The sequence below is a fragment of the Seonamhaeicola sp. ABD4_340 genome (assembly GCF_056312135.1).
On sequence record NZ_CM149981.1, the window covers coordinates 3,518,430 to 3,576,100 of the forward strand.

51 protein-coding genes (2 of these 51 cut by a window edge) are annotated in these 57,671 nt (G+C 31.7%); 21 read left to right on the forward strand and 30 right to left on the reverse strand.

Translation table 11 applies throughout. The features are described 5' to 3' along the window. Window positions 1–912, reverse strand: partial view of a CTP synthase gene (locus ACYX4H_RS15300; protein WP_476237122.1) — the 5' portion only. The gene continues 720 nt to the left of window position 1, outside the view; only the first 912 of its 1,632 coding nucleotides appear in the window; the start codon lies at window positions 910–912; the stop codon falls past the left edge of the window. 217 nt (window positions 913–1,129) lie between these two features. On the opposite strand from ACYX4H_RS15300, the gene ACYX4H_RS15305 reads away from it, so the two are divergent. After that, window positions 1,130–1,417, forward strand: a complete 288-nt coding sequence (locus tag ACYX4H_RS15305) for a hypothetical protein (RefSeq protein WP_475296679.1) — start codon at window positions 1,130–1,132, stop codon at window positions 1,415–1,417. Window positions 1,418–1,423: 6 nt separating this feature from the next. On the opposite strand, the gene ACYX4H_RS15310 is transcribed toward ACYX4H_RS15305, so the two are convergent. The 6 genes from ACYX4H_RS15310 to bshC all read right to left on the reverse strand — a co-directional run bounded on the left by ACYX4H_RS15310 (window position 1,424) and on the right by bshC (window position 9,060). Next, complete coding sequence (locus ACYX4H_RS15310; RefSeq protein ID WP_476237123.1) at window positions 1,424–1,651, reverse strand: DUF3820 family protein; 228 nt, start codon at window positions 1,649–1,651, stop codon at window positions 1,424–1,426. Then, a complete protein-coding gene (locus ACYX4H_RS15315; protein ID WP_476237124.1) occupies window positions 1,651–2,184 on the reverse strand; it encodes a DUF922 domain-containing protein in 534 nt (177 codons plus the stop codon). Before ACYX4H_RS15315 ends, ACYX4H_RS15310 begins: the two co-directional genes overlap by 1 nt. Before the next feature lie 28 nt (window positions 2,185–2,212). Beyond that, window positions 2,213–4,129: a PBP1 and LysM peptidoglycan-binding domain-containing protein gene (locus tag ACYX4H_RS15320; protein WP_476237125.1), complete on the reverse strand. Its 1,917-nt coding sequence runs from the start codon at window positions 4,127–4,129 to the stop codon at window positions 2,213–2,215. Between the two features lie 242 nt (window positions 4,130–4,371). Continuing rightward, the gene (guaA, locus tag ACYX4H_RS15325) at window positions 4,372–5,907 is read right to left on the reverse strand and encodes a glutamine-hydrolyzing GMP synthase (protein ID WP_476237126.1); all 1,536 of its coding nucleotides are present in this window, start codon (window positions 5,905–5,907) and stop codon (window positions 4,372–4,374) included. Between the two features lie 73 nt (window positions 5,908–5,980). Beyond that, the gene (locus ACYX4H_RS15330) at window positions 5,981–7,351 is read right to left on the reverse strand and encodes a pyridoxal phosphate-dependent decarboxylase family protein (protein ID WP_476237128.1); all 1,371 of its coding nucleotides are present in this window, start codon (window positions 7,349–7,351) and stop codon (window positions 5,981–5,983) included. 101 nt (window positions 7,352–7,452) lie between these two features. Next, window positions 7,453–9,060, reverse strand: coding sequence for a bacillithiol biosynthesis cysteine-adding enzyme BshC (gene bshC / locus ACYX4H_RS15335; protein WP_476237129.1), 1,608 nt, complete (start codon window positions 9,058–9,060; stop codon window positions 7,453–7,455). A gap of 303 nt (window positions 9,061–9,363) precedes the next feature. Between bshC and ACYX4H_RS15340 the strand changes: the two genes are divergently transcribed. From ACYX4H_RS15340 to ACYX4H_RS15350, 3 genes are all read left to right on the forward strand, one after another. Then, window positions 9,364–10,947 (forward strand): PhoX family protein, encoded by a 1,584-nt coding sequence (locus tag ACYX4H_RS15340; protein WP_476237130.1) that lies wholly within the window; start codon window positions 9,364–9,366, stop codon window positions 10,945–10,947. Window positions 10,948–11,038: 91 nt separating this feature from the next. Continuing rightward, on the forward strand, window positions 11,039–12,844 hold the full coding sequence (locus tag ACYX4H_RS15345; protein ID WP_476237131.1) for a cytochrome-c peroxidase: 1,806 nt from the start codon (window positions 11,039–11,041) through the stop codon (window positions 12,842–12,844). Between the two features lie 111 nt (window positions 12,845–12,955). Beyond that, window positions 12,956–14,224 carry a carboxypeptidase-like regulatory domain-containing protein gene (locus tag ACYX4H_RS15350; RefSeq protein WP_476237132.1) on the forward strand — a complete coding sequence of 423 codons (1,269 nt, stop codon included), beginning with the start codon at window positions 12,956–12,958 and terminating at the stop codon, window positions 14,222–14,224. A 95-nt stretch (window positions 14,225–14,319) separates the two neighbouring features. On the opposite strand, the gene ACYX4H_RS15355 is transcribed toward ACYX4H_RS15350, so the two are convergent. From ACYX4H_RS15355 to ACYX4H_RS15375, 5 genes are all read right to left on the reverse strand, one after another. Further along, window positions 14,320–16,956, reverse strand: a complete 2,637-nt coding sequence (locus ACYX4H_RS15355; protein WP_476237134.1) for a DNA gyrase/topoisomerase IV subunit A — start codon at window positions 16,954–16,956, stop codon at window positions 14,320–14,322. A gap of 37 nt (window positions 16,957–16,993) precedes the next feature. Further along, window positions 16,994–17,308 carry a GIY-YIG nuclease family protein gene (locus tag ACYX4H_RS15360; protein WP_476237135.1) on the reverse strand — a complete coding sequence of 105 codons (315 nt, stop codon included), beginning with the start codon at window positions 17,306–17,308 and terminating at the stop codon, window positions 16,994–16,996. 35 nt (window positions 17,309–17,343) lie between these two features. Continuing rightward, window positions 17,344–19,194, reverse strand: a complete 1,851-nt coding sequence (locus tag ACYX4H_RS15365) for a DNA topoisomerase IV subunit B (RefSeq protein WP_476237136.1) — start codon at window positions 19,192–19,194, stop codon at window positions 17,344–17,346. Window positions 19,195–19,409: 215 nt separating this feature from the next. Beyond that, window positions 19,410–20,504: a redox-regulated ATPase YchF gene (ychF, locus tag ACYX4H_RS15370; protein WP_476237137.1), complete on the reverse strand. Its 1,095-nt coding sequence runs from the start codon at window positions 20,502–20,504 to the stop codon at window positions 19,410–19,412. Window positions 20,505–20,848: 344 nt separating this feature from the next. Further along, window positions 20,849–21,202 (reverse strand): 4Fe-4S dicluster domain-containing protein, encoded by a 354-nt coding sequence (locus ACYX4H_RS15375; protein ID WP_476237138.1) that lies wholly within the window; start codon window positions 21,200–21,202, stop codon window positions 20,849–20,851. 76 nt (window positions 21,203–21,278) lie between these two features. Between ACYX4H_RS15375 and ACYX4H_RS15380 the strand changes: the two genes are divergently transcribed. The 6 genes from ACYX4H_RS15380 to ACYX4H_RS15405 all read left to right on the forward strand — a co-directional run bounded on the left by ACYX4H_RS15380 (window position 21,279) and on the right by ACYX4H_RS15405 (window position 26,355). Then, window positions 21,279–22,337, forward strand: a complete 1,059-nt coding sequence (locus ACYX4H_RS15380; RefSeq protein ID WP_476237139.1) for an acyl-CoA reductase — start codon at window positions 21,279–21,281, stop codon at window positions 22,335–22,337. Window positions 22,338–22,414: 77 nt separating this feature from the next. Next, window positions 22,415–23,479 (forward strand): 3-phosphoserine/phosphohydroxythreonine transaminase, encoded by a 1,065-nt coding sequence (serC, locus tag ACYX4H_RS15385; protein ID WP_475296695.1) that lies wholly within the window; start codon window positions 22,415–22,417, stop codon window positions 23,477–23,479. 129 nt (window positions 23,480–23,608) lie between these two features. After that, complete coding sequence (locus ACYX4H_RS15390; RefSeq protein ID WP_475296696.1) at window positions 23,609–24,559, forward strand: D-2-hydroxyacid dehydrogenase; 951 nt, start codon at window positions 23,609–23,611, stop codon at window positions 24,557–24,559. A 105-nt stretch (window positions 24,560–24,664) separates the two neighbouring features. Beyond that, on the forward strand, window positions 24,665–25,300 hold the full coding sequence (locus ACYX4H_RS15395; protein WP_475296697.1) for a DUF937 domain-containing protein: 636 nt from the start codon (window positions 24,665–24,667) through the stop codon (window positions 25,298–25,300). A gap of 214 nt (window positions 25,301–25,514) precedes the next feature. Next, entirely contained in the window at window positions 25,515–25,967 is a 453-nt protein-coding gene (locus ACYX4H_RS15400) for a DUF6146 family protein (protein WP_475296698.1), read from the forward strand. A gap of 85 nt (window positions 25,968–26,052) precedes the next feature. Further along, the gene (locus ACYX4H_RS15405) at window positions 26,053–26,355 is read left to right on the forward strand and encodes a DUF6787 family protein (protein WP_476237140.1); all 303 of its coding nucleotides are present in this window, start codon (window positions 26,053–26,055) and stop codon (window positions 26,353–26,355) included. Between the two features lie 91 nt (window positions 26,356–26,446). On the opposite strand, the gene ACYX4H_RS15410 is transcribed toward ACYX4H_RS15405, so the two are convergent. The 6 genes from ACYX4H_RS15410 to folE form a co-directional block, all read right to left on the reverse strand. After that, a complete protein-coding gene (locus tag ACYX4H_RS15410) occupies window positions 26,447–26,920 on the reverse strand; it encodes a DUF4625 domain-containing protein (RefSeq protein WP_476237142.1) in 474 nt (157 codons plus the stop codon). A 2-nt stretch (window positions 26,921–26,922) separates the two neighbouring features. Further along, window positions 26,923–27,699, reverse strand: coding sequence for a DUF4625 domain-containing protein (locus ACYX4H_RS15415; protein WP_476237144.1), 777 nt, complete (start codon window positions 27,697–27,699; stop codon window positions 26,923–26,925). A 37-nt stretch (window positions 27,700–27,736) separates the two neighbouring features. Further along, window positions 27,737–30,112: a TonB-dependent receptor gene (locus ACYX4H_RS15420; RefSeq protein WP_476237145.1), complete on the reverse strand. Its 2,376-nt coding sequence runs from the start codon at window positions 30,110–30,112 to the stop codon at window positions 27,737–27,739. A gap of 160 nt (window positions 30,113–30,272) precedes the next feature. Beyond that, a complete protein-coding gene (locus ACYX4H_RS15425; RefSeq protein ID WP_476237146.1) occupies window positions 30,273–30,536 on the reverse strand; it encodes a hypothetical protein in 264 nt (87 codons plus the stop codon). A gap of 201 nt (window positions 30,537–30,737) precedes the next feature. Beyond that, window positions 30,738–30,995, reverse strand: a complete 258-nt coding sequence (locus ACYX4H_RS15430; protein ID WP_476237147.1) for a hypothetical protein — start codon at window positions 30,993–30,995, stop codon at window positions 30,738–30,740. 53 nt (window positions 30,996–31,048) lie between these two features. Next, on the reverse strand, window positions 31,049–31,636 hold the full coding sequence (gene folE / locus ACYX4H_RS15435; protein ID WP_475296704.1) for a GTP cyclohydrolase I FolE: 588 nt from the start codon (window positions 31,634–31,636) through the stop codon (window positions 31,049–31,051). 139 nt (window positions 31,637–31,775) lie between these two features. Here folE and ACYX4H_RS15440 point away from each other — a divergent pair, with 139 nt between their 5' ends. Both ACYX4H_RS15440 and ACYX4H_RS15445 read left to right on the forward strand, forming a co-directional pair. Continuing rightward, complete coding sequence (locus tag ACYX4H_RS15440; protein ID WP_476237148.1) at window positions 31,776–32,438, forward strand: ABC transporter ATP-binding protein; 663 nt, start codon at window positions 31,776–31,778, stop codon at window positions 32,436–32,438. 61 nt (window positions 32,439–32,499) lie between these two features. Further along, on the forward strand, window positions 32,500–33,714 hold the full coding sequence (locus ACYX4H_RS15445; protein ID WP_476237149.1) for a sensor histidine kinase: 1,215 nt from the start codon (window positions 32,500–32,502) through the stop codon (window positions 33,712–33,714). A gap of 61 nt (window positions 33,715–33,775) precedes the next feature. Here the strand turns inward: ACYX4H_RS15445 and ACYX4H_RS15450 are convergent, their stop codons facing one another. Together ACYX4H_RS15450 and ACYX4H_RS15455 are read right to left on the reverse strand one after the other, a co-directional pair. Beyond that, window positions 33,776–34,945: an MFS transporter gene (locus ACYX4H_RS15450; RefSeq protein ID WP_476237151.1), complete on the reverse strand. Its 1,170-nt coding sequence runs from the start codon at window positions 34,943–34,945 to the stop codon at window positions 33,776–33,778. 128 nt (window positions 34,946–35,073) lie between these two features. Then, entirely contained in the window at window positions 35,074–35,883 is an 810-nt protein-coding gene (locus ACYX4H_RS15455) for a hypothetical protein (RefSeq protein ID WP_476237152.1), read from the reverse strand. Between the two features lie 186 nt (window positions 35,884–36,069). Between ACYX4H_RS15455 and ACYX4H_RS15460 the strand changes: the two genes are divergently transcribed. Together ACYX4H_RS15460 and ACYX4H_RS15465 are read left to right on the forward strand one after the other, a co-directional pair. Beyond that, complete coding sequence (locus tag ACYX4H_RS15460; RefSeq protein ID WP_476238675.1) at window positions 36,070–36,834, forward strand: TIGR02757 family protein; 765 nt, start codon at window positions 36,070–36,072, stop codon at window positions 36,832–36,834. 47 nt (window positions 36,835–36,881) lie between these two features. Further along, complete coding sequence (locus ACYX4H_RS15465) at window positions 36,882–38,369, forward strand: S10 family peptidase (protein WP_476237153.1); 1,488 nt, start codon at window positions 36,882–36,884, stop codon at window positions 38,367–38,369. A 71-nt stretch (window positions 38,370–38,440) separates the two neighbouring features. Here ACYX4H_RS15465 and ACYX4H_RS15470 read toward each other — a convergent pair whose 3' ends face one another. After that, on the reverse strand, window positions 38,441–40,333 hold the full coding sequence (locus tag ACYX4H_RS15470) for a M61 family metallopeptidase (protein ID WP_476237154.1): 1,893 nt from the start codon (window positions 40,331–40,333) through the stop codon (window positions 38,441–38,443). A gap of 97 nt (window positions 40,334–40,430) precedes the next feature. On the opposite strand from ACYX4H_RS15470, the gene ACYX4H_RS15475 reads away from it, so the two are divergent. The 7 genes from ACYX4H_RS15475 to ACYX4H_RS15505 all read left to right on the forward strand — a co-directional run bounded on the left by ACYX4H_RS15475 (window position 40,431) and on the right by ACYX4H_RS15505 (window position 48,042). Beyond that, window positions 40,431–41,438 carry a glycosyltransferase family 2 protein gene (locus ACYX4H_RS15475; protein WP_476237155.1) on the forward strand — a complete coding sequence of 336 codons (1,008 nt, stop codon included), beginning with the start codon at window positions 40,431–40,433 and terminating at the stop codon, window positions 41,436–41,438. Between the two features lie 35 nt (window positions 41,439–41,473). Further along, entirely contained in the window at window positions 41,474–43,399 is a 1,926-nt protein-coding gene (locus ACYX4H_RS15480; RefSeq protein WP_476237156.1) for a BatA domain-containing protein, read from the forward strand. Then, window positions 43,396–44,652 (forward strand): dihydroorotase, encoded by a 1,257-nt coding sequence (locus ACYX4H_RS15485; protein ID WP_476237157.1) that lies wholly within the window; start codon window positions 43,396–43,398, stop codon window positions 44,650–44,652. Before ACYX4H_RS15480 ends, ACYX4H_RS15485 begins: the two co-directional genes overlap by 4 nt. Before the next feature lie 2 nt (window positions 44,653–44,654). Beyond that, complete coding sequence (locus tag ACYX4H_RS15490) at window positions 44,655–44,993, forward strand: hypothetical protein (RefSeq protein WP_475296715.1); 339 nt, start codon at window positions 44,655–44,657, stop codon at window positions 44,991–44,993. 3 nt (window positions 44,994–44,996) lie between these two features. After that, window positions 44,997–45,650 carry an alpha/beta hydrolase gene (locus ACYX4H_RS15495; RefSeq protein WP_476237158.1) on the forward strand — a complete coding sequence of 218 codons (654 nt, stop codon included), beginning with the start codon at window positions 44,997–44,999 and terminating at the stop codon, window positions 45,648–45,650. A 167-nt stretch (window positions 45,651–45,817) separates the two neighbouring features. Continuing rightward, the gene (locus tag ACYX4H_RS15500) at window positions 45,818–46,894 is read left to right on the forward strand and encodes a LamG domain-containing protein (RefSeq protein ID WP_476237159.1); all 1,077 of its coding nucleotides are present in this window, start codon (window positions 45,818–45,820) and stop codon (window positions 46,892–46,894) included. A 62-nt stretch (window positions 46,895–46,956) separates the two neighbouring features. After that, window positions 46,957–48,042, forward strand: a complete 1,086-nt coding sequence (locus ACYX4H_RS15505) for an L-dopachrome tautomerase-related protein (RefSeq protein WP_476237160.1) — start codon at window positions 46,957–46,959, stop codon at window positions 48,040–48,042. A gap of 274 nt (window positions 48,043–48,316) precedes the next feature. On the opposite strand, the gene ACYX4H_RS15510 is transcribed toward ACYX4H_RS15505, so the two are convergent. From ACYX4H_RS15510 to coaBC, 9 genes are all read right to left on the reverse strand, one after another. Continuing rightward, complete coding sequence (locus ACYX4H_RS15510) at window positions 48,317–49,021, reverse strand: response regulator transcription factor (RefSeq protein WP_475296723.1); 705 nt, start codon at window positions 49,019–49,021, stop codon at window positions 48,317–48,319. A gap of 5 nt (window positions 49,022–49,026) precedes the next feature. Then, on the reverse strand, window positions 49,027–50,562 hold the full coding sequence (locus ACYX4H_RS15515; protein ID WP_476237162.1) for a sensor histidine kinase: 1,536 nt from the start codon (window positions 50,560–50,562) through the stop codon (window positions 49,027–49,029). A 113-nt stretch (window positions 50,563–50,675) separates the two neighbouring features. Continuing rightward, window positions 50,676–51,263, reverse strand: coding sequence for a dephospho-CoA kinase (gene coaE, locus ACYX4H_RS15520; RefSeq protein WP_476237163.1), 588 nt, complete (start codon window positions 51,261–51,263; stop codon window positions 50,676–50,678). Continuing rightward, window positions 51,260–52,219 (reverse strand): YbbR-like domain-containing protein, encoded by a 960-nt coding sequence (locus ACYX4H_RS15525; RefSeq protein WP_476237164.1) that lies wholly within the window; start codon window positions 52,217–52,219, stop codon window positions 51,260–51,262. The genes coaE and ACYX4H_RS15525 overlap by 4 nt, the downstream gene beginning before the upstream one ends. A 30-nt stretch (window positions 52,220–52,249) precedes the next feature. Continuing rightward, entirely contained in the window at window positions 52,250–53,254 is a 1,005-nt protein-coding gene (locus ACYX4H_RS15530; protein ID WP_476237165.1) for a glycosyltransferase family 2 protein, read from the reverse strand. A 204-nt stretch (window positions 53,255–53,458) separates the two neighbouring features. Further along, entirely contained in the window at window positions 53,459–54,277 is an 819-nt protein-coding gene (locus ACYX4H_RS15535) for an enoyl-ACP reductase FabI (RefSeq protein WP_475296728.1), read from the reverse strand. 130 nt (window positions 54,278–54,407) lie between these two features. Beyond that, window positions 54,408–56,060, reverse strand: coding sequence for a DNA repair protein RecN (recN, locus tag ACYX4H_RS15540; protein ID WP_476237167.1), 1,653 nt, complete (start codon window positions 56,058–56,060; stop codon window positions 54,408–54,410). 46 nt (window positions 56,061–56,106) lie between these two features. Next, entirely contained in the window at window positions 56,107–56,994 is an 888-nt protein-coding gene (porD, locus tag ACYX4H_RS15545; RefSeq protein WP_476237168.1) for a type IX secretion system protein PorD, read from the reverse strand. Beyond that, window positions 56,987–57,671, reverse strand: partial view of a bifunctional phosphopantothenoylcysteine decarboxylase/phosphopantothenate--cysteine ligase CoaBC gene (gene coaBC, locus ACYX4H_RS15550; protein WP_476237169.1) — the 3' portion only. It continues 527 nt past the right edge of the window; only the last 685 of its 1,212 coding nucleotides appear in the window; the start codon falls outside the window, past its right edge; the stop codon is at window positions 56,987–56,989. The genes porD and coaBC overlap by 8 nt, the downstream gene beginning before the upstream one ends.

Sequence of the window (57,671 nt, forward strand, 5' to 3'; positions counted from 1 at the left end):
TAATTCTACATATTTACCAATTAAACCAATGGTTACTTCGGTTTTGGGGTTTTTATGTCGGCTTAAAAATTCATTCCAACGGTTAATATTAGGTTCAGTGCTTTGTAATGCTAGTTTTTTAAGTACTACTTTATCTAAACCTTCATCAAGCATTAAATTAGGTACATCATAAATGGTTGAAGCATCAATAGATTGTATCACAGCTTCTTCTTTTACATTACAAAATAATGCTAATTTTCTTCTTAAATCACTTGGTAAATCGTGCTCTGTTCTACATACTAAAATATCGGCTTGAATACCACTTTCCATAAGTGTTTTTACACTATGCTGTGTTGGTTTAGTTTTAAGCTCGCCAGCTGCCGATAAATATGGCACTAATGTTAAATGCACTACAATACCATTGTTTTCACCTAAATCCCAACGTAATTGGCGTACTGCTTCAATGTATGGCAACGATTCAATATCACCAACGGTTCCTCCTATTTCGGTAATTACAATATCATAATCGCCAGAATTCCCTAAAATTTGAATACGTTCTTTAATTTCATCTGTAATATGCGGTACAACTTGTACTGTTTTACCTAAAAATTCGCCACGGCGTTCTTTTTCAATAACACTTTGGTAAATACGACCAGTGGTTACGTTGTTTGCCTGACTTGTTGGTACGTTTAAAAAACGCTCGTAGTGACCTAAATCTAAATCGGTTTCAGCACCGTCTTCAGTCACATAACATTCACCGTGTTCATACGGGTTTAGTGTTCCTGGGTCTACGTTAATATACGGGTCTAATTTTTGAATGGTTACTCTGTAACCTTGGGCTTGTAGTAGTTTTGCCAAAGATGCGGCTATAATACCTTTTCCTAATGATGATGTAACTCCTCCGGTTACAAAAATGTATTTTGTACTTGTCATTGTGCGCTTATAAACGCAGGCAAATTTACAAAATTAAAATAGTTAATACCGAATAACTTTTTAGTTATTTGAATCTACTTTTTAACAACACATTTTAAACGCCTGACATATTTTGACATAAGCTTATATAATTTTGTAGTATTAAACACAAAAGCATATAATTTTTTAATAATGTGTGATACATTTTTACATATGAATCGTCATTTAAAAAAGCTTAATGCAAAAATTACATCAATCAACAAAAAACAACAAACAAATGATTAGTCCGTTTTACCACAAAAGAAAGAGAAATATTAGTATTCACATACTTAAAACAAACATTAACAGTAAGGCAATAAACATTTTAAAATTACTTTTTAACACGCATCCTGATGTTATAAAATGGACCATAGACCTTGAAGATATTGATAAAGTGTTACGCTTAGAAACCACACAAACACTAAAAACAGAAGAGATTATACAACAAATTACTAGCAGAGGATTTTATTGTGAAGCCTTGGTTTAAATTAATTTATTTGGGGTATTGGTTTCTAATGTTTCTTACCAAACCCTCTAGCCCATTAACTTTAAGCTCATAAACAGTGGTTAACATATCACCTAACGGCCCTTTTGGAAAACCTTTTCTATGGTACCATACCACATAATGCTCTGGCAAATCAATTAAATAACGGTCTTTGTATTTGCCATAGGGCATTTTGGTGTGGGCCAATTTTAGTAAAAACGCTTTATCTGGTAGCATTAATTATTTTTGTAAGTATTGTACTTTTTAAGTTCTTTAGCTATAAATGTTTCCCATTGTTTTTGTGCTTCAAAATTTCTAGAATAATTTGTTTCGGCATCATAAGCATTCTGCATATTTTTTAATTCTGAATTTATTGTATTTTGAAGTGTGTTTAGCTGTTTTTTTATGTTATTTGAAACTGTTAGTTTACTAATTTCAAACCTAAATTTTCGAGCATAAAGTTCGGTGATATCAAAATGAAGTTGCTCATGTCCTAAAATATGATGATTAGCATCGGTTGGTTTTACCCATGATTGATTAGGATAAAAATGAGCATGAACTTCGGTAGAAAAATCTACTACATTTTGGTTTTTTAGCTGTATTGAAAACCCAAACGAAATGCCTGATGCTGTAATGGCCGATGCTCTTACCTCATTATTAGGCGTGCCTTTAAAATTTTGCCAGGTTAATTTTTGTGTTTCATGCCATGTAATTACCGGCTCATCTTGCACCAATAAAAAACAACACGCTATAATAAAAAACTTAATCACAAACTGTTAAACGCCGTTTTTATTTTTATTATTGTTTAACTTCAACAATATCTAAATCTTGATATTTAACCAGGTAAACAGCTTCATTGTAGAAACCACCAAACATTTTCTTTTTGTATGAAAACTTATTTTCTGTATACTCTGTAACAGGTGCTTTGGTAACAGACATGAATAAATCATTTGCCGATGCTATACGCAGCACAACATCCATAGTTAAATCAAAACCTTTAACGGCTCTTTTATTTGGTGTTATGTTGTATTGGCGTTTATAGTTTTTAACAAAACTGTTATCTTCACTGTAACTTTTTGAGGTGCTAGCGTAATGAAATTGAAGTTTTGAAAGGTGCTCATTTGATACCTCATCACCTGTAAAAGCTTTATTAAAATTAGTAGTTACCAATGTAATATTGCGAGCTTTAGTTTTTAATTGCAAGTCGTCTTTTTGAAAAAGAGAAGCCAAAATACTTGTTACGTTTGAAGCAAAACCTTCGTCTTCGGTTTCTAAAAACACAATATTTTCACCATCTTTTAAAGCATCTTCAATATCTTGTTTGCCTACATAAAACTTATCTTTTCCTTCTTTATCTTTTCTAGAAAACACTTGTTTTGCAGCTATAAATTGATTTTTTAATGTGTTTGAAATGGCTACATTTTTAGAATCTGCTATTATAATAATGTTGCTTGCTAACGTATCGGCCTTTACAAAATTTATAATTTTTTCTTTTAATACATCATCTGATGTTCTAGACTGAAAAACGTTATCATACAGTTGTAAATTTGAACCAATTGGCGACACAACTGGCACATGATAACTTTTTAATGATAATGCTGCTTTTTGAAAGTTTTTTGATGTTAACGGCCCAATAACAGCATCAACATTTTCAAAATTATTATTTTTAATAATGTTTTCAACTTCACTTACTTGGTTTTTGGTATCGTAAACATCAACCTTTAATGATATTCCTAATTTTTTAAGCGAATCTATTGCCATTAAAACTCCCGAATGAAAATCTAAAGAGGCATCTAAATACGGATCTTTTTCAATGTTATTTTTTAAAGACCCTGTAAAATCTATTCTATTCAACCTAAAAGGCAACATTATTGCAATATGCTTAGTATCAAAATTTGTAATGCTATCTAATAGATTCACTTTGCCTTCTTCAGTGTTATTTGCTAGTGCTTCATTAAAAGGAATTTTTAAAATCATTCCTGCCTTTAATCCACTTTCTTTTAATTCTGGGTTTAGTTTTTCTAAATCTGCTTGTTCTAAACCAAGCTTTAATTTTAAGCGGTAAAAGCCTTCTTTTGGTAAAACTTTGTAGTAGCTATATTGTTCGTCAATTACATTTTGGGCTTCTTTTTCTAAATTAGGCACTTTTATTTCTTGTCCTTCTTTTAAACCATTTTCTTTTAATTCTGGATTTAAAGCTTCTAACTCAGATATTGTTATGCCAAATTTATATGCAATACGCCATTTGCCTTCTTTTGGTTTCACTACATAGGTTTGATATTGCGGCACATCTTCAACAACTTCAGTAATTTTAAAAACTGGTATTTTAAGTTTATCGCCTTTTCTTAAAGGGTTTGCATATAAAAACGTATTATGTTTTTTTAGTTCTTCTTCTGTAATATTATATGTTTTAGCTAAACTATAAAGTGTTTCTTTACGTTTTGTTTTATGGTTTTTAAAGCCTTGTAATTCTTTAACAACTGTTACCTTTGGTGTTGTTTTGGCTTTTGGTATAATTAAAATGGTGTTAGGCTTTAATGCTTTTTTTGCTTCTGGGTTCAGTTTATAAATATCAAAAGGTGTTACATAGTAACGTTTAGCAATACCCTCAATAGTCTCACCTTTTTTAACTTTATGAATACTATGATTTTGAGCATTAACTATTTGAAAACCAAAAAGGAAAACAAAACAAAAAACAGATAAAATTTTAAACATACGTGTTGTTTTTATAAACAGTAAAACGTTTTTACTGATTTTAGAATATAAATGAGTATTTAGTTTTTAAAATCATATAACATGCCAAAATAAAAATACTTACTTATAATTTTAAATAATTTATATACGTTACTAAAAACATTTAAGACGTTGATATTTTTTTAAATGTAGTTAAAAAAACATTGCAACGCCTAAATTTTATTATAGGTTTAAGACACTTAAGCCTTTATAAAGTCACCAATCTATTCCCATTCAATGGTTGCTGGCGGTTTAGAGCTAATATCATACACTACTCTATTAACGCCTTTAACTTTATTTATTATTTCGTTTGATGTTTTTTGAAGAAATTCATAGGGTAAATTAACCCAATCGGCCGTCATACCATCAGTACTTTCAACAGCTCTAAGTGCTACACATTTTTCATACGTGCGCTCATCGCCCATAACACCAACACTATTAACTGGCAATAACATAGCACCAGCTTGCCAAACTTTGTCATACAAGCCCCATGCTTTTAAACCATTGATAAAAATAGCATCAACCTCTTGAAGTATACGTACTTTTTCGGCAGTAATATCACCTAAAATACGAATACCTAAACCAGGACCGGGAAATGGATGACGTCCAAGTAATTCTGGGTCTATGCCTAATGATGCGCCCACTCTTCTTACTTCATCTTTAAAAATAGCACGAAGTGGCTCAACAATTTTAAGTTTCATAAAATCTGGTAAACCGCCTACGTTATGATGGCTTTTTATAGTTGCTGAAGGCCCACCGGTTGCCGATACACTTTCAATAACATCGGGGTAAATGGTGCCTTGTGCTAACCAAGTAACATCTTCAATTTTATGTGCTTCATCATCAAAAACCTCAATAAACGCATTACCAATGGCTTTACGTTTTTTCTCAGGATCTTCAATACCTTTTAGTGCATCTAAAAATCTAGCTGAAGCATCAACGCCTTTAACATTAAGCCCCATACCTTCGTATTGGTTTAGTACGCTTTCAAACTCATTTTTTCGTAATAAACCGTTATTAACAAAAATACAATACAGATTTTTGCCTATGGCTTTATTTAGTAATACAGCAGCCACTGTAGAGTCTACACCGCCTGATAAACCTAATACTACTTTATCATCACCAACTTTTTCTCTTAATTGCGCTACGGTTTCTTCAATAAACGAATCGGGTGTCCAATCTTGTTCTACACCAGCAATATTCACCAAAAAGTTTTCTAACAATTGTTTACCATCTGTTGAATGATATACTTCTGGGTGAAATTGAATTGCATAAGTTGCTTCTCCATCAATTCTGTAAGCTGCATTTTCAACATCGTGTGTGCTTGCTATTAAAACACCATTTGTTGGTAATGTTTTTATAGTATCAGAATGACTCATCCATACTTGGCTACCGGTTTTTATGTTAGCAAAAAAAGCTTCATCATCTTTGATGAAAGATAAATTTGCACGTCCGTATTCTCTAGTATTTGAAGGCGCTACTTCGCCACCAGAAAAATGTGCCAAATATTGTGCTCCGTAACATACAGCCAGTAATGGTTTTTTACCACGAATGTTTGATAAATCTGGATGTAAAACATCTTCACCCCTAACTGAGTTTGGACTACCAGAAAGTATAATGGCTTTATACTCTTGAATGTTTGACGGAATTTTGTTAAATGGATGAATTTCGGAATAAATGTTGAGTTCCCTAACTCTACGCGCAATAAGTTGTGTGTATTGCGAACCGAAGTCTAATATAAGTACCTTGTCATGTTGCATGCGCAAAAATAAAAAGGTTTTTATAAATACATTTATTAATTTATTTTTTTTTAAAAAAGGTTATTAACGGGTTTTAAACCATAGACTCTAAAATAGCCTCAATATCAGCCTGAGTAGTATCTGGGTTTATAAAACAAAAACGTGAAACGGTTTCAAAACCATTTGGTGTACGCCATTTGGTTGGTGTTACTAATGCAAAACCTTTTCGGTGGTTTTCATAAGTCCACTCTCTGTAATCTTCGGGTTTCCAACCAATTCTTCTATATAAAACGCATGATAAACTGGGGCTTCTAACCAATTCAACATGCGGTTTGTTTGTAATTAATTTACCTGCAATTTGTGCAAGTTCTAAGCCCCGTTCTACAGCTTCTTTATACCTATCTGTGCCATGTGTGGCTAAAGAAAACCATAAGGGTAACCCACGAACACGACGTGTTAATTGTATTTGATAATCGGTTGGGTTAAAGCCGTGAGCACCTTCGTCTTTAAAAATTTCTAAATACGAACCTTCTTGAGCATGTGCATTTTTTGCCAATTCAGGATTTCGGTAAATAACAGCGCCACAATCATAAGGAGAAAACATCCATTTATGCGGATCTATGGTTATACTATCGGCCTTTTCAATGCCATTAAACAAATGCCTAACAGAATCTGCCACCAAGGCACCACCACCATAAGCAGCATCTACATGAAACCATAGGTTTTGGGTATTACAAATAGTACCAATACTACTTAAATCGTCAATGATGCCTGCATTGGTTGTACCACCCGTTGCTACAACTGCAAACAAGCGTTTACGTTGGCTTTCGGTTAAATTACCTATACAATTTTGAAGTTCTTCACCTGTTAAAACATCTTCAGTATCAACCAAAAGAATATCAACATCGGCTACTTTAGCCATGGCTTTAATTGATGAATGAGCCCCAATTGACGTAATTATGAGTCCTTTTTCGTTTTTAAACGCTTCATTTTCTCGCCAATGTTCTCGAGCTGTTACAATAGCCGACAAGTTTGCCGCTGTACCGCCACTGGTAAAAACACCAAAAGCACCTTCTGGTAAACCGGTTAAAGAAACAATCCAGCTCATGGCCTCGTTTTCACAAAAAATACCGCCAGCGCCTTCCATCCAGTAAGCACCGTGAATACTTGAAGCCGATGTAATTAAATCAAACATTATGGCTGCTCTTGTGGGGGATGCTGGTACAAAAGCCAAATGCCTTGGGTGGTCTATTGGCACAGTAGCTTTTGCTAAATGTTTGCGCCACATTTTAAATGCATATTCTCCGCCAACGCCTTTTGGTGTTACAGTATCGCCAACTAGTTTTTTTAGCGCTTCGGCTTTTTGTGGTTTTCCTATTTTACTTTTTGTTGCTGAAACTCTATCTATGGTGTATTTCATAACATCCATAGTCATTTCTACTAAATCTATATCTATTTTATGCATTGACATATTTAAATATTAGATCGTAAAATTACCATTATTTCATTAAAAAATATGATTTACTAACAATCTTTCATAAAAATTACCTAAAAAAACAATTAACGTTATAACGTTAAAACAACAAACTCACTTTCCAAAGGGTTTAAATGAGTCATTAATTTAGGTATTAATGTTTTTCCGTATTCTAAATAAAATTCAGAAAAATTAACGTTACGCTCTTGTAAACTTCGGTTTGGAAATAATTCATTTTGAATATCTGTCATTCTAGAAACCTGATCAGACAATTTATATTTTTGAGCCTTAAGCAATCTTCTTTCTAATGTATCTAACCCTTTAAGTTGCTTTTTTTCTTGTGCTTTTACCGCACCAAGAAACGTTTTATCAGTTTGTTCAGCCAGTTCATAAAGTGCCGTAAACTGCTGTTTTAAATGCTTTTTTTGTTCTGAAAAATCAATATTGATATTTGATATTTCTCTAACTTTTTTATTTATGAATGTATGGCGTTTTAAAAAAATATCTTCAGTAGAAATTTGTAATTTTTTAAGCTTATCTTCCTGATTTTTAGTTTGAATTAACACCGAATTACGCAGCAATAACACCGGAAACGGCACAGAAAGTGCATTAAACATTTGCTTTAATTGAAACCAATAGGCCAGCTCGCCACCGCCACCTATGTAACATAAATTAGGTAAAATAACTTCTTGATATAAAGGGCGCATAATTACATTGGGGGAAAACCTTTCTGGGTGCATTTCTAACTCAGTTTCTAAATCATTAGCGCTCCAACTAATATTGGTATTTAGTACTTTGTAAACACCATCTTCAAAAACTATACGCTCTCTTAAATTACTTGTTAAATAAAATAAATTTATTTCGCGTGGATTTACCTGTAATTTATACTGCTTTTCGTCTAAATTGTTTAATTGCCTATTGGTATTAGTTACTTCTTTAAATGACGTTTGCTCAAACAATTCTTGCTTTACATAAGGTGTAAAAAGCGCTTTTAGGCTTTTATCATTACCATCTATAATAACCAAACCATAATTTTTAAAAAGCGCATTGGCTAAATATTGCGTGGCTTGTGTTAAATTATCGTGTTTTAAGTACGCGTTTTCAAAAAGTAATTTTAAATCTTCGGCATTTTTACCTATACCAAACTCACTATTTATTAACTGTGAAATAGCCTCTAAACCATCTGTTGATAATTCGCCAACAGCGCCATTGGCATTTTTGTTCCACTGTATTTTTTTTCCTTTAAAATTGAAAAAGTTTATTTCATCAAAATCATGATCTTCAGTAGCCATCCAATAAATAGGCACAAAGTTAAAATCTGGATATGTTTCTTTTAACTGTCTAGTTAAATTTATGGTTGAAATTATTTTATAAAGAAAATATAACGGCCCCGTAAATAAATTTAACTGATGCCCTGTGGTTACGGTAAAGGTGTTTTGTTGTTGTAATTTTTCAATATTTTGAAGTGTTTCGTTTGAAGCTTCAACCAATTTATATTGATTTTTTAAAGCTTTTACTAACACATTTCTAGTGGTTTGCTTGTAAAATTGTTGCTTTTCTTCAATCTGTCCTTTAAAGTTTTCAAGACTAGGAAACCTATTGTAAAAAGGCTTAAGCGCTTGTTTTTCTTCTAAATAATCACAAATTAATGAAGAAAAAAAACCTGTTTTATTAAATGGTAATGTTGAAATTTTTGTCACTAAAAAAAGATTTAAACAAATGTAAATGTTTAGTAACAACACATGCAAAATACTAACACATTTTTAACGTATAAGTAGATTTAACATTATAAACATCATCATAGCTATCAATATATAAGGTTTTTAACTAAATAAAACATGTTTATTTTTATTTAGAATAATTATAATTATTAAACCTGAGGTAAACTACCTAATGCACAGAAAACAAAAAGTTAATACAAGTTAATTATTCACTTAACAACCATTACAGAGTCTTACAATAATTTTGAACCAATAAACAATAACTAATATTTAACTGAAAAAATGAAAAAATTATTAAATCCAATTTATGTTTTAATGTTATTAGCTGCTGTTACTTTTACAGCTTGTGATATTGAAGATGGAAAAGACGGTGTTGATGGTGTAGACGGACAAGATGGTACTGATGGTGTTGACGGTGTTAATGGACAAGACGGTGAAGATTTAACCGTAACTCCAACAATGTTTGAAAACAAATCTAACTTAAAGCCACTTGTTGCTATGAGCTCTCAATTCAACTTTGTTGAAGCTTACTCTGTAGTAAGTTCTAGTGATGTTTTAGATTTTGGAAATGGCGAATTTAGAATTGGTGGTGGTGCCGATGGTGCTGGTTTCTTAAAAAACCCAAATGGTGGTTATGAGTACGTTGTAAACTTTGAAGACCATTTTGCAGTTGCAAGATTATCTTTAGATGAAAACTTTGAAATTACTGATGCTACTTACCTACTAAACTCTAGTGTTGCAGATTATGCACGCCAATGTTCTGGTACAATGTGGGAAAAAGACATTCACGGTGGAGATAAAGATTTATTCTTATCTGCTTCTGAGGCTTTTAACTTTGATGTAAAAGGTATAGATCCATGGGTAGAAACACCAACTCCTACTGCCGATTTTGGTTTAGATGCTTTAGGTGAATTTGCTTGGGAAAACGCTACGCCACTTCCTAAAGATACTTACTCTGGTAAAACTGTAATTATTGGTGGTGATGATGATTCTAGTGGTTCTGAAGGTCAAGTAATAATGTATTATTCTGATGCTGGTGATGCAGACTTAACTGGTGGTAAAATTTACGTTTTAAGATTAAAGCAAATTTCTGATGGTGCTGGTGGTGTACAAGCTGTTGCTGCAAATACACAATACAACGAAGGCGATCTAGATTTCCAAAAGGAATACGAAGTTGAGTTTGTTGAGATAGCTAATGGTGCTGCTATGACTAAAGATGAAATGGAAACTGCTTGTAATGATGTTTACGCTTCTCAATTTATGCGTGTTGAAGACGTAGATTACCAAAAAGGTAGTGATGCCAATGCATTAAATGTTTTCTTTGCTGTAACTGGTCGTGGCCCAGGAAGAGGAACTTATAACGATTGGGGTACTGTTTACAAATTAGTTTTAGATGCTAACAACCCATTAGAAGGTAAATTAACACAAGTTATTAGTGGTAACACAAACACTAATAATATGGATGGTAACTTAGCTGAATTACAAAGTCCTGATAACATCTGTGTAACAGAACACTACATATACACACAAGAAGATCCTAACTCTTTTGACAGAGGGCACTCTGCTTACATTTACCAATCAGATTTAGATGGTAACAACCCTAAAGTAGTTATGGAATTAATTGTAAGAAGTGATTTAGCTCCTAACAAAAGTACTGGTTTAAGTGGTGAGTATGGTGCATTAACTGATATCTCTGATAAAGTTGGTGAGCCAGATACTTTCATGCTAGCATTACAACCTCATTACTGGAAAAGTGATGACCACGCTGGTGTTGATGGTGGTACAAAATCATTAGATCACCCTTGGATTGGTGGACCTTACCTTGAAGGTTCTCAAATAGTGCTTATAAAAGGTCTTCCTAGATAGTAAGTAGCCTTTATAAAATAAAAAAAATATTGAAAAGTTACCCTACAATTTATTTGTAGGGTCTTTTCTATTTAACACAGTTCTTATTACAATGCGTTTAAAACTAGCTTCACTTGTTATTATTTTAATGTTTATTTTTTCTTGTAAAACAGAAAATAATACAACTAAACAAAATACTGTAAACACCGTAAACTGGGAAAATGCCCAAAAATATTACTTAGAAAATATCACAAAAGCAATATCTTTATTAGATTCTTTAGAAAAACAAGATGCTAATAAAGAAATTTCTAAAACCCTATTTTTTGAGGTAAGAAAAGCATTTAAAAAAGCCGAACCTATTGCAGGTGCTTTAAATCCAGAAACTACACACAGAGCCAACGGTCCTGCTCTACCAATTTACAATGATGATAGCGGAAGAATTGTTGAACCCATTGGCTTACAAAAACTTGAAGAAACCTTATTTTCTGATGAAGTTTCAGAAAAAGAGTTTAAAAGAGACGTATATTTTTTAAAAGGTTTTTTTAAAAATTTAGAAAGCAACATTACCAAAAGAGATGTAACACCTAAACGCTTTTTTGTTGGCACACATGAACAACTAATGAGGTTAGTTAGCCTATCTATGGCTGGTTTTGATACCCCTATAACAGGTAAAAGCATAGGTGAAACATCGGTATCATTACAAAGTTTGCACGATGTTTATAGCTTAACATTTCAAAAATTAATACAACAAACAAACCCAACTTTAGATGAAGAATTTACTTCTAACATAAAAAAAGCTATAAATTTTATTGGAAATACACCAAATTTTGAAACATTTGACCGTTTTACATTCATAAAAAATCACTTAAACCCAATCACCAGAAATTGGGTTAAACTAAGGCAAACATCAAACTTATGGGATGCTGCAACAAACGCCTACCCTTTAAACTTTAATGCACCAACATTTTTTGAGAAAAATAGTTTTAATACTAACTTCTTTTTAGATGTTAATGATAGAAATCCTTCTGAAGAAAAAATAGCCCTTGGTAAAAAGTTGTTTTTTGATAAAAACCTATCCGAAAAAGGCAATATGGCCTGTGCAACATGCCACCTACCTGAAAAAGCCTACGCAGATGGTATAAGGTTTAGCAAAGATAATAATGGTAATCCTCTAAATAGAAATACACCAACATTGGTTAACAGCATTTATCAAAAAGCATTTTTTTGGGATGGAAGAGCCAATACCATTGAAAGCCAAATAAACTCTGTTTTTAATAATGATAAAGAGTTTAACACCAATGTGCATAAGTTTTCAGGAAACATATTAAAAGATTCTACATACATTTCATTATTCAAAAATGCATTTGGTTACGTACCAAAAACTAACAAAGAAACGGTTAGAGCTATATCTGTATTTGTATCTACCCTAAATGGTTTAAACTCAAAATTTGATAAAAATATTAGAGGTGAAGAAAACACATTTACCGCACAAGAAAAACAAGGTTTTAATCTATACATGGGTAAAGCATTATGTGCTACTTGTCATTTTATACCGTTAACAAACGGTTCTGTGCCTCCATTTTATAAAGAAACCGAAAAAGAAGTTATTGGCGTACCTAAAACTGCTGAAAATAAAACTATAGATGAAGATAAAGGTTTTTATTGGGTTTATGAAGAGCCTTTACATGATAAAATGTTTAAAACACCAACCATTAGAAATATTGATTTAACAGCGCCATACATGCATAATGGTGTATATAATACTTTAGAAGAAGTTATGGATTTTTATAATAAAGGCGGTGGAGCTGGTCTTGGTTTTGATGTACCACACCAAACATTACCTTTTGATAATTTAGATTTATCTACCGAAGAACAAAGTGCCATAATTGCTTTTATGCGCACACTTACTGATAGTTAGTATATTTTAAACAAAAAAATAAGCAAATAAGCTAAAGCCCAATTACCTAATTGGATTTTAGCTTATTTTTTTGTAACTTACTATCAACTAAACCCTTAAACACTAATAGTCATGAAAAGCAAGCATACGTTTATGCCTTCATTTATATTAGTTTGCTTATTTGTTATTTGTGGCAACTTCACAATTTATGCACAAAACACATCAAACTTTATTGAAATAAAAGGTATTGTTACAGATGAAAAATCTAATGACAGATTGGTATTTTCAGATATTATTATAAAAAACACCAACATTAGTACCGTAACCAATATTGATGGTGAATTTGCCCTAAAAATACCTATTCAACATAAAAACAGCTTTATAATTATTACGCATTTAGGATATGAAAAAAAGGAAATTAGCATACCTAGTTCAAATACAAAATTAAAAGTTAAGCTTACACCCGCCATAACTTCTTTAGAAACCATTGAACTTGTTGCAAAAACAGGTGATGCCAAATCTTTAGTTTTAGAAACCTTGCAGAAAAAAGGCTCGCTTTACAATAACAACAACACTTTAATGACTGCTTTTTATAGAGAAACCATAAAAAAAAGACGTAAAAATGCATCATTATCTGAAGCTGTAGTTAAAATTCATAAACAACCCTACGCAAATTACAGAAAAGACAATATTGAATTAATAAAAGCCAGAAAAAACACAAATTATGATAGATTAGATACACTTGCACTAAAATTACAAGGTGGTCCTTTTAGTAACCTTTATACAGATTTAGTTAAATATCCTGAATTTATTTTTACCAATGAAGATATTGATAATTATGAATTTACCTTCGGAAAATCTACCAATATAAACAGTAAATTAGTGTATGTAGTTAACTTTAAACAAACACCTTTTGTAAAAACACCTTTGTACTACGGTAAATTATATATTGATGCAGAAACATCGGCACTAATTAATGCTATTTACAGTTTAAATGTTGAAAACAAAGAGTTGTCTAGTCAAATGTTTGTGCGCAAAAAACCAAGACGTGTTGATGTGCACCCAACAAAAGCAACATACCGCGTAAACTATAGAATACAAAATGGCAAGTGGCATTACGCCTATAGTAATATTTTACTAAGTTTTAAGGTTAATTGGAAAGGTAAACTATTTAATAGTATTTACACCTTAAATAGTGAAATGGCAGTAACAGATTGGGAGATTAAAGATACTAAAATAGCTACTTTAAAAAACCAAATGTTACGTCCTTCAACCATATTAACAGATCAGGCATCTGGTTTTTCAGATCCAGAATTTTGGGGCGAATATAATATTATAGAACCCGAAAAATCTATTGAAAATGCCATTGAAAAAATTAAAAAGCAATTAAAGAAAACTTAATTATAATTCAAATTAAGTTAGTTACTCGGCAATCTCAATGAAGATTTTTAAATTTTCATTGAGATTTTTTATTTTCAATTTACGCTATAAAACTTTTAAAACAAAGTGGTTTGCCCTTCATCATCATTTTCTTCTGTATCTGCATTTTTTGAAGAAGAAGTAGATTTTGAAACATCTGTTTCATCAACCACCTCAATATCATCAGCATGCACTTCATCGGGCGCTTGGTATGGTAAAGGTTCTAGTAAATTTATCTGGTTTACTTTATCTTTTGTTAATTGGTTTCCAAGAGCTGTAATACCTTTTATAGAAATAAATTCTTCTAAGTTTACTTCTAAATTGTCTTTTCTGTCTTTGCCACGTTCTTTAGCAAACACTACTTCGGCCATTGGTTTCCAATCTGTTGAAACAATTTCTAAATGCGAGTTTGGAGTATCAGAAATGAAATACTCTTCTTTATTTTCATTTTCAATTAAAAAGCGTTTTACGTAATAAATATCTTTTTCACCGTGATAATAAATGGCTGATATTGGTTTTTTGGGCACCCATTTTTCCATAACAATCATATCATCATCAAAATGCATAGTTACCTCTGGTGTTACTGTTTTAACAATGCCAGATTGGTTTATTATTAGCAATTTATCTTCGCCTCTAAATTCACCTATTAACTCGCCTCTTCCATCAACATTTAAACGTTGTACGGTTTCATCAAACCAAATTTTTCTAGGCTTTAATGTTGAAACTCCTTTTTCTTTTAATTCAATACGTTTAACGGAATATTTTGTAACAAGATTTCCTTTTGAGGCGCGCCCTTTTATTAAAATATCGGCAAAATCAATATCCCACTTTAGTTTTTTAATACTACCTGCTTGTCTTAAATTTATGGTTATAACCTCAGCTTCACCATTTGGATTTGCAGAAAAATATAAAACTACAGAGCCTTTGTTTCCGTTAGTTAAATCGTATTCTCTATCGCGGGTAATACTTGTAACCGCAAAACGTTTTATATATGATGGCCCTTTAGCTCCATCTTTGTAAACCATATTATAAATGGTTCGCTTGTCTTTCTTTTTAAATACAGCAACGTGAATAATGTCTTTACCAATAAAAGTTTTGGTATCTACTTTGGTAACCATCATTTTACCAGCTTTGGTAAATACAATAATGTCATCAATATCACTACAATCTCCTACATACTCATCGCGTCTTAATGATGTACCTATAAAGCCTTCTTCTCTATTTACGTAAAGTTTGGTGTTTCTAATAACTACTTTAGTGGCATCAACATCATCAAAAACTCTAATTTCAGTTTTACGTTCGCGTCCTTCACCATAATCATTTTTCAATCTAGTAAAATAGGCTATAGCGTATTCAATTAAATGCTCTAAATGATGTTTTACCTCGGCTATTTGTTCTTCTAAAGCGTCAATTTTTTGTTGCGCTTTATCAATATCAAATTTTGAAATTCGTTTAATTCTAATTTCAGTTAAACGTACAATATCATCTTCAGTAATGGCACGTTTTAAATGTTTTATATGAGGTTGAAGCCCTGTGTCAATGGCTTTTATTACGCCTTCCCAAGTTTCTTCTTCTTCAATATCACGATAAATTCTATTTTCAATAAAAATACGTTCAAGTGAAGCAAAATGCCACTGTTCTTCTAACTCACCAAGCTTTATTTCTAATTCTTGTTTTAAGAGTTGAACGGTGTTATCTGTTGAGCGACGCAACATTTCAGAAACCCCAATAAACAGCGGTTTGTTATCTTCAATCACACAACCTAATGGCGATATTGAGCTCTCACAACTTGTGAAAGCGTAAAGCGCATCAATGGTTTTATCGGGTGATAAGCCTGATGGTAAATGCACTAGAATTTCAACTTCGGCAGCTGTGTTATCTTCAATCTTTTTTATTTTGATTTTGCCTTTATCATTGGCTTTCAAAATAGAATCTATTAAAGATGATGTGGTTGTGCCATAAGGCAATTCTGTTATAACAAGAGTGTTTTTATCTAATTGCGAAATTTTAGCACGTACGCGTACTTTACCGCCTCTGTTTCCATCATTATAATTTGAAAAATCGGCTATTCCTGCGGTTGGAAAATCGGGTAACAAAGTAAACTTTTTACCTTTTAAGTGTTTTATTGAAGCATCTATTAACTCAATAAAATTATGTGGTAATATTTTTGTTGATAAGCCTACTGCAATACCCTCGCCACCTTGTGCCAACAATAACGGAAACATTACTGGTAGGTTTACAGGTTCTTTTCTTCTGCCATCGTAACTGGCTTGCCATTCGGTAATTTTAGGGTTGTAAACAACATCTAAAGCAAATTTAGATAAGCGCGCTTCAATGTAACGAGAGGCTGCTGCTCTATCTCCGGTTAATATATTCCCCCAGTTTCCTTGGGTATCAATTAACAAATCTTTTTGGCCAATTTGCACCATGGCATCGGCTATACTTGCATCTCCGTGCGGATGGTATTGCATGGTGTGCCCAACAATGTTTGCTACTTTGTTGTAACGCCCATCATCAAGGTCTTTCATAGAATGCATAATACGACGCTGTACAGGTTTAAAGCCATCTTCAATGGCTGGTACTGCACGCTCTAAAATTACGTACGAAGCATAATCTAAAAACCAATCTTTGTACATGCCCGTTACACGGGTAATGGTTTCTTGTGGTTCGTCGTTTTCTTTATTTGTTAAATCGTCGTTTTCTTCTTCTATCATACTTTGTTATTCCTGCCTAGGCAGGAATTTGTTTAATTTATTTCCTGATTTTAGAGTAATCAATATTCCAATTCAAAGTCAAATCGATCCAAGTTGGATTCATATCTTCAATTAATTCTATTTTCCAATCTCGTTTCCACTTTTTTAATTGTCTTTCTCTAATTCCTGCTTCATTACCATTTTCAAATTCTTCAAAATAAATCAGTTTATCGCAGTTATACTTTGCAGTAAATGATTTTGGATACACTTTTAGCTTATGCTCTTTAACTCTCTCTTCAATATTATCAGTTACTCCTACATATAAAACACCATTAGGTTTATTTGTCATGATATAAACATACCAATATTTCATACTCTCTGCTATGAGATTCCTGCTTTCGCAGGAACTTATTCAATTAAATCCAATTCCACCTTTAAATTATCAATAATAAATTCTTGTCTAGATGGTGTGTTTTTGCCCATGTAAAAGGCTAATAACTTTTCTATTGACATATTATCATCTAACATCACAGGATCTAATCTTATGTCTTCGCCTATAAAATGTTTAAACTCATCGGGTGATATTTCACCAAGCCCTTTAAATCGGGTAATTTCTGGTTTTGGTTTTAATTTTTCAATGGCATTAACGCGCTCTTCTTCGGTGTAACAGTAAATGGTTTCTTTTTTATTTCTTACCCTAAAAAGCGGTGTTTGTAATATGTACAAATGGCCTTCTTTTATAACTTCTGGAAAAAATTGTAAAAAGAATGTTATTAATAAAAGGCGAATATGCATACCATCAACATCGGCATCGGTAGCTATTACCACATTGTTATAGCGCAAATCTTCTAAAGATTCTTCAATATTTAAAGCCGCTTGTAGTAAGTTAAACTCTTCGTTTTCATAAACTATTTTTTTTGTTAATCCGTAGCAATTTAAAGGTTTTCCTTTTAAGCTGAAAACTGCCTGCGTGTTTACATCACGAGATTTTGTGATGCTACCTGAAGCCGAATCTCCCTCTGTTATAAACAAGGTTGTTTCTAGATTTCTTTCGTTTTTAGTATCGCCAAAATGCACACGACAATCGCGTAATTTTTTATTATGAAGACTGGCTTTTTTTGCGCGGTCTCTGGCTAATTTTCTAATACCTGAAAGTTCTTTGCGTTCACGCTCTGCTTGTAAAATTTTCTTTTGAAGCTTATCTGCTACTTCAGGGTTTTTGTGCAGAAAGTTATCTAGCTTGGTTTTTACAAAATCGTTTATGTAAGTACGTACGGTTGGGTAATCGCCTCCCATTTCGGTTGAGCCTAATTTGGTTTTTGTTTGACTTTCAAAAACAGGCTCCATTACTTTTATGGCAATGGCTGAAATTATAGATTTTCTAACATCGGAAGCATCATATGTTTTACCGTAAAATTCTCTAATAGTTTTAACCACTGCTTCTCTAAAAGCATTTAAGTGTGTACCACCTTGGGTTGTATTTTGTCCATTTACAAATGAGTGGTATTCTTCACTATATTGCGTTTTACTATGCGTTATAGCTACTTCAATATCATCACCACGCAAGTGAATTATTGGGTATAATAAATCTTCTGCTTTTGTACTTTCGGTTAATAAATCTTTTAATCCGTTTTCACTATAAAACTTTTCACCGTTAAAAACTATGGTTAATCCCGGGTTTAGGTAAACATAGTTTTTTAGCATTTTAACTATGTATTCATTTCTAAATTTATAGTTTTTAAAAATAGATTCATCCGGCACGAATGATACTTTGGTACCCTTACGGCGTGATGTATCATCTAACATTTCTTTACCGGTAAGCTCGCCTTTTTCAAATTCGGCTGAGGCCGATTTACCATCGCGTGTAGATTCTACTCTAAAATAATTTGATAGTGCATTTACGGCTTTTGTACCAACACCGTTTAAACCTACAGATTTTTTAAAGGCTTTTGAATCATACTTTCCACCGGTATTCATTTTAGAAACCACATCAACCACTTTACCTAAAGGAATACCGCGCCCGTAATCGCGCACTATAACTTTATTGCCTTGAATTGAAATATCGATGGTTTTACCGGCACCCATCACAAACTCATCAATAGAGTTGTCTAAAACTTCTTTTAGAAGGATGTATATACCATCATCTGGCGAAGAACCATCACCTAATTTACCAATATACATCCCTGGGCGCATTCTAATATGCTCTTTCCAGTCTAATGAACGTATATTATCTTCGGTGTAATTGGTTTGTTCAGCCATAAAGAAAGTAGATTTTTAGTGATTGCTTGCTAATATAATACAACACCACAAAATATAAAATAGGGTGCGCACAAAATAATTAACAATTGTGTGTAGATTGTTGTTGAGAACGTTTATTAAACGTTCTATTGTGGGTTTTTAACCTATAAAATCACGAAATTTCTTATGTGCCTTACAAAGAAACTATATGTATTTGAAATATAACCTAGTTGGTTTTACACGTTAAATAAGAAATGCATCACATCACCATCTTTAACAATGTAGTTTTTACCTTCAACACGCATTTTACCGGCTTCTTTAACTTTGGCTTCGCTACCAAATGACACATAATCATCGTAAGCTATAACCTCGGCTCTAATGAAACCTTTTTCAAAATCGGTGTGAATTACGCCTGCTGCTTGTGGTGCACTGGCGCCAACATCAACAGTCCATGCTCTTACTTCTTTTACACCTGCAGTGAAATACGTTTGCTGATTTAATAGTTTGTAAGCTGCTCTAATAAGTTTTGAAGCTCCTGGTTCTTCTAAACCAACATCTTCTAAAAACATTTGACGTTCTTCGTAGTCTTCTAATTCGTTAATATCGGCTTCGGTGCCAACTGCAAGTACTAAAACTTCAGCGTTTTCATTTTTAACAGCTTCTTTAACCTGTTCTACATAATCATTTCCTGAAACTGCAGCGCCTTCATCTACATTACAAACGTACATTACAGGTTTGTCTGTTATAAACTGTAATGGTTTTACGTAGTCTTCATAATCTTCTTCACTAAATTCAATAGCTCTTACAGATGTTCCCGCTTCTAAAGCTGCTTTAATTTTTAACAATACAGCTTCTTCTGCTTGTGCTTCTTTATTACCTGTTTTGGCGGCACGTTTAACTTTATCTAGCTTTTTATCGGCTGTTTCAAGATCTTTTAATTGTAGCTCCATATCAATGGTTTCTTTATCTCTAATAGGGTCTACGCTACCATCAACATGTACAATATTATCATTATTAAAACAACGCAACACGTGCAAAATAGCATCGGTTTCCCTAATATTTGCTAAAAACTGGTTTCCTAAACCTTCGCCTTTGCTGGCGCCTTTAACTAAGCCTGCAATATCTACAATTTCAACAGTTGCAGGAATTACGCGTTCTGGGTTTACCAATGTTTCTAATTTTTCCAGTCTTGGGTCTGGAACATTCACCACGCCTATATTAGGTTCTATGGTACAAAAAGGGAAGTTTGCACTTTGTGCTTTTGCGTTTGATAAACAATTAAATAACGTTGATTTACCTACATTTGGTAATCCTACAATGCCTGCTTTCATTGAACTATATTTTTCATTTCCGTTAAAACGGAAATTTTTTAACTTCTATTTCTTATATAAATTTCCCCACTACATGGGAATCTATTTTGCGAGTGCAAATGTAGTTAATTAGATGAATAGATTATTTAGAAATTTTGTTTTATTACATGCTAGTAAAAAAGAAACCAAAAACTAAGAACATAAAACAAACAAAAACACTTATTATAGAAAAAACAACTATAAAAAACATTAGTTTACCAAAATACATCCAAAAGCCTTTATATGGTTTTTCATCATGCATTTTTCTAAAATAAAAAATCCTAAGCTTTCACTTAGGATTTTTATATAAAAATAACGCTTAGCGTTTAATCTTCTGGGTGCATAAAACGTTGTTTTGCCAATAATTCTTCTTCTGTTTCAACAACATCTTCATCTGGCACACAACAGTCTACCGGACAAACAGCAGCACATTGTGGCTCATCATGAAACCCTTTGCACTCTGTACATTTATCTGGTACAATGTAGTATAACTCATCACTAATGGGTTCTTGTGCCTCATCGGCATCAACTTCAGTACCGTTAGTCAATACTATTTTTCCTTCTAAACTTGTACCGTCTTTATAACGCCAGTCATCGGCGCCCTCATAAATTGCAGTGTTTGGGCATTCTGGTTCACAAGCGCCACAATTTATACATTCATCTGTTATTATAATTGCCATACCGTTTTTTCTCTTGAGTTTGCTTAAATTTGCAGTTGCAAAAATAAAGCCAAAACCATTCAAAACCAAATTAAGCATGCATTTAGAACAAAGAATTAATGCTTTTGTAAAATTAGGAGATTTTTTAAGGCAATTTTCTAATGAAGTTGTTACTAAACACGATAATATTGAATATAACAACCTGTTTTTTGATGGTTTTAAGCATCAAATAAAACTAGCAAAAGAACACAATGGTTGGTTTACCACAGAAAACCTTCATTTTGCCTTTAAAAATTGGGCAAATGCTTTAACAACAAACAATATAAACACTTGGTTAAAGCCCTATAAAACCCAAGTATCGTCTCCTAAAAAGGTTGCTATAATCATGGCCGGAAACATTCCTTTGGTTGGGTTTCATGATTTTTTATCGGTACTCATAACAGGGCATGATGTTCTTGTAAAACAATCATCAAATGATAAACATTTACTACCATTTTTAGCTAAATATTTAGAACATGTTGAACCCAATTTTAAAGGCAAAATAGCTTTCACACAAGAAAAATTAGAAAATTTTGATGCCGTAATTGCTACTGGCAGTAACAATACCGCTCGTTATTTTGAATATTACTTTAAAAATAAGCCTGCTATTATTAGAAATAACCGTAATTCTGTAGCTATTTTAACAGGTAATGAAACCGATGAAGATTTACAAAATCTTTCAGAAGATATTTTTAGATATTACGGTTTAGGCTGCCGCAGTGTTTCAAAACTTTTTGTGCCAAAAGGCTATAACTTTGACGCTTTTTTTAAAGCCATTTACCATTGGCACCCCATTATAGAAGGCGCCAAATACGCTAATAATTACGACTATAATAAAGCCGTTTATTTAATGAGCGAATTTGATATGCTAGAAAACGGTTTTTTAATGATAAAAGAAGATGAAAGTTACGCATCACCCATTGCAACCATTTTTTATGAATTTTATGACAACATTAACCGTTTAAAAGAAAAATTAAACGATGAAGCGCAGCAAATACAATGTATTGTTGCTAAAGGTTTTTCTGAAAATGAAGTGGCTTTTGGAGCTACTCAAAATCCTAAACTTTGGGATTATGCGGATAGTGTCGATTCTATTGAATTTTTATTATCAATTTGACGAAAAAATTATTGAATTTTCACCAACAATTAAGCAATTAATTGCAAACTTTGCATCTTTAAATTTTACCACACAAAATGAGAAAACACAACTTTAGTGCAGGACCTTGCACTTTACCTCAAGAAGTATTATTAAAAGCATCACAAGCTGTTGTTGAGTTAGATAATAGCGGTTTATCACTAATAGAAATATCTCACAGAAGCAAAGCCTTTGTAGACATAATGGAAAACGCTAGAGCGCTTGCTTTAGAGTTGTTAGGTTTAGAAGGTAAAGGCTACAAAGCCTTATTTTTACAAGGTGGTGCTAGTACACAATTTTTAATGGTTGCTTTAAACCTATTAGAAAAAAGAGCTGGTTATTTAAACTCTGGTGCTTGGGCTGCAAAAGCTATTAAAGAAGCTGCCATTTATGATGATGTTTATGAAGTAGCATCATCAAAAGACGCCAACTATAACTACATACCTAAAGGGTATGAAATTCCTGAAAACTACGATTATTTCCACTGCACATCAAACAACACCATTTATGGTACGCAAATGAAAGCGTTCCCAAAATCGCCAATACCAATGGTTTGTGATATGAGTAGTGACATTTTTTCGCGTAGTTTAGATTTTTCACAATTTGATTTAATATATGCTGGTGCTCAAAAAAATATGGGGCCTGCAGGTACAACATTAGTTGTTATAAAAGAAGATATTTTAGGTAAAGTATCGCGTAAAATACCATCAATAATGGATTACAAAGTACACATAGACAAAGGTAGTATGTTTAATACACCTCCTGTTTTTGCTGTGTACACATCAATGCTAACATTACAATGGTTAAAAGACCTTGGAGGTATTGCCGCTATTGAAGAAGAAAACGAAAAGAAAGCGCGTTTAATGTATTCTGAAATAGATTTAAACCCATTATTTAAAGGTTTTGCCGCTAAAGAAGACCGTTCTACAATGAATGCTACCTTTACTTTAGAAAACGAAAACCTTAAAGAAACGTTTGATACTATGCTAAAAGAAGCCAACGTTAACGGCTTAAATGGCCATAGAAGCGTTGGTGGTTACAGAGCATCAATGTACAACGCCTTATCTTTAGATAGCGTAAAAGCTGTTGTTGAAGTAATGAGCGAATTAGAAAGAAAAGCTTAAATAGTTTACCGTAAACAATTGCAGTGTGCAGTTGCTTGCCCAAACTAAAAAATAAAATCAATATTACGTTGAAAGCCTTAAGTTTAAAAAACTTTTAACTTTTAACATTACAACTTTTAACTAAAAAAAATGAACGTATTAGCAAATGATGGTATTTCACAAAGTGGAATAGATGCTTTAGAAAAAGCAGGTTACAATGTTAGCACAACAACAGTAGCCCAAGAGCAGTTAATAAATTACATTAATGAAAAAGACATCAGTGTACTTTTAGTACGTAGCGCAACCACTGTGCGTAAAGATTTAATTGATGCTTGCCCAAACCTAAAAATAATTGGTCGTGGTGGTGTTGGTATGGATAATATTGATGTAGAATATGCCAGAGAAAAAGGCTTACACGTAATTAATACACCAGCAGCGTCATCACACTCTGTAGCAGAATTAGTATTTGGACACCTTTACGGTTTAGCTCGTTTTTTACATAACGCTAACCGCGAAATGCCTTTAGAAGGTGATAGTAATTTTAAAGGTTTAAAAAAGGCGTATGCTAAAGGCACAGAGCTTAAAGGTAAAACTTTAGGTGTTTTAGGCTTTGGTAGAATTGGTCAGGCAACAGCAAAAGTAGCTTTAGGTGCTGGTATGAAAGTTATTGCTTTTGATCCGTTTTTAGAAAAAGCTAACTTAGAGTTAGAATTTTTTGATGGCCAAAAAGTAAATTTTGATATTGAAACTATCTCTAAAGAAGAGGTTTTAAAACAAGCCGATTTTTTAACATTACACGTACCGGCTCAAAAAGATTACGTTATTGATGAAGCTGAATTTAACATGATGAAAGATGGTGTTATTTTAGCTAATGCAGCACGCGGTGGTGTGGTAAACGAAGTTGCTTTAGTAAAAGCTATTGAAAGCGGAAAAGTAGCAAGAGCAGCACTTGATGTTTTTGAAAAAGAACCAAAACCAGAAATTCAGTTATTAATGAATCCTTCATTATCTTTAACACCTCATACTGGTGCAGCAACTAATGAAGCCCAAGATAGAATTGGTACAGAATTAGCATCGCAAATTGTAAGCATACTTGGGTAAACACTCAAAATGTGACCAAAATATTATAAATGAGTCTCAACTATAGAAGTTGGGACTTTTTTTGTACCTTCAAAATCCATTTTTTAACCATAAAAACTAATACAGATGTCTGGAATTTTAGATTTATTAAACAGCGACCTTGGAAAAACACTTATTAACGGTGTTGCGGGTCAAACCAATCAACCACAAAACAAAACACAAGATGTTTTAACAATGGCTTTACCAGTGTTAATGCAAGCTATGAAACGTAATGCTTCTACACCAGAAGGTGCCCAAGGTTTAATGAGTGCATTAAACAATAAACACGATGGTAGTATTTTAGATAACCTTGGCGGTTTATTTAACGGTGGTGTTGATGATAATGTAATGAATGATGGAAGTAAAATTTTAGGACACGTGTTAGGTGGCAAACAACAAGCCGTAGAAAATACTTTAGGCGCAAAAGCAGGTATGGATGCTGGTTCTGTTGCACAAATATTAAAAGTTGCTGCACCAATTTTAATGGGTGTTTTAGGCAAACAAACAAGACAAAATAATGTAAGCAACCAAAATGGTATTACAGATTTACTAGGTGGTTTAATTGGCGGTAGTTCTGCTAGTAACGAGCAAAGTTTTTTAGAATCTATTTTAGATGCCGATGGTGATGGTAGCGTAGTTGATGATGTTGCTGGCATGGTATTAGGCGGAAGTAAAAAGAAAGGTGGCCTTGGCGGATTGCTAGGTGGCCTTTTTGGAAAATAAATGTGTATTTATTTTATTTATACAAAGACTGAGTTTTAAAACTCGGTCTTTTTTTTGTTAAAAACTGTTATACAACAACCATTTACAGATTCATTTTTGTAAATTTAATACAAAACGCAACGTTTACTCAAGCAAATAAACCGTTACCTCATTCACTCTTTTAAAACTTAAGTAATGGTTTTAATTTTAGGGTATTATTATAAAAATATTCATCATGAAAAAACTAAATTACATACTTGTATTATTAATAACTAGCGTAATAGTTTTAAACTGTAATACCACCAAACAGCCTGTAAACAATAAAAATATTACAGAGCAAACTGAAAACTTAAAAGTTAATGATACTGTAAAAATTGCTAATGAAGAACTAGAATACGAGATTATAATTATAGATCCTGGTTACGCTACTTGGTTAGCTTCTATGGCAAGACCCGAAGGTTTTTATTCACAACAATACATGGAAAACAGAAATAGAATTTTTGTTATTGAATGGAACCAACGCGTACTACAACCAAATGTTTACAACCCTAGTTTATATGAACTTCAAATAGATTACAGTCCGCAAATTGATTATGGTTATGAGGTAAATTATAAACTATACAATTACTTTATTTACTTTCAGTTAAAATACAACCAAAAGCTTGGGCCTTTTAATGTTAGAATTTAGCAATGCTTAAATAAACTCTAGTTCTTTAAAATTCTAAATTTTAATATGTGAAAAAGTTATGTACTTTTGCACACAAATTAACGCTGTGAATAAATTAAAAGAACGTTGGGGTATAGAATCTAATTGGCAAATTGCTGTAATTTTTATAGTTTTTGCTGTAACAGGCTCAACGGCATCGTACATTGGAAAACCCATATTAAAATTTTTAAATATAACTACAGAAGGTTTTGGTAGTTTTGGCTATTGGGCTATACGTATTGTTTTACTTTTTGTAGTATATCAATTTTTACTTGTTTTTTTTGGTTGGCTTTTTGGGCAGCACAAATTCTTTTGGAACTTTGAAAAGAAAATGTTAAAACGCTTAGGCTTAGGAAAATTTATCAAATAAACTTAGTTATTCTATACTATATATGAAGAATAAAAAAGAGCCAAACATAGTGTTTAGCTCTTTTTTTTTATGACTTCTTTTTATAAGCTTATTATTCAATAATTTTAATATCAATTGATGTCCTACTTTGCCATCCAGTAACATCGGTTACAGAATAAGCGCAGTGGTAATCACCTGTATCAATATCATCAGGAATTGCAACGGCTACATTAATTTCATATGAAGTTAATCCATCTTCAACAGTAAAATTTTCTAAATAAATTAAAGGATTTACTGCTTGTTTTTTAGGCAACAAATTACATACAGCTTCTTGGTCATCATGTGTATGATGGTCAAAATTATGATGTATATCTAAGCTATATGAAGCTAATTCAACATTATCAGTAACTTGAGCTCTAAAATTATAGGTTTTACCTCTTTCTAATTCAATACAAGGTTTAGGGAAACCTTCAGTGTAATTAATACTTATTGTTGGTTTCGTTTCGTCAACATTTTCATCATCTGAACAACCAAAAAAAGCTGTAATAATAACTACAATAAAAAGAAATTTTGCTGTAAATTTCATATTTAAGATTTTGTTATGTCAATATGAGCTTCGTATCTTTTAATAACACCATCTTCATCTTCAATTGCAATTTCTATATGATATTCTCCAGCTGGTGCTGTTGTTGGTACATCAATATGCTCATGAAATTCAGCTTCTGTTTTTTCATGGTATCCTTCTGAAAAAGTTTTCTCAAAATCCCACTCAGTTTCACCTTCACCTACAGTTAAACCGTGTGCGTGTACATCAACATCTATACTATGTATTCCATTTACAGCTGCAATATCAAATTCTAAGTGAAAATCTTCTCCACGTACTACAGTTTCATCAATAGAAATATTACTTAATGTTGTTGGGTGTACAATATCAATATGCCCTTCAACTTCAGTACTGTTTCCTAATTCATCAACTACAGTTAATGTAATATGGTATTCACCTGCTGGTGCGGTAGCAGGAATATCTATATGCTTATGAAATTCTGCATTAATAGCTTTTAAGCTTTCATCAGTGTATGTTTTTTCGTAATCCCATTCTTCTTCACCTTCTCCAACTGGTAAATCGTGTGCATGAATATCAACAGACACGCTACTTACAACGTTTTCTGCATAAATTTCAGCTTCCATATGGATATCTGAACCTATATAAGCCATAGGCTCTTTTGAGTGCATACTTCCTTCTCCAAATTCAAAATCTGATATTTGAGGAGCCGCATCGGAAGGATTACTATCGTCATCACTACATGACACTAATGCTATTGATAAAAATGCGAAAATTGCTAAGCGTTTTAAATTTTTTTTCATCTTTTCTTTGGGTTTTAAATTAAATTTTTATGTTTGATTAAATTGGTATTGTTAACGATATTGATATATTTCTACCAGGTTCTGGCACATCTATAAGTCTATAAAAACTGGTGTGATTAAAATATTGAGTATTGAATACATTGTTTACCTTGAAACGAAATTCTAGAGGTTTACTAGTGTTAAACACGTTTAAATTACTTAATAATGAAAGGTTTAATAATTGATAACCATTGGTTTTTTCTTCGGGCGGTACAATATCATTTTGATTTGCTGTAATACGATAATCTGCAAAAAACTGTAAATTTTCAAAAAACAATATATTTTTATTTATTTTATAATTAGCAGATATTAAACCTGATAAAGGAGGAGAAAAAGGTATTGTAAAGTTCTTTTTAGGTCCTGTTGTTTGCTTTGAATACACATACTCTAACGATGTATTTAGCCCAAGATTATCTAGAATATTATAGCCTATATTTAGCTCTCCACCATACCTAAACACTTTGGTTTGTGTGTATTCATAAATTTGAAGTGTTTCATAATAATTTGGTGTTGGATTTAAGTATATAAAATTTTCAAAAAAGTTTACAAAAGGACTAAGACCTATGGTGAGTTTATTGGATGTATAATCTATTTCTGCATCAATTTGATATGATGCCTCCGGATCTAAATCTATGTTTCCACGTTCAAATCTGTACATATGGTAATTCACACCATCTGAAGCTAATTCATTAGCCAATGGTATTCTAAAGCTTTTACCAACATTTAATTTGTATGTTGTTTTAGGTGCTGTATAACTTAAGCCTACAGACCCACTTACACTATTAAAGTTAAGCGTTTTGTTTTGAGCACGTTGTAAGTATATATTTGAAGTTGAACCATCTTGATTATTAATCGTTGTTTGAAACCAATCTGTGTAAGATTTAGTTTTAACAGTACCAAAATCATAACGTAAGCCGCCTTGAAAATGTAAATTTTCGTAAATATCAAAATGGTCAAAGGCAAAAGCCCCTATTGTAAACCTATCATATTCAGGAATTAAAAAGCCCCAACCACCAATATTATTGTTTTGATATTCTGTATTTACACCAAATACAATATCATGGTTTTCATTAGGTTTGTATACATCACGGGCATTTAATGATATAGTATTTTTGTAAAAAACACGTTCTTTACTATCATCTGGCTTAGGCATAAAACCGTGTGGTACAGGTTCTGAATGTTCTTCACGATGATTATTTTGAAATCCAGCTTCAATATGAAACGTATGCTTATTATTATAAAATGTGCTATTGTTTACAACTTTAAAGTGATTTACTTTATGGTATGGTAAGTCTATATCTCTATCATCGCTATCATAATCAATAGTAGATGTTCTCACCTCTAAACCATGCGCATTTGCAAAAAACCCATTTTTAGCGTTTACATTGCTAAAAAAGGTTTCTGTTTTAAAATTATCGCCAATATACCCCACACTAAAAGCAGCATTAGCTTCAAAACCAGCAGTATTTCTTAATTGATTGTTGTGCAAGTTAAAAACGTAACTTTCATAGTTAATTGTACTAGTAGGTACTTTATAATCGGCATAATCTCTATAGGTTAAACGTGTTCTGTAATACCATTTTTCCTTTCGGCTTTGTATGCCTACAGATACACCTAACAAGTCGTTATTAGTCTCAGCTAATAAATTAACTTCACCCATAAAAGTGTTTAATAAAGGTGTTTTAGCGGGTTGAATATCAACCACACCAGCAATAGCATCAGAGCCATACAACAAAGAGGCTGCACCTTTTATTATACTAATGTTTTCAATACCGTATTGGTCTATTTCTAAACCATGGTCATTGCCCCATTGTTGTGCTTCATGTTTTATACCATTTTGCACAACACTTACTCTGTTAAAGCCTAAACCTCTAATTATAGGTTTAGATTGACCTGAACCTATATTTACTGTGCCAACTCCAGGTATTTTGCTTAAGGTTTGCATTAAACTATTTTCTCTATTAGCCAGTAAAAACTGTTTAGAAACCAACTCTGAAACCATAGGTGTTTCATGTTTTATTTCTTCTTTGGTTTTAGCTTTAACAACTATTTCATCTAGATTAGTTGTTTTGGTATCGAGAAAAATTGAAACTTTATTTGTCTTTGAATGTACTTCAACTGAAATAGTTTTTGAAGCAAATGCCACATGCGAAACCGTTAATACGTAAGTTCCTTCAGGAACATCATAAAAAACAAACTCACCTTTTTTATTGGAAAGTGCGTGTAAACTATTTTTGCCAGTAATTGTTGCGCCTTCAATAGGTTTTGTTGTTTTAGCACTAGCTATAAAACCTTTTATTTGAAAATGGTTTTGGCTAAATACTGAAGCAGTAATGCACATACAAAAACATAAGCCCAATGTTTTATAAAACATGGTAAATATCTAATAAATGTTAAGCAATTTTTTTTGAAAAAATTTTAGTAAAAATGGAAATACACTAAAATTTATTCTTTAGTTTTTTGAAGTATGTACCCACTAATAATTAACACAACACATACTAATACTGTTGTTTGAAATATAAAATAAGTACACTTTACTGTAGCGGTGGTGGCCTTGAAAATAATTGATTTATTTCTTCTGTTTTAACACTAGTAAAAGTACTGGATATTGGTGTACTTTTATCTAATATAAAAAGCTTTATTTCTAAAGTAAAATTAGTATCTTGTGGTGCAAGTATTGGCTTTAAGCCTTGTGTTGTAACAATATCACAAACAGCACAATCTAAGTCTTTATCATCATGACAATCATGAGACAAAGCGTGTAATCCTAACACTTTTACAGTTAGGAACAACGCCATTAAACAAAGAGCTATTTTTCTATTTTGTTTTATAATAATTATCACAACTATTAATGGTGCCTATAAATTAAACACACAATTTGAAGCCGTAAATATACTGCTATTAAATTTTTGTTGCAACTATGTTGCCTTTATTTATTAAAGTTTAGAATGAAAAAGGTGAAAATTATTATAACTATCTATTTTAAATAACGTGTTTTACTAAAGTTTTTTCTGTGTTTTTAAAACAAAAGTATACAACCACATTAACGTAAAGGTTGGTATAACATCTAAATAGGGAAATGCTTCTTCAATAAATGATATAACTGCAGCAATTTTTCCCTCTTTTCCTTTGTAAAGTTTTGTCATTAAATAAGCCGATGCTGGTGCCCAAATAAAATCGAACGCCGGAAAAATAAATGACACATACCCTAAAGCATCAAAAACAATACTTAAGGCTAATATTTTGTATTTACTCATAAATTATTTTTTAATAATTTGATTACAAGAAATATACCAAAAATTAGTAACTGCTACTTCCCTATTAACTTTAAAAACTCGTTACGTGTTTCAATTTTTTCAAACTGACCTCTAAAACCAGATGTTGTGGTTGTAGAATTTTGTTTTTGTACACCACGCATCATCATACACATATGCGATGCTTCAATTACAACAGCAACACCTTGTGGTTTTAACGTATCATTTATACAATCTAAAATTTGTTCAGTTAAACGCTCTTGCACCTGTAGTCTTCTTGCAAAAACATCAACTATACGAGGCAATTTACTTAAACCAACAATATGTCCGTTTGGTATATAAGCAATATGAACTTTACCAAAAAATGGTAATATATGATGTTCGCAAAGCGAATAAAGCTCAATATCTTTAACAATAACCATTTCATTGTAAGACTCTTTAAACATGGCGCTTGTTAAAATTTCAACAGGGTCTTGCTCATAGCCTTGAGTTAAAAATTGCATGGCCTTAGCTGCGCGTTCTGGGGTTTTTAAAAGGCCATCGCGTTTGGTGTCTTCACCTAAATCTTCAATAATTTTTTTATATCTATCTTTCACATCATCAGTTACCTGTATGCTGTATTCTTCAAACTTTTTATAAGGCATTGTATATATTTTTTCTTTTAAAGTAACATTTGTAAGTTAAAATAGTTGTTTTATTAATAAATATCAAAAAAAACACCATCACATTAATTTTGCTGGTTAACATCTAATATAGTATTTTCATAGCCCTAATAAAAATTGCATGATTAAAGCCAAAAACATACATAAGTTTTATAATGATTTACACGTTTTAAAAGGTGTTGATGTTGATGTTAAAAAAGGTGAAGTAGTATCAATTGTTGGTGCTTCGGGAGCTGGTAAAACAACTTTGCTTCAAATTTTAGGCACTTTAGATAATGCTTCAAAAAAGGAAGATTTTGAGTTAAACATTAATAACACCAACCTAACATTACTATCTGATAAAGCTTTGGCTAAATTTAGAAACAACCACATTGGTTTTATTTTTCAATTTCATCAATTATTACCGGAATTTACTGCTATTGAAAACGTTTGCTTACCAGCATTTATTAAAGGCACACCAAAAAACGAAGCAGAAACCAGAGCTAAAGAATTGTTAGATTTTTTAGGTTTGAAACACCGTTACAACCACAAACCTAGTGAAATGTCTGGTGGTGAACAACAACGCGTAGCGGTTGCTAGAGCTTTAATTAATAAGCCCGATTTAATTTTTGCTGATGAACCTTCGGGAAATTTAGACAGCGAATCGGCTGAAAATTTACATAATTTATTCTTTAAACTTCGTGACGAATTTGGGCAAACATTTGTTATTGTAACACACAACGAAGAACTGGCAAATATGGCCGACAGAAAGCTAACCATGGTTGATGGCAAAATTATTTATTAAGAAAAACTCTTTTTTTGTTTAGTTTTTTACTATTTTAGTTGAACACTTACAAAATAGAAAGATGCAGCTAAATACCATACCAAAAAATGAAGATGATAGGCTTTTAGCTGTAAAAAGCTATAATCTTGAAAGAAATCAAGACAACGCAGATTTTAATAATATTACAGAACTTGCTAGCGCTTTAACTAATATACCAAATGCCTTAATTTCAATTGTTGATAAAGAAGAGGTTTGGTTTAAATCGGCTAAAGGACTGGATATTTGTAGCTCAGACCGTAATTTATCATTCTGTAATTATGCCATAAACAGCAACGATGATGTTTTTACTATTGAAGACACCACAAAAGATTTACGTTTTATAAATCACCCATACACCAAGAATGATAAAAACCCTATTATATTTTATGCAGGCGTTTGTTTAATAGATGAAAACAACTATAAACTTGGTACTTTATGCGTTATAGATAGTAAACCCAATTCTATAAATACTAAACAAAAAAACAATTTAAAAATACTTGCTAAACAAGTTGTAAAACTTATTGAATTAAATAAAAGTAATGCCAAATTAAAGCAAACTAAAAGAAAACTTGTAAAAAGAAACAAAATGTTAAAAGGGTTTGCATCTCAGGTTGCACATGATATGAAAATGCCTTTAGCTAATATGATTTTAACCTCAGATATTTTAAAATCTAAATACAAAAAGAATTTAGACCAAAAAGGTGAAGATTACATAAACAACATTAAAAGTGCGTCATTATCACTTAATAACTACATTAACAACCTTTTAAATTACTACGAAAACAGTAATTTAAGTAAAAAAAATGTGGAAATGTTTTCATTTAATCAATTACTTGAAGAAGTCATTGATATGCTAAACATAAAAGTAAACTGCTCTGTAAATATTCCTGATAGAGACCAAGATATAACCACCAACAGAGCTGCGCTTGAGCTAATTTTGCTTAATTTAATAACCAACAGCTTAAAATACAACAACAAACCTGAAACTATAATAGATATTGATTTAAATACAGCACAAAACGATTTTTATATTATTGAAGTTTCAGACAATGGCATTGGCATACCTAAAGAAAAACAAAAGAAAATTTTCAAATTATTTTCAACCATTGAAGAAACCGATCGTTTTGGGCAAAAGGGTCATGGTATTGGCTTATCTACTGTAAAAAAATTAGTAAGCAAATTAGGTGGCAATATTAGCGTAAAATCTACAATTGGCATGGGCAGTACCTTCAAATTTTCAATAAAAAAAAGACCTTAAATTTATAAATTCCAGTCTATTTTAAGATGTTTTTTTTTAATGTACTATCTTCGGTTTTTAATTAAAACTTCCGTTTCGCTAATTTAAAAAGTGCTAATAACGGACCAATAGCTAGTATTAAAAACAAATATTGAACTGGTAAAACAAGCGTTAAATAATTTAATGTTTGAATACTTATTATGGTGATGCTAAACCCCAAACAATTAACTATTGTGAGTGCTGTACCTTTTTGATTATTAGGAGCATTATGAGCTACTAAGGCTGAGAACAATGGCGAATCTGCAATAACAACCATACCCCAAAAAATCATAAATAATAAAAACATATTTTTTGATGCGTACAAAAAAAACAGCGGTGAAACTATACAACATAAGCAAGATAGCAACAATGCCATAGAAGCCACTAATTTAGTAGCATAAACCTGAGATAACTTACCCGAAATTACACAAGCCAAACCACCAACAGCAATTATACAAAAAGCTAATATTGATACATTAAAATTAAAAATTTGGTGGTGTGCTTTATAAGCATTTAAAATGAAAGGAATAAAAGCCCAAAAAGCATAAAGTTCCCACATATGTCCAAAATACCCAAAGGCAGCAACCCTAAACTTTCTGTTTTTAAAAACATTAAAAGTTACTTTAAAATTGAAACGTTGTAATGGGGCTCTAAATGGTCCGTTTGGTACAAAAACAACAACCAATAAACCACCAAAAATAGCTAGTAATGATGTAGTATAAATAACAAAATTTATAGAGCCGTTAATACTAAAATAATTTAATAAATGCGGAAACGCAGTACCTAAAACTAGGGCGCCAACCAAAAACCCTAATGATTTTCCTAAATTGTTTTTGTAATAATCTGCTGCTATTTTCATACCAACAGGATAAATACCCGCTAGAAAAAAACCTGTAAAAAACCGTAAAACAATTAAACTATAAACGCTATGGTTACCTATAAGCATAAACACATTAAAAACTGAAGCTATACAGGCACTAACAAAAAATACTTTTGAAGGCGAAAACCTATCAGCAATTGTAAATAGTGCAAATAAAAACGTACCCAAGATAAAACCAAACTGTACAGCAGCTGTTAAATGCCCTAATGCCTGAGCGTTCAAATTAAAAATAATAACTAAATCTTTAATTATAGCATTTCCAGCAAACCAAAGTGACGTGCAACAAAACTGTGCTAAAACTATTACGGGTAAAATATGTTTACTAATGGGCATTAATTGTTTCTTATACCAAATATACGTCTGCTAAACACACTATTATTTACAAAATTTTAAAAAAAATATGTCATAAAAAAAGGGCTTACATTAAAGTGCAGCCCTTTTTTTTTCTAACACATTTATAATTAATCTCCAAACGGATATGATTTTCCAAAAACTGTAATCATTGATGTTGTGTAGTTTATTTTAATGTCATTAATAGCGCCAACTTGTACATTTAAAATTCCAGATTTTACTTGGCGTGGTAGCAATGTAAAATGTAAAGGCTCTTCAACAGTTAAAGAATAGCCAACATTTTTTGAGCTAATACCGCTTTGCGTACCTTCTAGTAAATATTCATCATCCCAAATGTATAAAGGTGTATCACTACCCGCTACCCAAGTTCTTGTTGAATTCTCGGTATAATTTATTTCTGCACCAGAATCTTTAATAATTTTCCCATTATTTATAGTTACTTCATACTGTAAATTACCATTTGTATTGGCTCCTAAATTTTTAGTTTTATGCGTGCCTTCAACTTTAAAATTATTATGGTAATAGTTTGTAAATGTTGTGGTATGCTCACTATTTACATTTCTATACCAGTCTGTTGAAACAATAGTTGCAATACCTTTTCTTGTTACGCCATCTTTACAAACAATGCCAGTTCCATAATCAATAGTTATTGTTTTAGGAAATGTAGTAAAATCTAAAGGTTCTACTGTAATTGCTGGCGCATCATTTTTAGCTAGTATACTTTTGCTAGTAGCTGCGTTTTCTGAAACTAAAACAGCGTCTCCACTATTATTACCAATATCTTGAAAAACTTTGTTTATAGTGGTATACTCGGTTAGGGCTTCAACCGCTTCGGTTGTATTTTCTGCATTTGTTAATTGTTCAGTTTCTTCACAACTAAACAACACTAATAAAATAATTGGGGCTAGAATTTTTTTCATTGTTATTTTGGTTTGTTTTGTTAAATAACGCAAAAAGTTTCATATTATTAAAAACTCAAAGAACTATTTCATTTAAAACTAGCCATTTAAATGCATTTCATCGGATATTTATAAATAAATTGTTCTTTATCATATGAGTATTTTTAATGGCATTATTACTTTTGTAAAAAAACACATTTGAATTTTATTAAAACTGAAGATCTAAAAGATTTTTTAAACGAAAAAGTTTCACAATACAACAATCCTAAATTTATTGAAAGTGACCCTATTCAAATTCCGCATTTATTTTCTAATAAAGAAGATATTGAAATTGCCGGATATTTAACAGCTACAATAGCTTGGGGCAACCGTAAAAGCATTATTAATAATGCTAAAAAACTTATGCTTTTGCTAGACAATGCACCTTTTGATTTTATTAAAAACCATAAAGATACTGATTTAGAAAAGCTAGCACCCTTTGTACACCGCACTTTTAATGGTACTGATTGTATACAGTTTGTTAAAAGCCTTAAAAATATTTACATAAACCATAACGGGCTTGAAAAAGTGTTTGCTACATATGCTGAAAAAGACTCTTTGCAAACAGCTATTTCTCAATTTAAAACTATTTTTTTTGAAATAAACCATTTAAAAAGAACCCAAAAACATGTAAGCGATCCATTAAAAAATTCTGCTGCAAAACGTATAAATATGTTTTTACGTTGGATGGTAAGAAATGATAATACAGGTGTAGATTTTGGTATTTGGAAACAACTTTCACCAAAGCAATTATCATGTCCTTTAGATGTACATTCAGGCAATGTGGCACGTAAATTAGGTCTACTAACTAGAAAACAAAATGATGCTAAAGCTCTTTTTGAGTTAGATACAAACCTTAGAAAACTTGACAGTGAAGATCCTGTAAAATATGACTTCGCCTTATTTGGATTAGGAGTTTTTGAAGGATTTTAACATTTCTTTTAATTATCTTTAAAAAATATTTCAAATTTCAAATATTTATGAGAAAAACGTTTTTATTACTACTCCTATGTATTGCATTTGCCTCTAAAGCGCAATCTATTAAAATTCCCACAGACACCACTGTTGTTACCACACATAATACAACAGTAAAAGGCACATCATTTACCTACACTGCCGAAACTGGTATGCAGCCTGTTTGGAACAAAAAAGGCGATGCTATAGCAACTTTGTATTACACATACTACAGCCGAAATAATGTAAAAAATAATGCAAAAAGGCCTCTACTCTTTTCATTTAACGGCGGCCCTGGTTCTGCTTCGGTTTGGATGCACATTGCTTATACAGGCCCTAAAGTTTTAAATATTGATGACGAAGGCTACCCAATACAGCCTTATGGTGTTAAAGATAACCCAAATTCTATTTTAGATATTGCTGATATTGTTTACGTAAACCCAGTAAATACAGGCTACTCTAGAATGATTGCCGATAAGGATGGAAAGTTTCCAAAGCGTGATACGTTTTTTGGCATAAATGCCGATGTAGCCTATTTAGCCGATTGGATGCACACGTTTGTTACCAGAAAAAATCGTTGGCAATCTCCTAAATATATTATTGGCGAGAGTTACGGTGGCACCCGTGTAATGGGGCTTGCTAAAGAACTACAAGCTAAACAATGGATGTATTTAAATGGTGTAATTATGGTATCTCCTGCAGATTATAAGTTATACAACACATCGCAACCCATTTATTCGGCCTTAAACTTACCGTATTTTACAGCTGCCGCTTGGTATCAAAAAGCATTGCATAACGATTTGCAGCAGCAAGATTTACTTGATATTTTACCTGAAGCTGAAGGTTTTGCCATAAATAAACTAATGCCTGCTATTGCCAAAGGTGGTTTTATTTCAGAAACTGAAAAGCAAGAAATTGCTAAAAAAATGGCGTATTTATCTGGTTTAAGTGAAAAAGTTATTCTTCAGCATAATTTAGAAGTACCAACCTCATTTTTTTGGAAAGAGTTACTTCGTGAAAAATCAGGTCACACTATTGGCAGATTAGATTCTAGATACTTAGGTATTGATAAAACAGAAGCTGGCAATAAACCCGATTATAATGCCGAATTAACCTCATGGTTACACTCTTTTACACCTGCTATAAACTATTACATTAGAGAGCATTTAAACTTTAAAACCGATGTTAAATATAATATGTTTGGTAATGTACACCCATGGGACCGTAATAATAATGATGTACGCGAAGGTTTAAGGCAAGCTATGGCACAAAACCCGTATTTAAAAGTGCTTATACAATCTGGGTATTATGATGGCGCTACTACCTATTTTGGCGCAAAATATACCATGTGGCAAATTGACCCTAGCGGAAAAATGAAAGACCGTTTTACCTTTAAAGGTTACCGCAGCGGCCATATGATGTATTTAAGGCATGACGATTTAATTAAAGCTAATGATGATATTAGAACGTTTATTAAAAACTCATTAAGCAACGGTAAACCTGCTAAATACTAATGACTTATACAAAAAAAGAGGCTATCTTAAAAATAAGATAGCCTCTTTTTTTATGCTTAAAGCTTATTGTTTTATCCTTTTAACCATGCTTTGCGTAGCGCTTTTTGGGCTTCGGTTACATTGGTTAATTCTACAATTTTTTGACCTGTAGTATAAGGCTGTTTAGTTTTAGTTTTTATGGTGATTTCTTTACCATCTCTAACTAAAATTACTTCAATATCTTGCCCTTCTTCCCATAAAAACACTTCTTGCAAAACAGTATTAGCATTTTGCAGTGTTAAATTGGTGCCGTTAATGGTTTTAATAACATCATTTGGCAAAGCACCTTGCTCTGTCCAAAAGCTATTTTTGGCTACCATATCAGAAAAGTAAATAATACCTTTTTGTCCATCGCCACCAACAATGGGCATACCTTCCATTAAAATATAATTGGTTTTAACTTTACCTTCACCAATTTCTAAGCCTACTTTATTGAAAAACGCATTGTAATTTATAGGTGTATCTCCAATAACATGTGTGTTGAAAAATTCGGCTAAAGATGGGTATGTCATTGCTACAATTTCATCAATTAATTTATCATCTTCAAACGGTTTATTTTTCCCGTATTTATTAGATAATTCTTTCATTAAAGATAAAATACCTCGATTACCATTACTTTCTTCACGCAATAAAATATCAATACACATGCCTATTAATGCGCCTTTTTGGTACACATTTACGTATTGGTCTTTGTAAGGATCTTTCAAAACGTTTTCACTCATAATGGTAAAACTCATGCTGTCATCCATTAAAGCGGCCGATTGTATTTTACCCATAACTTTATTGTAAAATTCACTTTCATCAACCAAATCTTGATTTACCTGAAACAAGGTAGCAAAGTACTCTGTAACACCTTCATACATCCATAAATGTTTTGAGAAGGTTGGGTTATTATAATCAAAATAATGCACATCTTCAGAGTGTACACTTAATGGTGTTACTATGTGAAAAAACTCATGAGATACAACATCTATCATACCTTCAGCTAAAGCATCATCACTCATGCTTTCTGGCATTACTACAACAGTAGATGTATGATGCTCTAAAGCGCCAAAACCTTTTGGTGAGTCTTCTTTTTCTTCAGATAGATATAAATAAATATCATAACGCGGTGTAGCGTTAATATCGCCCATATACGTTTTTTGGGCTTGCATCATTTTATAAATAGTTTCTTTTAAAGACTTTGCAGAATGCACTTTATTTGGCGAGTACACGCTTAATACAATTTTAATATCGCCTACTTTAAATTCTTCAACATCTAAATTACCGTACATCATTGGGTTATCGGTAATATCAAAATAACGCGGTGCAAAATAACTTGTGGTTAACATTTCGCCATTGGCGCTTTTGGTTGTGTTTACCGTTTGAAGTGCCGATGTTCTAACAAAACTTGCTGGTGCGGTAACATCAACTTTGTATTGGTTATTTTTTAAAGAATCAAAATACCCAATAAATCCGTGTAAGTTTAATACATAATTATTAGGTTCAATATTTGTGCCCGATGGCGAAAATGGTACATCTTTGCCAATACCACCCTCATCTTCTTCATCATAAGTATCGTTTACTAAATAGGTAATTTTATCTAAATTTTTAGCTTGGGCAATGCTCCATGTGTTATCATCTAATTTAGTAACGGGCATTTCTTCACCTTTATAATTAATGGCTTTAAACCCTTCAATATATTTTCCAAAATCACTAACAGCATAGGTGCCTTGTACAACTTTTGGCAATCTGTAAGTTACGGTTTCAATAGTAAATCTTCCTGGGTTTATAGTTACCGGAGCTTTATCATTAGTTACCGCCGATAAATTTATGGTGGTTTCAATAGGGTTACTCACAGCTAAATCATTAACACTGTTTTTTGTAGAGCTACAACTAGCCAATACTATACCAGAAAAAATAGCTGCAAAAGTTCTTTTATTCATTATTTGTTAATTTTTAAGTTTGTTAAATGACGTGCAAAATAGTATTATGTTACAATTTCTCATCATAAGTTTTTGTTAAACATAGTATATTCGCACAATGCAAAGTACACTTATAAGTATTCTTACACCTTTTAAAAATACTGAAGTTTATTTAAATGAATGTATAGATTCTATTTTAAATCAAACTTACACTAATTGGGAATTATTAATTATTGATGATCATTCAACCGATAACAGCTACCAAGTTGTTGAAAAATATGCCCAAAAAGATAGCCGCATTAAGCTTTACAAAAACAATGGCAACGGCATTATTGATGCTTTACAACAAGCCTTTGCTAATAGTAGTGGTACATTTATTACCCGTATGGATAGTGACGATATAATGACCCCTAACAAATTAGAAGTTTTGGCCAATAATTTAATAACACACGGTAAAAAACACGTGGCTATTGGCTTGGTAAAATATTTTAATGCCAATGGCGTTGGTGCTGGTTATAAAAGTTATGAAACCTGGTTAAACCAACTTACTTTACATGGTAATAATTATGATGAAATTTATAAAGAATGTGTAATACCATCACCCTGTTGGATGATTCAAAGAGATGATTTACTAGCTTGTGATGCTTTTAACCCTATTATTTATCCTGAAGATTATGATTTAACATTTAGGTTTTACAAACATAATTACAGCTGTATACCTTGTAATGAAATTATACATTACTGGAGAGATTACAGCACCCGAACATCGCGCACGCACGTACATTATGCACAAAACCACTTTACAAGTTTAAAAGTGCATCATTTTTTAAACATAGATTACAACCCCAACAAAACACCTGTAATATGGGGCGCTGGCACCAAAGGCAAACTTATGGCTAAATTGTTTATTGAACATAACATAAGGTTTAAATGGATTTGTGATAACCCTAATAAAATTGGTAAAGATATTTACGGAAAAACATTGTTAAAATTTAACGCATTAGCCAACATACAAAACCCACAAAGTTTAATTACTGTAGCAAATAAAACTGCTCAAAAAGAAATTAAAACGTATTTAAAAAGTTTAAATTTAGAACCAATTAAGGATTATATATTTTTTTGCTAAAAATTTTACTTAATTTTGATTAATCAAAAAACAGTATGCAGTTTAAACACCCCGAACTTCTTTACGCTTTATTTTTACTGCTAATTCCAATTATTGTTCATTTATTTCAATTACGCAAGTTTAAAAGAGAAGCCTTTACAAATGTGGCTTTTTTAAAAGAAATAAAACAAAACTCGCGTAAAAGTTCTCAAATAAAAAAATGGCTTATATTAGCCACAAGGCTTTTACTTTTAGCAACTATTATTATTGCTTTTGCACAACCTTTTACAGCAAAAAACAATACGTTTAAAACCGAAAAAGAAACCGTTATTTATATTGATAATTCTTTTAGCATGCAAGCCAAAGGTAGCAAAGGCGAACTTTTAAAGCGTGCATTACAAGATATAGCTAGTAACTTACCTGAAAACAACAAGGTATCAATATTAACCAATAACAGCCTTTTTAAAAACACCACATTAAAAGCCATAAAAAATGATGTTTTACAAATAGATTATACGGCTAATAAACTTACTTTACAAGCCGTTTTACTTAAAAGTAAAACACTTTTTAGCAAACAAAAAAACACGCAAAAAAACCTTGTTGTAATTTCAGATTTCCAAGAAAACAATTCTAATTTAACTCCAGAAATTGACACATTAACCAACATACATTTGGTACAATTAAAACCCGTTAACACCAATAATATTGCTATAGATAGTGCTTATGTTGCTTCACAAAGTTTGGCCAACACACAACTAACGGTACTTTTAAAAAATAGTGGTAAACCTGTTAAAAATGTACCTGTTTCAATATTTAACAATACACGTTTAATTGCAAAAACATCGGTTGATATTAATAAAGAAGCCACCACAACGTTTTCTTTACCAAACACTAAAAATATAAACGGTAAAATAACTATTAATGATGCTAGTTTAAGGTTTGATAACAGTTTGTTTTTTAACATTAACAACAACCATAAAATAAACGTTTTAGCTATTAATAATGAAGATGATGATTATTTAAAACGCTTGTTTTCAAAAGATGAATTTAATTTAACATCGGTAAAAGCTAATGCGTTATCATATAACATAATTGACACTCAAAATCTTATAATTTTAAACGAACTTAACAACATACCAAATGCTCTAACATCGGCTTTAAATCATTTTACAAGTCAAGGTGGTATTGTTCTGTTAATTCCTTCAATAACTAGTAATTTACAATCTTACAATGCTTTTTTAAGTAACAGAAACATATCATTTAGCGCCTTAAATACTTCAGAAAAAAGTGTTACAACCATTAATTATGCACACCCAATTTACAACAACGGTGTTTTTGAAAAGCAGGTTAGTAATTTTCAATACCCCAAAGTGCAAAGTTTTTTTGAATTAACCTTAAATAACGCAAGTTCTGTTTTAAGTTTTGAAGACGGCAAACCACTTTTACTTCAAAATAAAAACACCTTTATTTTTACAGCCGCTTTAAACACAAAAAACTCAAATTTTAAAAGCTGGAATGTTATTGTGCCAACCTTTTACAATATTGCAAAACAAAGCTTTAAAGCACCAAAACTTTATTATTCAATAGGGAAAAATAATAGTTTTGAAATTGAAACTCAACTGCAACAAGATGATATTTTAACACTAGAATATGAAACCATTAGCCTTATACCAAGGCAAAAATATTTTAACAACAAAGTAGAAATAAACACTCAAGAAATGCCAAATGTATCGGGTGTTTACGCAGTTAAAAACAAGAATTCAATTGTTAGTAATGTTAGCTATAATTATGATAATTCTGAAAGTGATTTAACCTATAAAAATTTAGAAAACATAAAAAATGTAACTGTAAGCAATTCAATAACCAATGTTTTTAATACATTAAAAAGTGACGCCAAAGTTAATGCCTTATGGAAATGGTTTGTTATTTTTGCATTAGTATTACTCATTATTGAAATGCTCATCTTAAAATATTTTAAATGAACATACTTATAAAATCTGCCACTATAATTGATTCAAAAAGCGAATTTCACAACGCAAAACAAGATATTTTAATTGAAAACGGCACGATTTTAAAAATTGCCAAAAGCATAAAAAACCCAAATAATTACCCTGAAATTACGCATGATAATTTGCATGTATCTCAGGGTTGGTTTGATAGTAGTGTATCTTTTGGTGAACCTGGTTTTGAAGAACGCGAAACCATTGAAAACGGACTTAAAGTTGCTGCGGCATCAGGCTTTACAACTATTGCTTTAAATGCAAATACCAAACCGGTGTTAGATTCAAATTCTAATATTACCTTCATAAAAACTAAAACTGCTAATAACGCTGTAAGCGTATTACCAATTGGCGCCTTAACAGTTGGTGGAAAGGGCGAAGATTTAGCCGAATTATATGATATGACCACTGCTGGTGCTGTTTCGTTTTATGATTACAAAAAACCTATTAGTAACCCAAACCTCATGAAAATTGCATTACAATATGCTGCAAATTTTAATGGTTTGGTGCAATCATTTCCGCAAGAAAATAAAGTGGTTGGCAAAGGCGTTGTTAATGAACATATAACCAGCACAAAATTAGGCTTAAAAGGTATTCCGGCTTTAGCCGAAGAACTGCAAGTGGCACGCGATTTATTTTTATTAGAATACACGGGTGGCAAATTACATATTCCAACCATTTCAACAGCAAAATCTGTAGCACTTATAAAAGAAGCGAAAAAGAAAAAGTTAGATGTAACGTGTAGTGTAGCCATTCATAATTTATATTTTACTGATGACGTTTTAACAAGCTTTGACTCTAATTATAAAGTATTGCCGCCATTACGAACACAAACCGATATTGATGCCTTAATTGAAGGTATTAAAGATGGCACCATAGATATGGTAACCACAGACCACATGCCTATTGATATTGAAGAGAAAAAAGTAGAATTTGATCACGCTGCATACGGAACTATAGGTTTAGAAAGTGCTTTTGGTGCCTTACAAACTATTTTTAAAACCCAAAAAACCGTTGATATTTTAACCAAAGGCAAACAACGTTTTGGGGCTACATCAACCGCAATTAATGTTGGTGAACAAGCTAACATAACACTTTTTAATCCAGAAGGAGAATTCACATTTAGTAAAAACCATATAACATCAAAATCTAAAAACAGTATGTTTTTAGAAACAAGTTTAAAAGGAAATGTTTACGGTATAATTGCAAACAAACAAATTGTATTAAACAATTAATAATGAATCAACAAGATATTGAACGCGGTAAAAAAAACGCCATAATAAGTTATATCACTATTTTTGGAGTTATCATTGCTTATTTTTTAAATAACGAAACAGACAAAAAAAGTGAATTTGCTAGTTTTCATATAAGACAATCTTTAGGGTTATGGCTTACATTTTGGGCATTGGGTTATATTATTGGTAGTTTTGATAGTTGGCTAGTTACCGCTAGTTTTTACTTATTTTTTGCAGTGCTTTTTATTTATGGTTTTTCTATGGCTATTTCTAAAAAAGCAACCGAAGTACCACTTGTTGGTAAATTATACCAAAAAATATTTTCAAATTTTGCAAGATAAACTATGAGTCAATCGCTTTCACTTCAACATATTACAAAACCATCAAGTTTAAAAGAAAACGCACCTTTATTAATTATGCTACATGGTTATGGTAGTGATGAGAACGATTTGTTTTCGTTCGCTTCAGAATTACCAGATGAACTTTTTATAATTTCAGTAAGAGCGCCCTACCCTATGCAGCCATTTGGTAATGCGTGGTACGCTATTAATTTTGATGCCGAAAAAGGCAAATGGAACGACCAACAAGAAGCCGAGGCTTCAAGAGATTTAATTGCAAAATTTATTGATGAAGCAACAGCTCATTATCCTGTAAACAAAAATAATGTAACGCTATTAGGGTTTAGCCAAGGTTGTATTTTAAGTTGTGCAGTAGCCTTAAACTACCCAGAAAAAATTAAAAATATTGTGGGCCTTAGCGGTTATATATATCATGATATTTTACCCGATAATTTACGAGAAAAAGACTATTCAAGTTTAGACTTTTACTGCTCTCATGGTAGTGTAGACCAGGTAATTCCGGTAGATTGGGCAAGACAAACTCCCGTTTTCTTTAAAAGTTTAAATATTAAACATAATTATTCTGAATTTCCGGTAGGACATGGCGTGGCACCGCAAAATTTTTATGAGTTTAAAACTTGGTTGTCTAATCGTATTTAATTTTTTCATACAAAAGTAATCCCCCATTATTTATTATACTATTGAACATTTGTTCTACTGAAACACCTATAAAACATAAGGTTGTTCAGGTTTTGTCAAGTTTTTTTCGTTACTAAATATCCAACAGATTTTAATTTTACAAACTAAAATTGAAATCAAAATTTAAAATGAAAAAAACCACTAAACTAATTATTGTATTATTTTCAATATTCCTTTTTATTGCATGCGGTTGTTCTAATAGCAATGGAGAACCTGTAGAAGAAGAACAGCAAGAAGAAACACCTAAAGATCCTGAACCTGAGGAAGAGGAAGAACAAACAAATCAAACATTTGCAGATATTGAAGTTCCTGCTAACCCTGGAGACGGCATGATTTGGGAATTTCAAGAAGACTTATCTGATGATTTTGAATATGAATATGCTGGAGAAAACAAGTTAGCCACTTTTGGCAATGGAAAATGGACTAACTTTTATCATAATTCATGGAATGGTCCAGGGCCAACAATTTGGCGCTATGAAAATGTTACTGCCTCTGGTGGCAATTTAAGATTGATTACAAGCAGAGAACCCGGTGAAATGAAAACTTACAGCGGTTCTACCGGTAATATTACAGATAAAGCAACACGATTAGGTTGTATTACATCAACAAAACGCGTAAAATACCCTGTATTTGTTGAAGCGCGCGTAAAAGTAGCTAATGCCTTTTTTGCTTCTGATATTTGGATGCTAAGTCAAGATGACACACAAGAAATTGATATTTTAGAAGCCTATGGCGCTCAAAACCCTAGAAATGAACAAACATGGTTTTCAGAACGTTTTCACATAAGCCATCATGTATTTATTAGAAATCCGTTTCAAGATTACCAACCCAAAGACTCAAGTACGTGGCAAAAAATTGATGGCTACCCATACACCTCTAGTGATTGGGTTAGAATTGGTGTTTATTGGAAATCGCCTACTTACCTTGAATACTACATTAACGGCAAACTTATAAAAGTTATGGATAATTTAGATACCGCTAACGGTAAAGACGGTATAGATCCGCTTAATTACACCTCGCCTACCGGAAATGCTGCCGATAGAACTGGTTTAAGTAAAGAAATGGATATCATTATTAATGCCGAAGTACAAAATTGGAATGCCGAAAAAGGCAGAATGCCAACAGATGAAGAAATAGAAAACAACAAAGAAGACCACACATTAAAAGTAGATTGGATTCGTGTTTTTAAACCTGTGGCCCAATAATAAATAAACTGAAACAAATTAAACGGTTTATTTACTAAATTAGGTGTTTAAAAAACAAAACCATGAAACTATTAACATACGTATTATTTTTAGCAACTATTTTATCATCTTGCAAAAACGCAACCAAACAACCACAGGATAATTTATCAAAACAAACAGAGCAATCTGCACCTAAAAAAAATGAAAGCGTTATTGAAGTAGCACAATTTAAAGGTCAACAAGTAACAGGCGTAACGGTATCAAATACTGGTGCTATTTTTGTTAATTTCCCAAGATGGCGAGAAAACATCACCACTTCTGTAGCACAAATAACCGGTGAAAATAAAGTAGCTAGTTTCCCTAATGAAGATTGGAACTCATGGAAAATGAACAACCCTTTATCAAAAAACAAGTTTGTTTGCGTACAATCTGTAGTGGCTTTTAAAGAGCATTTGTATGTATTAGATACAAGAAACCCATTATTTAAAGGCGTATTAGATGCTCCTAAAATTTTTGTTTTCAACCTAAAAACAAACACTCTTACCAAAACATATACACTAAATAATAATGCTTATTTTAAAGATTCTTATATTAATGATTTAAGAATAGACCAAAAGCATAACAGCATATATTGCACAGATTCTGGTCATGCAGGTTTGGTTGTAATAAATTTAGAAACTGGCCTTTCTAAACGTATACTTAATGAACACACATCAACTACTGCCGAAGTTGACCACTTAACTATTAATGGCAAAAAATGGAATAGAACTGTGCATGCCGACGGAATAGCTTTAGATGCAAAAAACAACAAACTATATTTCCATGCACTTTCTGGCTACAGTTTATATGCCATTAACACCAATATTATTCACACTGAAAATGCTTTTGAAGTTGAAAAAAATATCATATTTGAAGGTAAAACAGCTGCTCCAGACGGAATGATTTTTGATTTTAACGGTAATTTATTTTTTGCTGATTTAGAAAATAATAAAATAATGTATCGTAAACCAAACGGCGACATTAAAACACTAATTGCTGGTAATAATGTTAAATGGGCAGATACCTTTAGCATATACAATGGTTATTTATACTACACAAACTCTAGAATTAATGAGGTTGAAGGTGATATTAGTAATATGATATTTACACTTAATAAAATTAAAATATAACAATTTAATATTTTAATTTAAGCTTTTACATAACATTCTTATGTTCATATTATTCTGAAAGTTTTCAACGCATTAAAGGTTACTTAGTATTTAACGTTATAAAAATGATTACTGAAAAACCATATACTATTCGTGTAGATTTTGATGTTATTAATGAAATAAGATTACCTGTTAAAAGAGACTAAAAACTTTTTAAAACCATAAATGAAAAAATCCAGTTACTTAAAATTTAGTAACTGGATTTTTTTATTAAATCAAATTGAATACCTATTATCTACTCATTTATTACAAGCCTAAAACCTTCACCATGTATGTTAAGTATTTCTACTTTTTCATCTTGTTTTAGGTATTTACGTAATTTGGCAATGTACACATCCATACTACGTGATGTAAAGTAATTATCATCTCTCCAAATTTTTGTAAGCGCTAATTCTCGCGGCATTAAATCATTTTCATGTAACGCTAATAAACGTAAAAGCTCATTTTCTTTAGGAGATAGTTTTACTGGCTCACCACCATTAAAACGTAAAAAACGAAGTTTTGAGTTTAAATCAAACTTTCCAATTTTAAACTCAAATTGTTTACTATCAGATATTGATTCTGTAGCCTTACGTTGTATAATAGCTTTAATTTTCATTAAAAGCACCTCGCTATCAAAAGGCTTATTTAAATAATCATCGGCACCTACTTTATAACCTTTTAAAACATCTTCTTTCATGGTTTTAGCGGTTAAGAATATGATAGGCACGTCGGCATTTTTTTCTCTAATTTCTTTAGCCAATGTAAAGCCGTCTTTGTAGGGCATCATTACGTCTAGGATGCATAAATCAAAGTCGTCTTTTTTGAACTTTTCAAAACCTTCCATTCCATTTTTGGCGTGGGTTACTTCATAATCATTCATCATTAAATAATCTTTTAGTACGGTTCCAAAATTAGGGTCGTCTTCAACTAATAAGATTCGTTTTTTTAGTTCTTCCATATTTTTTATGATATTAACGGAAGCTTTATTGTAAATGTGCTTCCTTTTCCTTTTTCACTTTCTACTGAAACATAGCCTTGGTGGTCTTCAACTATACGTTTAACGTAGGCTAAACCTAAACCATGTCCTTTTACATTATGTATGTTGCCTGTGCTTTCTCTATAAAATTTTTCAAACACATGTTTTACTGCTGTTTTACTCATACCACTACCATGATCGGTTATTTTTAAGAGCACATTGTTTCCAATATTTTCTGTGTAAACCTCTATTTCGGGCGCATTGGGTGAGTATTTTATTGCGTTATCTAAAATGTTAACTATAACGTTTGTAAAGTGCGTTTCATTGGCTAAAACCGATGTTTTATTGGCATTTAAAAATGGTTTTATATAGCCTTGTCTGTCTTCAACTATAAGTTCTACATGCGTAATGGCATCTTCAACTAAGTCGTGTAGTTTAACGCGTTCCTTACTTATGTTTAGTTCATTCTTTTCTAGTTTAGATATTCTTAATACGTTTTCAACTTGGGCGTGCATGCGTTTATTTTCTTCTTTTATCATAGATAAATAACGCTTCACTTTTTCTTTATCATCAATAATTGCAGGGTTTTTAATGGCATCTAAAGCTAAATTTATGGTTGCTATAGGTGTTTTAAACTCATGTGTCATGTTGTTAATAAAATCTGTTTTAATTTCAGATATTTTTCGTTGTTTAACTAACTGATACAAAGCACTTGAATATGCTACTATAATAATTGATGTGAATACTATTGATAGTAAAATCATGCCTATTATTGATGATAGAATGAAGCTTCTATCATTAGGGAAATTTACTAATAATTTGTATGGACTTTGATTGTTTTCATCATAAAGCACAGGTACTTTAAAGGTTGATGTGTTATCAAACTCAAAGTTTTCACTTTGTACTTTTGTTGCTAAATCATTGCTGTAAATGGCGTATTCAAAATCTATATCAATTTCGTCTCTTTTTAAAGCTTCAACTAATAATTTGTCAAGTTCTTTTTTAGAGACACGCTTATGTATTGGTGTTTTTTTTCGTATTTCTTTAAAACTTTTTTCAAAACTTAAGCGTTGTGCATCTTCAACAATGCCCGATGATATTATTTTAGTTACAGGGCTTTGGTTTATATCTTTATCAGATAATTCAATATTACTATAAACCTCGGCGCTAGAGCTGCCAATTATATTTTGTATTGTAAGGCTATCTAAACCAATGTCAAAGAGCGATGAAGATAATTTATAATTTTCTTCTAACACGTTGCTTCTGTAAATTAGCGTTTCTTTGGTGCTATTGTTTTGCTGATATATTAATAGCTGAGAAACGGCAACAGAATCGGTTTTATCTTCTTTAGGTAAGCTTTGGTATCTGTCATAATACTCAGCAATTTCAGTTTCCTCTAAGGTGTTTGAAACATAACTAAGCGCCCTTTGTACCTTGAATTTAAAACGTTCTTTTTCGTTTTTTACAGAGTCGTTAATAAAATAAGCTTGTACAAATATTATCCCAATTAAAGATAAACTCATTAAAAGTACCAGAAGGGAAAATATTTTTTTGCTCATCAAACCAAAATTAACATTTTAACATGTAGTACACTTATGTTTTAACCTTACATTAACAAAAATGTTAAAATGGTATGCTATTTATCTTTTAAAAGCAGTTGTTGGTGTATTTTTTCTACTTGCTTTTTTGTGTTTTTTAATGAGGTATTCTCAATTACAAAATCTGACAACTTAACTTTTTCATCATCAGGCAACTGGTTGTTCATTATAGCTTTTATTTTTTCTTTTGTAGTGTCATCACGTTTTAACAAACGCTCTATTCTAAGTTCTAATGGCGCCACAACTGTGATAACAAAATTGCATTGTTTGTGCCCTCCATTTTCAAATAAAATGGCTACTTCTTTAATTACATAGGTAGTATTTTGTTTAGCTATCCATTTTTTAAAATGCCTTGCTACCCTTGGGTGTATAATAGCATTCATTTGTTGTAAATAGCTTTTATCATTAAAAATAACACTGGCCAGATAAGGCTTATTTAAAGCGTTATTTACATACGCGTTTTCACCAAAAAGTTGTATTAATTTTCGTTTTATAACTTTTGATGTGTTCATTAGTTTTTTTGCCTCATCATCAGCAATATAAACCGGCACACCTAAACTTTTAAACTGTTTTGCAACGGTAGTTTTACCACTACCAATACCACCTGTAAGGCCTACAACTATCATTTTGTTATTATAAATTCTATTTGCTTGTTATTTATTTTAGCGCTTTTTACTGTGCTAGGAATACGTACTAATTCTGGCACTAAAAAGTTTTGATTTTCGGTTATTTTAGCATAATCGCAAACAACTTCAAAATCTGTTGTTGTTATGTTTTGAAAATTATTCAAACTCACATAATAGGCCACAGTTACTGCTTTTGGAAAAAATTTAACAGTAACACCTTTGGGCACATTAACAACATTAATTGGTACTTTTAAAGTGCCTTCAGTAAACTTTTCAACATTAGCTAATACCTGTATTTGTTTTGCAGATATGTTCAAATCTTTATGCTTTTGAGGTAAATGTAAAGCTATTTTAGTATCAATATCATCTCTTACATCATTTAAAACAAGCGGTTCTGTTTCTATATTATTTATTTTTGAAACCAGCACATCAGGCCCAATTACAACTACAGAATCTGGTTGTAATGCAATAGCGTTTAAAGTATTATAACCAACACTATAATTAATTGTAGCGTTTAAATTTACTGGTACTTTTTTTACCATATTAACATCAAATTTAAAAACTAATGTATCTGGGCTTATATTTAAAAGTTCAACTTGTTCATTAAACTGTGTGTTATTTATATAGGCCTTAGATTTATTGTACATATAGGTTTTGTTATGTTTAGTAACATCTTTACTAAAATCTATTTGCACTTTGGGCTTGTTAAAATAATAGTTTAACCACTTAAAACCGTGGGTTTTTAAAGTGATATGTAGTTGTACCGAGTCATTTAAAATAACATGCTCTTGGGGTACATTTATTTTTTCTATTTGAAATGAAATGGTGTTGGTATAATCTTTTGATAGTTTAGATACAATTAAAATAACAAACGAAAATAACAGAAATAAAAAGAACACATTATACCTTTTACTTTTAATAGATGCTGCTATTTTAGATTTTATTTTACCAATCATTTTGACAATGTAGTAAGATTAAACGTTTTATTAATTTTTAAAAAACAATTTAGGAAAACGTATTTCGGGTTGTTTTTTTAGCACACTAACTGCCCATGTAGATTTTAAAAACCCATAGCCATAACCTAAAAATTGTATACAAATGGCGGGTATTGCCAACACCGAAACCTCTAAACTTTTTGTTGTTGCCAATGCCACAAAAAAAGCTAACACAAAGTAAAATGCATACGCATATAACAAGGCGTTAAAATTGAATAAAATTAATAATAATGCCAATAAGAACCCTAAACAAAATACCGTAGGAAACCAATATGTTATTTTTTTTGTTGAAGGATGCCACGCATTTAAAATAGGCCTAACCATACCAAACTTATGTACTTGAATGTAAAATTTTTTCCAAGAAATACGACGTTTATGAAATACTTTAGCACCTGAAATAAGTTTGGTTTTGTAACCTAAATTCCAGAGGCGAATTGATAAATCTGGGTCTTCACCTGGATGAATACTCCCAAAACCTTTTGATGCTTGAAATGCTTGTTTTGAAATACCCATATTAAAACTTCTGGGTTGAAATTTGCCCACGCTATTTTTATTACCTCTGATACCACCAGTTGTTATTACCGATGTCATTGAAAAATTAATGGCCTTTTGTAAATTGGTAAATGATTGGTGTGCTGCATCTGGCCCGCCAAAACAATCTACATAATTTTTGTTTAAACTTTTTTCTACAGCATTTAAATAGTTTGGTGGCAAAATAACATCACTATCTAAAATAATAAAATAGTTGCCTTTGGCTTTTTGCATTCCAAAGTTTCTGGAGTCTCCAGGGCCAGAATTTGGTTTAAAATAATAAGCTATATTTAAAATGGTATTAAATTGCTCTACTATATTTTTTGACGTTATTGTTGAGCCATCTTCTACAATTACAATTTCAAAGGGTGTGTTAGTTTTTAAGTTTATAAAACTTTGAAGAAGCTCCAAGATTTCATCGGGCCTATTATAAACTGGTATTATAAATGAGAATTGTAATGCCATTATTTGTTTTACGTTGCTTTTGCGTTAGGGATTGAGGCTTTGTTGGAACTCTTTATATTTTGCTTTTTGGGTATACTATTTTACAAAATATAAAAGTGACTGCCGAAAGCCCGACCCTATGGGTAACGCCCAAATTGTTTATACACAAATGTAACAAAAAAGCCACCCAATAAAGGTGGCTTTTATAAGTATAATTTTATTTTTTTATTCTTCGTTCATAAACGTGCTCATTACAGCATCACTTACACCCATGTTGCTAAAACCACCATCATTATAAAGGTTTTGTAGCGTTACACGTTTTGTTAAATCACTAAATAGTGTTACGGTGTAGTTTGCACAATCTAGTGCGGTTGCGTTACCTAATGGCGACATTTTTTCGGCATATGAAATAAACCCATCAAAACCTTTTACACCGCTACCTGCTGTTGTTGGTGTTGGTGATTGTGAAATGGTGTTTACACGTACTTTTTTATCTCTTCCAAAGAAATACCCAAAGCTACGTGCTATACTTTCTAAATAGGCTTTATTATCGGCCATGTCATTATAATCTGGAAATACGCGTTGTGCGGCCATATAGGTTAATGCTACGATGCTTCCCCACTCATTCATAGCATCGGCTTTGTAAAGTGTTTGCATAACTTTGTGAAAAGACATGGCAGAAACATCGGTTCCTTTTTGTGTCCAAGCATAATTTTGGTCTGTGTAATGTTTTCCTTTACGTACGTTTATAGACATACCAATGGAGTGTAAAACGAAATCTATTTTACCGCCTAATATTTCCATTGATTGCTCAACAAGATTTTTTAAATCTTCTTCTGAAGTTGCATCGGCAGGAATAATTTGAGATCCTGTTTTTTCGGCTAATTCATTTATTTGTCCCATTCTCATGGCTACTGGTGCATTTGTTAATACAAATTGCCCGCCTTCTTCATGTACGCGTTCTGCAGTTTTCCAAGCAATTGAATTGGCATCTAATGCTCCAAAAATGATTCCCTTTTTTCCTTTTAATAAATTATGTGACATATCTCTTTGTTGGTTTATTCCTGTGTTTATGTTTTTGTTTCAATGTATGCAACTAATGCTAACAGTAGTTACTTTTTAAAGCTTCAAAAATAAGAAACTTATAATTTATTATTTAAAACTTATTGTTTTTTTAGTTTAGTAATTCTTTGGCGTGCGCTAAGGCTGATGATGACATATCTGTACCGCCTAACATTTGAGCTATTTCTACAACACGTTCATCATGGTTTAATTTTACCAAATTGGTTTGCGTTACATTATCTACATCTTGCTTATATACTTTATAATGCGAATGCCCTTTGGCTGCAATTTGCGGTAAATGTGTTATTGAAAACACCTGCATAGTTTTACTCATTTGCAGCATAATATCGCCCATTTTATTTGATATTTCGCCAGAAACACCGGTATCAATTTCATCAAACATAATGGTTGGTAATTGCATGTATTTTGATAAAATAGACTTTATTGCTAGCATTATTCTAGATAATTCTCCGCCCGATGCTGCTTTTTTTAACTCATTAAAACTACCACCTTTATTGGCTGAAAACAAGAACTGCAAATCATCTTTTCCATTGGGTAAAAAGGCACTTTGTAATTTTACCGCAATATTAAATTGTGCATTTGCCATACCTAAATCTGCCAACATGGTTTCTAGTTGCTTTTTCAATTCTGGAATGGCTAAACTTCTATTTTTATTAATAGTTTTTGCAAGTGTATTTAATACGTTTTCTTGAGTTTTTATAGCTTGTTGCTTTTTTTCAATAGTATCATCTAAATTTTGGGTAACAGCTACTTTTTCTTCTAAAGTTTCTTTAATTTTTATTAATTCTGAAACATCTTCGGCTACATGTTTTTGCATTAAATCATGTAGTTTTTTTAATTTGGCATCTACCTCTTCTAGCCTACTTGGGTTTGCATCTAAATTGTCTTGTAGTGTATTTACTTCTGAAAAGACATCATCTAATTCAATTAAACTACTGTTTACTCTATTGAATAAATCTTGGTATTTTGATGATAAGCCAGTTAACTTCTGAAAAGTGTTTTTTAAATTCGTTAAGGTTGGAATAGCCCCTAATTGCTCATCGGTTAATAATTGATATGCTTCAGATAATTTTTCTTTGATGCCTTCAATATTATTTAAGGTTTCAAACTCTTCTTCAAGCTCGGGTAATTCGCCTTCAACCAAATTAGCTTCTACTAATTCTTTTAACAAAAAAGTATTATAATCGTGCTCTTTTATTGCTTCTGCCTGAAAATTTAAAAGTTCATTTAACTCTTTTTGTAGTTTTTTATAAACCTTTAATTCGGTTTTATAATTGTGTAACGGTGTTTCGTTTTTTGCTAAAGCATCAATAATTTGAAATTGAAAGGCATCATCAGTTAATTGCAATGTTTGGTGCTGCGAGTGTATATCTAACAAACGCTCACCTAAAAGTTGTAAACTACTTAAATTAACTGGTGAATCATTAACAAAAGCGCGCGATTTTCCTGAAGGCAGAATTTCTCTACGTATAATGGTTAAAGGTTCATAATCAAAATCTTCGGCTTTGTAAAGTGCTTCTAATTTATAGTTGGCAACATTAAAAACAGCCTCTATAATACATTTTTTTGAGGCGTCTTTCAAACTACTTAAATCGGCACGTTTACCTAAAATTAAAGACAAGCCACCAAGTAAAATAGATTTTCCTGCACCAGTTTCACCTGTTATTATAGAAAAACCATTATTGAAATCTACTTTAAGATTATCAATTAATGCGTAATTTTTTATTGAAAGTGATGTTAGCATAAGTAATTAGTTGCAATTTTTAGTTAAAAAACTAAACGTTTGAAAATTAAAACTTAATATTTTGCCATTTGCTACTATGCATAGGCGCTACTTTTTGAAGTACATCTTTTAAATTAGCAATGTTTACATTGGGGCCATCGCTAAAAATTTCAGTAATTTCATTGGCCTTTGCATCAAAAAATGTGCGTTGTAAAAACGAATTTGGTCTGCGGCTATTCATACTTTGAAACTGTTGTAACACAGCTGCAATGGCTTCTTTACCTTGTTTAGTATTTTCACTCATAACATCTAAACCATCACGATGGTACACGTTTATTACTTGCCTATATTCTTTAAATGTTGGCGATAATAAATTATCTATAAGCATAAACCTACTTTGCAAACCGTCTTCTAATTTCCAACCTTTAAAATTGCCTTGTTGTGAATAATTTGTAATGGTTTGTGCTTGCTTAAAATAAGCACTACCTCCATTGGGCGCAAAAGAATCGGCATCTAAACCTAAAATCATATACACATGAAAAGCGATAACCGATACTAAATTAGATTGAAATTGTTGCGGATTGAAAATAAGATTTTGATACTCTAAATAACTAAAATTAAAATCTTTATCATTAAAATTATAAACTGGCGTGCTGTAAGACGAGCCGTAAACTGGACGAGATGATTGTACTTGTAATGAAGCCTCAAAAGATTCGCCACTGTAATTTGAAACATTAATAACCATGCTACAATCTATACGCTCTTGTGGCAAAAATGTTTTGTTTGTCCATTTTGTGTTATTAACAAACTCTGTAAGTTGTTTTTCTAGAGTTTTAAAAATGGGAAAGTTTTCATTTCCTGTAAATTGCGCATTAACAACAACATTGCAATTTAACTCTTGCGCTAACCCAACCCAAGTAATTAAAAAAGTAAAAACAATTAAAATTTTACGCATTAATTTGCTCTGTTATTTTGTTTAATAAATCTTTGGCTACATCGGCCTTAGATTTTAATTGAAATTCTGTAATAGTTTCGTTATCATCAATAAAAGTAACTTTATTGGTATCGCCTTTAAAGCCTGCCCCTTTATCGTTTAACGAATTTAAAACAATTAAATTTAAATTCTTTCTTTTTAGCTTGCCTTTTGCATTTTCTAATTCATTATTAGTTTCTAAAGCAAAGCCTACTAAATATTGATTGGTTTTAATGGCACCTAATGATGCTAAAATATCTTTAGTTTTTTCTAACTGTAATGTTAACGTTTCATCTTTCTTTTTTATTTTTTGAAGCGCTACATTTTTTGGTTTATAATCTGCCACCGCAGCCGATAGTATGGCTACATCAACATTTTGATAATGTTTATGTACTTCATCATACATGTTTTGTGCACTTACAACTGGTATTACATTAATAAAACTGTGTGAAACATTTTGGTTTGTTGGCCCCGTAACCAATATAACTTTAGCGCCTAAATTAGCCGCTGCCTTGGCAATTTCAAACCCCATTTTTCCGCTAGAATGATTTCCAATAAAACGCACAGGATCTATAGCTTCATAAGTTGGGCCTGCTGTAATTAATATTGTTTTATTTTTTAATGGTAATTTGTTTACAATATCGTTTTCTATGAAGCTT

Excerpts from the sequence above, each read along its gene's own strand:
- ACYX4H_RS15510 (WP_475296723.1), bottom strand. The coding sequence starts at position 49,021 with ATGGAAGAACTAAAAAAACGAATCTTATTAGTTGAAGACGACCCTAAT.
- ACYX4H_RS15350 (WP_476237132.1), top strand. The coding sequence starts at position 12,956 with ATGAAAAGCAAGCATACGTTTATGCCTTCATTTATATTAGTTTGCTTA.
- serC (WP_475296695.1), top strand. The coding sequence starts at position 22,415 with ATGAGAAAACACAACTTTAGTGCAGGACCTTGCACTTTACCTCAAGAA.
- ACYX4H_RS15320 (WP_476237125.1), bottom strand. The coding sequence starts at position 4,129 with ATGTTTAAAATTTTATCTGTTTTTTGTTTTGTTTTCCTTTTTGGTTTT.
- ACYX4H_RS15475 (WP_476237155.1), top strand. The coding sequence starts at position 40,431 with ATGCAAAGTACACTTATAAGTATTCTTACACCTTTTAAAAATACTGAA.
- ACYX4H_RS15485 (WP_476237157.1), top strand. The coding sequence starts at position 43,396 with ATGAACATACTTATAAAATCTGCCACTATAATTGATTCAAAAAGCGAA.
- ACYX4H_RS15445 (WP_476237149.1), top strand. The coding sequence starts at position 32,500 with ATGCAGCTAAATACCATACCAAAAAATGAAGATGATAGGCTTTTAGCT.
- ACYX4H_RS15400 (WP_475296698.1), top strand. The coding sequence starts at position 25,515 with ATGAAAAAACTAAATTACATACTTGTATTATTAATAACTAGCGTAATA.
- ACYX4H_RS15455 (WP_476237152.1), bottom strand. The coding sequence starts at position 35,883 with ATGAAAAAAATTCTAGCCCCAATTATTTTATTAGTGTTGTTTAGTTGT.
- porD (WP_476237168.1), bottom strand. The coding sequence starts at position 56,994 with ATGCGTAAAATTTTAATTGTTTTTACTTTTTTAATTACTTGGGTTGGG.
- ACYX4H_RS15310 (WP_476237123.1), bottom strand. The coding sequence starts at position 1,651 with ATGCTACCAGATAAAGCGTTTTTACTAAAATTGGCCCACACCAAAATG.
- ACYX4H_RS15440 (WP_476237148.1), top strand. The coding sequence starts at position 31,776 with ATGATTAAAGCCAAAAACATACATAAGTTTTATAATGATTTACACGTT.
- coaE (WP_476237163.1), bottom strand. The coding sequence starts at position 51,263 with ATGATAGTTGTAGGCCTTACAGGTGGTATTGGTAGTGGTAAAACTACC.
- ACYX4H_RS15465 (WP_476237153.1), top strand. The coding sequence starts at position 36,882 with ATGAGAAAAACGTTTTTATTACTACTCCTATGTATTGCATTTGCCTCT.
- ACYX4H_RS15375 (WP_476237138.1), bottom strand. The coding sequence starts at position 21,202 with ATGGCAATTATAATAACAGATGAATGTATAAATTGTGGCGCTTGTGAA.
- ACYX4H_RS15330 (WP_476237128.1), bottom strand. The coding sequence starts at position 7,351 with ATGCATAAAATAGATATAGATTTAGTAGAAATGACTATGGATGTTATG.
- ACYX4H_RS15420 (WP_476237145.1), bottom strand. The coding sequence starts at position 30,112 with ATGTTTTATAAAACATTGGGCTTATGTTTTTGTATGTGCATTACTGCT.
- ACYX4H_RS15425 (WP_476237146.1), bottom strand. The coding sequence starts at position 30,536 with ATGGCGTTGTTCCTAACTGTAAAAGTGTTAGGATTACACGCTTTGTCT.
- ACYX4H_RS15410 (WP_476237142.1), bottom strand. The coding sequence starts at position 26,920 with ATGAAATTTACAGCAAAATTTCTTTTTATTGTAGTTATTATTACAGCT.
- guaA (WP_476237126.1), bottom strand. The coding sequence starts at position 5,907 with ATGCAACATGACAAGGTACTTATATTAGACTTCGGTTCGCAATACACA.
- ACYX4H_RS15390 (WP_475296696.1), top strand. The coding sequence starts at position 23,609 with ATGAACGTATTAGCAAATGATGGTATTTCACAAAGTGGAATAGATGCT.
- ACYX4H_RS15515 (WP_476237162.1), bottom strand. The coding sequence starts at position 50,562 with ATGAGTTTATCTTTAATTGGGATAATATTTGTACAAGCTTATTTTATT.
- ACYX4H_RS15450 (WP_476237151.1), bottom strand. The coding sequence starts at position 34,945 with ATGCCCATTAGTAAACATATTTTACCCGTAATAGTTTTAGCACAGTTT.
- ACYX4H_RS15500 (WP_476237159.1), top strand. The coding sequence starts at position 45,818 with ATGAAAAAAACCACTAAACTAATTATTGTATTATTTTCAATATTCCTT.
- ACYX4H_RS15345 (WP_476237131.1), top strand. The coding sequence starts at position 11,039 with ATGCGTTTAAAACTAGCTTCACTTGTTATTATTTTAATGTTTATTTTT.
- recN (WP_476237167.1), bottom strand. The coding sequence starts at position 56,060 with ATGCTAACATCACTTTCAATAAAAAATTACGCATTAATTGATAATCTT.
- ACYX4H_RS15395 (WP_475296697.1), top strand. The coding sequence starts at position 24,665 with ATGTCTGGAATTTTAGATTTATTAAACAGCGACCTTGGAAAAACACTT.
- ychF (WP_476237137.1), bottom strand. The coding sequence starts at position 20,504 with ATGAAAGCAGGCATTGTAGGATTACCAAATGTAGGTAAATCAACGTTA.
- ACYX4H_RS15495 (WP_476237158.1), top strand. The coding sequence starts at position 44,997 with ATGAGTCAATCGCTTTCACTTCAACATATTACAAAACCATCAAGTTTA.
- ACYX4H_RS15355 (WP_476237134.1), bottom strand. The coding sequence starts at position 16,956 with ATGATAGAAGAAGAAAACGACGATTTAACAAATAAAGAAAACGACGAA.
- ACYX4H_RS15305 (WP_475296679.1), top strand. The coding sequence starts at position 1,130 with ATGCAAAAATTACATCAATCAACAAAAAACAACAAACAAATGATTAGT.
- ACYX4H_RS15490 (WP_475296715.1), top strand. The coding sequence starts at position 44,655 with ATGAATCAACAAGATATTGAACGCGGTAAAAAAAACGCCATAATAAGT.
- ACYX4H_RS15505 (WP_476237160.1), top strand. The coding sequence starts at position 46,957 with ATGAAACTATTAACATACGTATTATTTTTAGCAACTATTTTATCATCT.
- ACYX4H_RS15360 (WP_476237135.1), bottom strand. The coding sequence starts at position 17,308 with ATGAAATATTGGTATGTTTATATCATGACAAATAAACCTAATGGTGTT.
- folE (WP_475296704.1), bottom strand. The coding sequence starts at position 31,636 with ATGCCTTATAAAAAGTTTGAAGAATACAGCATACAGGTAACTGATGAT.
- ACYX4H_RS15380 (WP_476237139.1), top strand. The coding sequence starts at position 21,279 with ATGCATTTAGAACAAAGAATTAATGCTTTTGTAAAATTAGGAGATTTT.
- ACYX4H_RS15480 (WP_476237156.1), top strand. The coding sequence starts at position 41,474 with ATGCAGTTTAAACACCCCGAACTTCTTTACGCTTTATTTTTACTGCTA.
- ACYX4H_RS15430 (WP_476237147.1), bottom strand. The coding sequence starts at position 30,995 with ATGAGTAAATACAAAATATTAGCCTTAAGTATTGTTTTTGATGCTTTA.
- ACYX4H_RS15470 (WP_476237154.1), bottom strand. The coding sequence starts at position 40,333 with ATGAATAAAAGAACTTTTGCAGCTATTTTTTCTGGTATAGTATTGGCT.
- ACYX4H_RS15340 (WP_476237130.1), top strand. The coding sequence starts at position 9,364 with ATGAAAAAATTATTAAATCCAATTTATGTTTTAATGTTATTAGCTGCT.
- ACYX4H_RS15530 (WP_476237165.1), bottom strand. The coding sequence starts at position 53,254 with ATGGCATTACAATTCTCATTTATAATACCAGTTTATAATAGGCCCGAT.
- ACYX4H_RS15415 (WP_476237144.1), bottom strand. The coding sequence starts at position 27,699 with ATGAAAAAAAATTTAAAACGCTTAGCAATTTTCGCATTTTTATCAATA.
- ACYX4H_RS15525 (WP_476237164.1), bottom strand. The coding sequence starts at position 52,219 with ATGATTGGTAAAATAAAATCTAAAATAGCAGCATCTATTAAAAGTAAA.
- ACYX4H_RS15365 (WP_476237136.1), bottom strand. The coding sequence starts at position 19,194 with ATGGCTGAACAAACCAATTACACCGAAGATAATATACGTTCATTAGAC.
- ACYX4H_RS15535 (WP_475296728.1), bottom strand. The coding sequence starts at position 54,277 with ATGTCACATAATTTATTAAAAGGAAAAAAGGGAATCATTTTTGGAGCA.